The organism is Paenibacillus amylolyticus, assembly GCF_047302515.1.
GTDB classification, from domain to species: domain Bacteria; phylum Bacillota; class Bacilli; order Paenibacillales; family Paenibacillaceae; genus Paenibacillus; species Paenibacillus amylolyticus_G.
Genome location: NZ_CP168019.1, coordinates 1,730,139 through 1,787,809 on the forward strand (window position 1 = coordinate 1,730,139; position 57,671 = coordinate 1,787,809).

44 protein-coding genes and 1 other annotated feature (2 of these 45 cut by a window edge) are annotated in these 57,671 nt (G+C 44.9%); of the genes, 32 read left to right on the forward strand and 12 right to left on the reverse strand.

Annotated features, from left to right (window positions below):
* The 3 genes from ACDJ59_RS07670 to ACDJ59_RS07680 form a co-directional block, all read left to right on the forward strand.
* A protein-coding gene (locus ACDJ59_RS07670; RefSeq protein ID WP_413408205.1) for an amino acid adenylation domain-containing protein crosses the window boundary here: on the forward strand, positions 1 to 356 show its final stretch. It extends 11,578 nt beyond the left edge of the window; 356 of the gene's 11,934 nt are visible here — the last part of the coding sequence; the start codon falls outside the window, past its left edge; the stop codon is at positions 354 to 356.
* A gap of 33 nt (positions 357 to 389) precedes the next feature.
* Positions 390 to 10,211: an amino acid adenylation domain-containing protein gene (locus ACDJ59_RS07675; protein WP_413408206.1), complete on the forward strand. Its 9,822-nt coding sequence runs from the start codon at positions 390 to 392 to the stop codon at positions 10,209 to 10,211.
* Between the two features lie 562 nt (positions 10,212 to 10,773).
* Positions 10,774 to 10,956 carry a YjfB family protein gene (locus ACDJ59_RS07680; protein ID WP_017687885.1) on the forward strand — a complete coding sequence of 61 codons (183 nt, stop codon included), beginning with the start codon at positions 10,774 to 10,776 and terminating at the stop codon, positions 10,954 to 10,956.
* A 143-nt stretch (positions 10,957 to 11,099) separates the two neighbouring features.
* Here the strand turns inward: ACDJ59_RS07680 and ACDJ59_RS07685 are convergent, their stop codons facing one another.
* The 5 genes from ACDJ59_RS07685 to ACDJ59_RS07705 all read right to left on the reverse strand — a co-directional run bounded on the left by ACDJ59_RS07685 (position 11,100) and on the right by ACDJ59_RS07705 (position 16,741).
* Positions 11,100 to 11,837, reverse strand: a complete 738-nt coding sequence (locus tag ACDJ59_RS07685; protein ID WP_413408208.1) for an HAD family hydrolase — start codon at positions 11,835 to 11,837, stop codon at positions 11,100 to 11,102.
* Positions 11,838 to 11,908: 71 nt separating this feature from the next.
* On the reverse strand, positions 11,909 to 12,958 hold the full coding sequence (locus ACDJ59_RS07690; RefSeq protein WP_413408209.1) for a zinc-dependent alcohol dehydrogenase: 1,050 nt from the start codon (positions 12,956 to 12,958) through the stop codon (positions 11,909 to 11,911).
* Between the two features lie 269 nt (positions 12,959 to 13,227).
* The gene (locus ACDJ59_RS07695) at positions 13,228 to 14,466 is read right to left on the reverse strand and encodes an aspartate aminotransferase family protein (RefSeq protein ID WP_413408210.1); all 1,239 of its coding nucleotides are present in this window, start codon (positions 14,464 to 14,466) and stop codon (positions 13,228 to 13,230) included.
* Positions 14,467 to 14,555: 89 nt separating this feature from the next.
* Positions 14,556 to 15,764, reverse strand: coding sequence for an MFS transporter (locus ACDJ59_RS07700; protein WP_413408211.1), 1,209 nt, complete (start codon positions 15,762 to 15,764; stop codon positions 14,556 to 14,558).
* Between the two features lie 344 nt (positions 15,765 to 16,108).
* Positions 16,109 to 16,741 (reverse strand): hypothetical protein, encoded by a 633-nt coding sequence (locus ACDJ59_RS07705; RefSeq protein WP_413408212.1) that lies wholly within the window; start codon positions 16,739 to 16,741, stop codon positions 16,109 to 16,111.
* Positions 16,742 to 16,945: 204 nt separating this feature from the next.
* On the opposite strand from ACDJ59_RS07705, the gene ACDJ59_RS07710 reads away from it, so the two are divergent.
* Positions 16,946 to 17,647, forward strand: coding sequence for a pseudouridine synthase (locus ACDJ59_RS07710; protein ID WP_413408213.1), 702 nt, complete (start codon positions 16,946 to 16,948; stop codon positions 17,645 to 17,647).
* Between the two features lie 70 nt (positions 17,648 to 17,717).
* Here the strand turns inward: ACDJ59_RS07710 and ACDJ59_RS07715 are convergent, their stop codons facing one another.
* The 3 genes from ACDJ59_RS07715 to ACDJ59_RS07725 form a co-directional block, all read right to left on the reverse strand.
* Positions 17,718 to 18,656, reverse strand: a complete 939-nt coding sequence (locus ACDJ59_RS07715) for a DMT family transporter (protein ID WP_413408215.1) — start codon at positions 18,654 to 18,656, stop codon at positions 17,718 to 17,720.
* The gene (locus ACDJ59_RS07720) at positions 18,653 to 19,504 is read right to left on the reverse strand and encodes an AraC family ligand binding domain-containing protein (protein ID WP_413408217.1); all 852 of its coding nucleotides are present in this window, start codon (positions 19,502 to 19,504) and stop codon (positions 18,653 to 18,655) included. Before ACDJ59_RS07720 ends, ACDJ59_RS07715 begins: the two co-directional genes overlap by 4 nt.
* A gap of 225 nt (positions 19,505 to 19,729) precedes the next feature.
* Positions 19,730 to 20,845: an NADH:flavin oxidoreductase gene (locus ACDJ59_RS07725; protein ID WP_413408219.1), complete on the reverse strand. Its 1,116-nt coding sequence runs from the start codon at positions 20,843 to 20,845 to the stop codon at positions 19,730 to 19,732.
* Between the two features lie 223 nt (positions 20,846 to 21,068).
* On the opposite strand from ACDJ59_RS07725, the gene ACDJ59_RS07730 reads away from it, so the two are divergent.
* The 8 genes from ACDJ59_RS07730 to tyrS all read left to right on the forward strand — a co-directional run bounded on the left by ACDJ59_RS07730 (position 21,069) and on the right by tyrS (position 28,955).
* Positions 21,069 to 21,650, forward strand: a complete 582-nt coding sequence (locus ACDJ59_RS07730) for a TetR/AcrR family transcriptional regulator (protein WP_413408221.1) — start codon at positions 21,069 to 21,071, stop codon at positions 21,648 to 21,650.
* A gap of 54 nt (positions 21,651 to 21,704) precedes the next feature.
* Entirely contained in the window at positions 21,705 to 22,004 is a 300-nt protein-coding gene (locus tag ACDJ59_RS07735; RefSeq protein WP_413408223.1) for a Dabb family protein, read from the forward strand.
* Positions 22,005 to 22,049: 45 nt separating this feature from the next.
* Entirely contained in the window at positions 22,050 to 22,829 is a 780-nt protein-coding gene (locus ACDJ59_RS07740; protein ID WP_413408224.1) for an NRDE family protein, read from the forward strand.
* A gap of 313 nt (positions 22,830 to 23,142) precedes the next feature.
* A complete protein-coding gene (locus ACDJ59_RS07745; protein ID WP_413408226.1) occupies positions 23,143 to 24,459 on the forward strand; it encodes a nucleobase:cation symporter-2 family protein in 1,317 nt (438 codons plus the stop codon).
* A gap of 313 nt (positions 24,460 to 24,772) precedes the next feature.
* The gene (locus tag ACDJ59_RS07750; RefSeq protein WP_413408228.1) at positions 24,773 to 26,242 is read left to right on the forward strand and encodes a protein adenylyltransferase SelO; all 1,470 of its coding nucleotides are present in this window, start codon (positions 24,773 to 24,775) and stop codon (positions 26,240 to 26,242) included.
* A gap of 91 nt (positions 26,243 to 26,333) precedes the next feature.
* Positions 26,334 to 26,777, forward strand: a complete 444-nt coding sequence (locus ACDJ59_RS07755) for an Imm63 family immunity protein (protein WP_413408230.1) — start codon at positions 26,334 to 26,336, stop codon at positions 26,775 to 26,777.
* Between the two features lie 20 nt (positions 26,778 to 26,797).
* Positions 26,798 to 27,247: a DUF4375 domain-containing protein gene (locus tag ACDJ59_RS07760; protein WP_413408232.1), complete on the forward strand. Its 450-nt coding sequence runs from the start codon at positions 26,798 to 26,800 to the stop codon at positions 27,245 to 27,247.
* 98 nt (positions 27,248 to 27,345) lie between these two features.
* Positions 27,346 to 27,573 (forward strand) — a binding site (T-box leader).
* Positions 27,574 to 27,692: 119 nt separating this feature from the next.
* Positions 27,693 to 28,955, forward strand: coding sequence for a tyrosine--tRNA ligase (gene tyrS / locus ACDJ59_RS07765; RefSeq protein WP_413409745.1), 1,263 nt, complete (start codon positions 27,693 to 27,695; stop codon positions 28,953 to 28,955).
* Between the two features lie 158 nt (positions 28,956 to 29,113).
* Here the strand turns inward: tyrS and ACDJ59_RS07770 are convergent, their stop codons facing one another.
* The 4 genes from ACDJ59_RS07770 to ACDJ59_RS07785 all read right to left on the reverse strand — a co-directional run bounded on the left by ACDJ59_RS07770 (position 29,114) and on the right by ACDJ59_RS07785 (position 31,309).
* Positions 29,114 to 29,392, reverse strand: a complete 279-nt coding sequence (locus ACDJ59_RS07770) for a YxcD family protein (protein ID WP_017687903.1) — start codon at positions 29,390 to 29,392, stop codon at positions 29,114 to 29,116.
* A 5-nt stretch (positions 29,393 to 29,397) separates the two neighbouring features.
* Complete coding sequence (locus ACDJ59_RS07775; RefSeq protein ID WP_036613538.1) at positions 29,398 to 29,895, reverse strand: hypothetical protein; 498 nt, start codon at positions 29,893 to 29,895, stop codon at positions 29,398 to 29,400.
* Between the two features lie 98 nt (positions 29,896 to 29,993).
* Positions 29,994 to 30,560 carry a PadR family transcriptional regulator gene (locus tag ACDJ59_RS07780; RefSeq protein WP_036613540.1) on the reverse strand — a complete coding sequence of 189 codons (567 nt, stop codon included), beginning with the start codon at positions 30,558 to 30,560 and terminating at the stop codon, positions 29,994 to 29,996.
* Positions 30,561 to 30,733: 173 nt separating this feature from the next.
* On the reverse strand, positions 30,734 to 31,309 hold the full coding sequence (locus ACDJ59_RS07785) for a beta-class carbonic anhydrase (protein ID WP_036613541.1): 576 nt from the start codon (positions 31,307 to 31,309) through the stop codon (positions 30,734 to 30,736).
* Between the two features lie 349 nt (positions 31,310 to 31,658).
* Here ACDJ59_RS07785 and ACDJ59_RS07790 point away from each other — a divergent pair, with 349 nt between their 5' ends.
* The 20 genes from ACDJ59_RS07790 to ACDJ59_RS07885 all read left to right on the forward strand — a co-directional run.
* Positions 31,659 to 33,173, forward strand: a complete 1,515-nt coding sequence (locus ACDJ59_RS07790) for a carboxypeptidase M32 (protein ID WP_413408233.1) — start codon at positions 31,659 to 31,661, stop codon at positions 33,171 to 33,173.
* 160 nt (positions 33,174 to 33,333) lie between these two features.
* A complete protein-coding gene (locus tag ACDJ59_RS07795) occupies positions 33,334 to 34,338 on the forward strand; it encodes an ABC transporter substrate-binding protein (RefSeq protein WP_127547621.1) in 1,005 nt (334 codons plus the stop codon).
* A gap of 29 nt (positions 34,339 to 34,367) precedes the next feature.
* Positions 34,368 to 35,162: an ABC transporter ATP-binding protein gene (locus ACDJ59_RS07800; RefSeq protein WP_047843426.1), complete on the forward strand. Its 795-nt coding sequence runs from the start codon at positions 34,368 to 34,370 to the stop codon at positions 35,160 to 35,162.
* Positions 35,163 to 35,200: 38 nt separating this feature from the next.
* Complete coding sequence (locus tag ACDJ59_RS07805; RefSeq protein WP_370511416.1) at positions 35,201 to 35,992, forward strand: ABC transporter permease; 792 nt, start codon at positions 35,201 to 35,203, stop codon at positions 35,990 to 35,992.
* 348 nt (positions 35,993 to 36,340) lie between these two features.
* Positions 36,341 to 37,318, forward strand: coding sequence for an aromatic acid exporter family protein (locus tag ACDJ59_RS07810; RefSeq protein WP_036613548.1), 978 nt, complete (start codon positions 36,341 to 36,343; stop codon positions 37,316 to 37,318).
* Positions 37,319 to 37,393: 75 nt separating this feature from the next.
* Entirely contained in the window at positions 37,394 to 37,954 is a 561-nt protein-coding gene (locus ACDJ59_RS07815; RefSeq protein WP_062835006.1) for an outer spore coat protein CotE, read from the forward strand.
* A 201-nt stretch (positions 37,955 to 38,155) separates the two neighbouring features.
* On the forward strand, positions 38,156 to 39,409 hold the full coding sequence (locus tag ACDJ59_RS07820) for a putative amidoligase domain-containing protein (protein WP_413408236.1): 1,254 nt from the start codon (positions 38,156 to 38,158) through the stop codon (positions 39,407 to 39,409).
* Between the two features lie 203 nt (positions 39,410 to 39,612).
* Positions 39,613 to 42,414, forward strand: a complete 2,802-nt coding sequence (mutS, locus tag ACDJ59_RS07825) for a DNA mismatch repair protein MutS (RefSeq protein WP_413408238.1) — start codon at positions 39,613 to 39,615, stop codon at positions 42,412 to 42,414.
* A 21-nt stretch (positions 42,415 to 42,435) separates the two neighbouring features.
* Positions 42,436 to 44,652 carry a DNA mismatch repair endonuclease MutL gene (mutL, locus tag ACDJ59_RS07830; RefSeq protein WP_413408240.1) on the forward strand — a complete coding sequence of 739 codons (2,217 nt, stop codon included), beginning with the start codon at positions 42,436 to 42,438 and terminating at the stop codon, positions 44,650 to 44,652.
* 17 nt (positions 44,653 to 44,669) lie between these two features.
* Positions 44,670 to 45,455, forward strand: a complete 786-nt coding sequence (locus ACDJ59_RS07835) for a class I SAM-dependent methyltransferase (protein WP_413408242.1) — start codon at positions 44,670 to 44,672, stop codon at positions 45,453 to 45,455.
* Entirely contained in the window at positions 45,436 to 46,392 is a 957-nt protein-coding gene (miaA, locus tag ACDJ59_RS07840) for a tRNA (adenosine(37)-N6)-dimethylallyltransferase MiaA (protein ID WP_413408244.1), read from the forward strand. The genes ACDJ59_RS07835 and miaA overlap by 20 nt, the downstream gene beginning before the upstream one ends.
* 373 nt (positions 46,393 to 46,765) lie before the next feature.
* Positions 46,766 to 47,008: an RNA chaperone Hfq gene (gene hfq, locus ACDJ59_RS07845; RefSeq protein ID WP_017687918.1), complete on the forward strand. Its 243-nt coding sequence runs from the start codon at positions 46,766 to 46,768 to the stop codon at positions 47,006 to 47,008.
* A gap of 170 nt (positions 47,009 to 47,178) precedes the next feature.
* Positions 47,179 to 49,833: a PBP1A family penicillin-binding protein gene (locus tag ACDJ59_RS07850; protein WP_413408246.1), complete on the forward strand. Its 2,655-nt coding sequence runs from the start codon at positions 47,179 to 47,181 to the stop codon at positions 49,831 to 49,833.
* A gap of 288 nt (positions 49,834 to 50,121) precedes the next feature.
* Positions 50,122 to 50,685 (forward strand): DUF402 domain-containing protein, encoded by a 564-nt coding sequence (locus ACDJ59_RS07855; protein WP_036672757.1) that lies wholly within the window; start codon positions 50,122 to 50,124, stop codon positions 50,683 to 50,685.
* A gap of 110 nt (positions 50,686 to 50,795) precedes the next feature.
* Positions 50,796 to 51,767, forward strand: a complete 972-nt coding sequence (locus tag ACDJ59_RS07860) for an AAA family ATPase (RefSeq protein ID WP_036613563.1) — start codon at positions 50,796 to 50,798, stop codon at positions 51,765 to 51,767.
* Positions 51,768 to 51,891: 124 nt separating this feature from the next.
* A complete protein-coding gene (gene hflX / locus ACDJ59_RS07865; RefSeq protein ID WP_413408249.1) occupies positions 51,892 to 53,178 on the forward strand; it encodes a GTPase HflX in 1,287 nt (428 codons plus the stop codon).
* A gap of 83 nt (positions 53,179 to 53,261) precedes the next feature.
* Positions 53,262 to 54,515 (forward strand): aminotransferase class I/II-fold pyridoxal phosphate-dependent enzyme, encoded by a 1,254-nt coding sequence (locus ACDJ59_RS07870; RefSeq protein WP_413408251.1) that lies wholly within the window; start codon positions 53,262 to 53,264, stop codon positions 54,513 to 54,515.
* 82 nt (positions 54,516 to 54,597) lie between these two features.
* Positions 54,598 to 55,011, forward strand: coding sequence for a MerR family transcriptional regulator (locus tag ACDJ59_RS07875; RefSeq protein ID WP_017687924.1), 414 nt, complete (start codon positions 54,598 to 54,600; stop codon positions 55,009 to 55,011).
* Between the two features lie 129 nt (positions 55,012 to 55,140).
* Complete coding sequence (gene glnA, locus ACDJ59_RS07880; RefSeq protein WP_076210082.1) at positions 55,141 to 56,469, forward strand: type I glutamate--ammonia ligase; 1,329 nt, start codon at positions 55,141 to 55,143, stop codon at positions 56,467 to 56,469.
* A 590-nt stretch (positions 56,470 to 57,059) separates the two neighbouring features.
* Positions 57,060 to 57,671 carry the 5' portion of an aldehyde dehydrogenase gene (locus ACDJ59_RS07885; protein ID WP_413408252.1) on the forward strand. It continues 690 nt past the right edge of the window, so only the first 612 of its 1,302 coding nucleotides appear in the window; it begins with the start codon at positions 57,060 to 57,062; the stop codon falls past the right edge of the window.

The window sequence follows — 57,671 nt, forward strand, 5'->3', positions numbered from 1 at the left end:
TAACCAAAGATGCTCGGAGGAATCCGTTGTTTGACACCATGTTTGTATTGCAGAATACAGATGCTTCAGAGATTCAGATGGATGGAGTAACCTGTAAGCCTTATGCTCCAAATACGAGAGTATCCAAATTCGATTTAACGCTGTATGTTACCGAATTGCAACACAAGTTAGAAGTGGCCTTTGAATACAGTACGGTTTTATTTGAGAAAACAACGATTGAAGCGATGTCACAAAATCTGTTGGTCATATTAACAACTATTGCCAACGACCCTCATATTGAAATCAACAAGATTCAATTGGTTGAAGAATTAATAGATGGGGATACGCTGGCTGATCTAATTGAAGTAGATTTCTAAAATAACCTAAATATAAAGTGATCGGGGTGCCGTATGTCTATTTTTAAGAAACAGGAATCGTATTGGGCAAGCCGATTTGAAGATGATGATCATCTTGTTCATTTGCCTTATTGCAAGACAACCTCCAAACACCCAGACGATACGCAGCACCAAAATGATATATATAAGTCTTTGTCAGCCGATGTTTCACATAAAATCAAGTCCATGTCGCGAAATGCTCCTATGGCGATCTATACGATCTTATTAACGGGAGTTCAGTGTCTGTTATATAAATACACGAATGAAACCAAGATGATTATTGGCATACCAACGATGGAAGAAAAGAACAATGATCTATCGCTCTCGAATAAGGTTCTTGTCTTGAAAAATAATATCAATCATGTGATGTCATTCAAGTCCTTATTTAATCAAGTGAAGACCAGTTTAACCGAAGCCATTCAGCATCAACGAATCCCTTTCAGAAAAATGGTTGAACGTTTAAATGTTCAGTATGATTCGAACCATGTACCTCTGATTCATACCTTGGTTTCGTTGAATGAAATTCATCCTGCCCTTGATGAAAATAACGTAAAAGCGGCGACGATGTTCCACTTTGATCTGGAGAACGACTCTATTCAGTTAAGATTAGTTTATGATGATGATCGTTATGATCGCGATTATATGGTACAAATTGTAGAGCATCTTGACCAATTGTTTTCCGTAGTTCTAAACCAACCTGATCTGGAGTTAAGTCAAGTTGATATGTTATCAGAGTTTTATCGAAACAAGCTGTTATATGACTTTAACGATACAAGGGTTGAGTATCCACAGAACAAAACGATGCATCAATTATTTGAAGAACAGGTGGAACGAACACCGGACCATCCGGCAGTCGTATTTGAGAATAGACAGTTAACGTACAGAGAGTTAAATCAAAAATCCAACCAATTGGCCCGATTACTTCAAGCTAAGGGGGTGCATGCGGGTCAGTTCGTTGGCATTATGGCAGAGCGCTCACTTGAGATGATCATAGGTTTATTCGGTATTCTAAAAGCTGGCGGGGCATATGTCCCAATCGATCCGGAATATCCGGCAGATCGTATTCACTATATCCTTGAGGATTCAAAAGTGGCTTGGTTGCTGCATCAAGGTCATATACAGGAACCTGAACATTTTGCAGGGACATGTGTCATTCTGGATTCTGAAATAAATCACTATGATGATCATTTGAATTTGGTAGATGGAGCGATCTCCAGTGATTTGGCATACATGATCTACACGTCTGGAACAACAGGTCATCCCAAAGGCGTAATGATTGAACATGCCAGCATTGTGAATTCCCTGCAATGGAAATCGGATTTTTATCATTTTACCGGAGATGATCGGGTATTAATGCTGAATCCTTTCGTTTTTGATTCATTTATTACTCATTTCTTTGGTCCGATGATATCTGGCTCGACAGTGTATTTGTTAAACCAGCAACAGTGTAAAGATGCTATAGCCATCAATACGATGGTCAAAAAACAGCAAATCACGCATATCCAAAGTCCACCTAGTTTCTTGATGACACTGTTGGAACAAGTAAGCGCGGAAGATTGGACATCCATGAAAAATGTGGTGGCTGCGGGAGAGAAGATTGTTCCTGCCTTAATACACAAATTGCAGCGCATCAATCCACGCATCGAAGTGTGTAATGAATACGGTCCAACCGAAAATAGTGTTGTATCCACAGTTCTGTCGATCAAGTCGGCAGATCAAAATATCTCAATCGGGAAGCCTATTGCGAACAATAGAGTCTACATTTTAGGAGAACGGAATGAATTGCAGCCTATTGGAGTTCAGGGAGAATTATGTGTAGCCGGAGCAGGGTTATCCAGAGGTTACTTGAACCGTCCAGATCTGACTGCGGAGAAATTCGTGGATGATCCATTTGTTTCGGGAGCAAAAATGTACAAGACAGGTGACTTTGCAAGATGGCTGCCCGATGGGAACATAGAGTATATAGGAAGGGTAGATCATCAAGAGAAAATTCGTGGACACCGGATTGAACTTGGTGAAGTGGAGACGGCTCTTCTAAATAGTACCCAGATAAAAGAGGCCATCGTCATAGCCAGAGAAGATGAAACGGGAACCAAACAATTATGTGCGTACCTGGTAGGAGAGGATGCAATCACGATCGGGGAACTGCGGGAGGCGCTGTCCCAGCAGCTGCCAAACTACATGATTCCGTCCTATTTTGTACAGCTGGATCAGATGCCGCTCACGTCTAACGGGAAAATCGATCGCAAAGCTTTGCCTGCTCCCAAAGAACATATGTTGAAGGGCATGGAGTACGAAGCACCCCGAACGATGGTGGAACAACAACTTGTATCGATCTGGGAAGAGGTACTTGGGGTAGAGAACATTGGGGTTTTGGATAATTTCTTCGAGCTTGGAGGAGATTCGATTAAATCCATTCAAGTCTCTTCAAGATTATATCAAGCAGGTTACCAGGTGCAGATGGATCATTTGTTTAAAAATCCAACCATAGCAAGCTTGATTCCCTATGTTCAACCCATAAGTACCCTGTCAGAACAGGGAATCATCACTGGAAAAGTAATGCTGACTCCAATCCAGCATTGGTTTTTTGAGCAATACAAGGTGGACGCCCATCATTATAATCAGTCCGTGATGCTGTATCGGAAAGAAGGTTTTCATGAAGGCACACTTCGCCGTGTATTCGATAAATTGAGTGAGCATCATGATGCACTTCGTACAGTATATCGCCTTACAGAACAGGGTTATGAAGCGTGGAATGAAGGGTTGGCAAGGGAATCCTTATATACGCTTGAAGTGATGAACTTCAAGTCATTAGCAGATCCGTCTCAAGAAATCGAGAAGAAGGCAAATGAAATGCAAAGCACGTTTACGTTGGAACGTGGACCCTTGATGAAGCTGGGCGTATTTCAATGTGCAGACGGAGATCATTTACTCATCGTTATTCATCACCTCGTCATCGACGGGGTTTCATGGCGAATTTTGATCGAAGACCTATCGAGGGGCTATGAACAATTAAGTGATGGAGAATCGATTCAACTACCGCAAAAAACGGCTTCATTCCAATTATGGGCAGAACAGCTCCAGTTGTATGCGAACGGTGATGCGATAACGAAAGAAATTGCATATTGGAATGAAATTGAAAAAGCAACCTATAAGCCGTTACCTACAGATTTCGAAGCGGATCATGCACTGGAAAAAGACAGTGATGAGATCACCATGGAATGGTCAGCGGCAGAAACGGAGCAATTATTAAAACAAGCGAATCGTGCTTATAAAACGGAGATTAGCGATTTGCTGCTCCATGCATTAGGCATGTCTATTCACCAATGGACGGGCATGGATAAAGTGCTGGTCAATCTGGAGGGACATGGAAGAGAACAAATTTTACCGGATCTCGATATTACACGAACGATCGGATGGTTTACGAGCCAGTATCCGGTTGTACTTGATATGGAAGCAAGTTCTAATATGTCTCTTTTCATCAAAACAAACAAAGAAATGATACGTCAAATCCCTAAAAAAGGGATTGGTTATGGTATTTTACGATATTTAAGTGCACATCAGCAAGAAGCGCCCTTTACCTTGAATCCTGAAATTAGCTTTAACTATTTGGGTCAATTTGATCAGGATCTTCAGAATAGCGGGATGCAGATCTCTCCCTATTCAGGCGGAGCAACAGCAAGCGACAATCACAGAAGAAATGTTCTTATCGATATGAATGCCTTAATTGTGGAAGGCAAATTGACGTTGTCACTTCGTTATAGTCGCACCCAATATCAAAAAGAAACGATGGAGCGAGTGGTAACATATTTTAGAGATCATCTGCAAGAAATCGTGATGCACTGTGTGACAAAAGAGAAGCTGGAATGTACACCAAGTGATCTAACGTTAAAAGGAATTACGATTGAAGAATTAGAAGGATTTGTTCAAGAATCGGAACACATTGGTGAAATCGAAGATATATATGCTTTGTCACCGATGCAAAACGGAATGTTCTTTCATCATTTGCTTCATTCAAAATCGGAAGCGTATTTCCTTCAAACGACACTCGATCTTCATGGTCCGTTAGACGTGGAAGCTTTTACGAAGAGTCTGGATCAGTTGATGCAGCGTAATTCGATTCTCAGAACAAATTTTCATAGCAAATGGAAGAATAGACCCCTGCAAGTGGTATACCGTTATAAACGGAATGGGCTAATATACGAAGATTTGCGTGAGATGAATGAAAAAGATCGTGAAGCATACGTGGCAGAATATACAAGAGCAGATAAAATAAAAGGTTTCGACCTGTCTCAGGATGTGTTAATGCGTATTTCGATCTTGCAAACGCATGACCAAACCTATCGTTTCATTTGGAATTATCATCATATTTTGATGGATGGCTGGTGCCTGTCTCTTGTAATCCAGGAGTTGTTTAATGGATACTTTGCTATTCAGGAACAACGAAAACTGGAGGCAAAGAGTACGATTCCATACAAACACTATATTGAATGGCTGGACAACCAAGATCATGAAGAGTCCCTGAAATACTGGCGTGACTATTTGCAAGGTTACGATGAGCAGACCACTTTGCCAAAAGAACATTCAATTACGAAGAGTGATGAATATCATTCAGAGCATATGATTTGTACACTTAGTCAGGAATTAACCGGACAGCTCGCACAAGTGGCCAGTCAGAATCAGGTGACGCTGAACACGTTCATGCAGACAGCCTGGGGAATGTTGCTACAGATATATAACGGCAGTGAGGATGTTGTATTCGGAAGCGTGGTGTCGGGCAGACCTGCGGCGATTGTTGGAGTTGAGCGAATCATTGGTTTATTTATCAATACCATTCCTGTACGCATTCAGACTCAAGGTAACGAGACATTTGCAGCGGTTATGAAGCGGAATCAGGAACAAGCTGTGGCTTCCCATCCACATGACACGTATCCGTTATACGAGATTCAGGCGGAAACATCGCAAAAGCAAAATTTGATTGATCATATCCTGATATTCGAGAATTATCCTGTACAGGGCATTATGGAACAGTTTGGGGATCAGGAAGAGACAGCTCTTCGGATTACGAATGTAGAAGCAGATGAACAAACAAATTATGACTTTAACCTGATTATCAAACCAGGCCAATCCATGAAATGTATGTTCTATTACAATGCTAATGTCTATGACCGTGCAAGCGTAGAACGCATTCAAGGTCACTTGATTCAGGTGTTGGAGCAAGTGGTCAACAATCCGAATATTCCGATCCATGACATTGACTTGACCACAACACAGGAGAAAACACAAATTTTGGAACATTTTAATGATTCTATGGCTGAATACCCAATGGACAAAACGATTCATGGACTGTTTGAGGAACAAGTGGCAAGAACTCCTGAACACGTTGCGGTTGTATTCGAGGATCAACATGTGACCTATCAAGAGCTGAACGAGAAAGCCAACCAATTGGCAAGAACGTTGAAGGCTAAAGGCATTCAAAATGATCAGTTAATCGGGATCATCGCTGATCGTTCGCTAGACATGGTTGTAGGAATCCTAGCGATTTTGAAAGCGGGTGGCGCATACGTGCCGATTGATCCTGAATATCCGGAGGATCGTATAAACTACATGCTTGAGGATTCGGGCGTACATGTATTATTGCTGCAAAGTCATTTGCAAGAACGCATCTCTTTTGCAGGAGAGGTCGTTTGCCTGGATCTATCTGAGTCCTATCATGAAGATCATTCCAATTTGGGAATTACTGCTGCACCAACAGGCCTGGCATATGTAATTTATACCTCAGGAACGACAGGTAAACCAAAAGGGACATGTATTGAACATAAAAATGTGGTGCGATTGTTGTTCAACAGTAAAAATTTGTTTGATTTTAATGCATCAGATACATGGACATTATTCCATTCCTTTTGTTTTGATTTTTCGGTATGGGAAATGTACGGAGCATTGCTCTATGGCGGAAAACTGGTTATCGTACCTCAAATGACGGCAAAAAGTCCGGAACAATTTCTACAATTGTTAAAAAACGAGCAAGTGACGATATTAAATCAAACGCCAACGTATTTCTATCATCTTCTTCAGGAAGAACTGGCAGGTCATGCAGCAGATCTGAAATTAAGAAAAGTAATTTTTGGAGGAGAAGCCCTCAATCCCGTGTTATTGAAGGAATGGAAGCTGAAATATCCATTTATCCAGTTAATTAATATGTATGGGATAACCGAAACAACGGTTCATGTAACGTATAAGGAAATAACCGACATTGAAATACATGCTGGAAAGAGCAATATTGGAAAACCAATCCCAACGTTGCAGACCTATATTTTGGATAAACATCAACGCATTCAACCGATCGGTGTTCAGGGAGAATTAGTTGTAGCAGGTGAGGGCCTTGCCAGAGGTTATCTGAACCGGCCTGATTTAACCGCAGAGAAATTTGTTGATCATCCCTGGATTACAGAAGGGAAAATGTATCGCACAGGAGATGCCGCAAGATGGCTGCCGGATGGAAATATTGAATATCTGGGACGAATCGATCATCAAGTGAAAATTCGCGGTTACCGAATTGAGCTTGGCGAATTGGAAACTGCGCTTTTGCAAATAGAATCCATTCAGGAAGCGGTCGTTATTGCCCGTGAGCATAAGGATGGTTCGAAGCAGTTGTGTGCGTATTGGAAAGGCGACAGCTCACTGACAGCGAAGAAAATCAGAATGGCATTATCTCATGAAATTCCGGATTATATGATCCCGTCTTATTTTGTTCAATTAGAGCATATACCGTTAACTTCCAATGGGAAGGTTGACCGTAAGGCATTGCCATCTCCACAAGAACATATGCAAAAAGGGACCGAATATATGGCGCCGCAGAACGCTGTAGAACAAGCGATCGTCGCTGCCTGGGAAGCTGTGCTTGGTGTTCAAAAGGTTAGCACATCAGATCATTTCTTTGAACTCGGGGGCGATTCGATTAAATGTATTCAAGTTTCCTCACGACTGCTTCAAGCAGGGTATAAAGTGGAAATGAAGCATTTCTTCACCTATCCGACAGTAGCAGAGTTGAGTGAACACGTTACTTCCGTGAGCACTATTTCTGACCAAGGGGAAGCTACGGGACAAGTGATGCTGACACCTGTTCAGCGCTGGTTCTTTGATCAAAATATGGTGGATACACATCATTACAATCAGGAAATGATGTTCTTTCGTGAAAAAGGATTTGATGTCCGCTTCATTCACAGCATCATGGATAAGATCGTGAAACAGCATGATGCTCTCCGCATCCTTTATCGACAAGCGCCTGAGGGCGGATATGAAGCGTGGAATCGAGGGGCAGACGAAGAAGGATTATACAGCCTTGAAATCGTTGACCTCAAAACTGAAGCAGATCCTGCATCGTTCATTGAAAATAAAGCAAAAGAAATTCAGAGTGGTATGGATCTGTCTCACGGACCTTTGATTAAACTTGGGTTGTTCCAATGTGCTGAAGGGGATCACCTGCTTATTGCCATTCATCATTTGTTGGTAGACGGGGTTTCATGGCGTATTTTATATGAAGATATTCAGACAGGGCAAGACCAGTTCTTAAGAGGTGAAGAAATCCGGCTTCCTCAAAAGACGACCTCGTTTAAACAATGGGCAGAACAATTGTCGACGTTTGCAGACAGCCCGGCGATGAAGCAAGAGAATCCATACTGGAGTCGTGTGGAGCAGGCCCAGCTAAGCCCGCTGCCAAAAGATATGGATTGTGATGAGACGATTGGCAAAGATAGTGAAACGATCACTATTCATTGGACAGCAGTGGAAACCGAGCAATTATTAAAGCAAACACATCATGCGTACCATACGGAAATTAATGATATATTGCTAACGGCATTAGGAATGGCTGTTCATGATTGGACAGGCATGGGAGAAATCCTCGTAAATCTGGAAGGGCATGGTAGAGAAGACATCCTGCCAGAGCTGGACATTACGCGTACAGTGGGATGGTTTACGAGCATGTACCCCGTTATGATTACGATGGAGTCCGAGGCTGACTTATCAAGGAAGATTAAGAACGTCAAGGAAGGACTGCGCCAGATCCCAACCAAAGGCATTGGTTACGGGATTTCGAGGTATTTGTCACATGGAAATGAAGGATTCAAGTTAGAGAAAAATGCCGAAATTAGTTTCAACTATATGGGACAGGTGAATCAGGATTCGGGCCAAGATGGCATTAAATTCTCGCATTATTCCAGCGGGCCATCCGTAAGTGAAAACAACAAGAGACCATTTGTGCTTAATATCAATGGCATTGTTACAGAGGGTCGGTTGTCGCTGTCCATTAACTATAGTTCAAAACAATATCGCCGGGAAACGATGGAGCAATTGGCTTGTCTCTATAAAGAAGGTCTTAATAGAGTCGTTGAACATTGTGTAACGAAGGAACAAACCGAGCTTACGCCAAGTGATATTTCATGCAAGTCATTAACCATTGATCAATTGGATCAAATCGTGGAACAAACTGGGCACATCGGTCGAATCGAAAATGTGTACCCACTTACACCACTACAGAAGGAAATGTTGTACGAAAGTGAACGGAATCCAATTTCGGGCGCTTACTTTGTACAAATCATGTTTGATATGCGTGGAGATTTGGATGTTACCTCTTTTGCGCAAAGTTTGGATCAATTAATGCAAAGGCATGCGATATTAAGAACTAATTTTTACAGTGATTTCGTGGATATCCCTCTTCAAATCGTGTATCAAGAGAAGAAATTTGAATTTAACTATGAAGTTGTAGCTGGCACAAGTGAGCTGCAACGTAAAACGTATGTTGACGAGTATATCGAGCAAGACAAGGCAAGAGGATTTGACTTACAACGAGATTCGCTAATACGTATGTCTGTTTTACGAACAAAGCATGAGGAATACCGCGTCATATGGAGTTTTCACCATATTTTGATGGACGGCTGGTGTATGTCTCTGGTAAGCAAGGAAATATTCGAGAATTACTTTGCGATTCGGGAGAATAGAAAGCCTCAAGTGACTCTATTAACACCTTATAGTCAATTCATTGAATGGCTGGAACAGCAAGATCATCAAGGTGCAATAACCTATTGGAGTCATTACTTGGATGGTTATGAGGGGCAAACGAAGCTGCCTGGAGAAAAAATCAAACCGAAACATGAAAGACAGGATTCCAGAACACTAAACTGTTATTTGGATGATGTACTAATCGAGCAAATGAAACAGATTGCAGAACAGCAGCATGTAACTCTCCATACGGTAGTGCAGACGGTCTGGGGTGTATTGTTGCAGCAATACAATGAAAGCAACGATGTTGTATTCGGAAGTGTTGTATCGGGCAGACCGCCTGTCATTCCTGGGATCGAAAGCATGATTGGATTATTCATTAATGCAATTCCTGTTCGGATCCAGACTCAGGCCGATGAGTCATTTATATCTCTAATGAAAAGGAATCAGGCAAAAGCTGTGGAGTCACATGCATATGATACGTATTCGTTATATGATATTCAAAATCAGACCAAGCAAAAACAATCTCTGATTAATCATGTTGTTGTATATCAGAACTTCCCGGTAGAGAACCGAATGGAGAGTCTGGGTCAGAAAGGTGAAACACCGCTTGAGATTATGAATGTTGGGGGTACAGAACATAATAGTTTTGATTTTACCTTGATTGTCAAACCCCATGAAAATATGAAGATCATATTGATGTATAATGCCAATGTGTATGACCCATCTACCGTTGAACAGATTCAAAAACACTTTATCTCCATGATTCAACAGGTGGTAAGTAACCCGGAAGTTAAAATAAACGAACTTGCGTTGAGTACGTCGAACAGTTATTAATGCACAAGTAATGGGCCGCTCCAAAAGTGAGTTTCCTCCTCACTCAAAGCGCTAATGAATCTGACGCGTCTTAAGAGGTAGATTCGATGTGAACGGCAAACTTTAACGAACCTCAGTAACGTTATTTCATCATATCAGGGTGTCAGAACCTAAAAAACGACCCAATCGACGAAATAACGTCTCTGTGATTCGTTACACCACAGACTTGTGCAAATCAGAGCGAATAGCGTGTGCCAGGTTCATTAGAATAAAATAACCTTAATAAGGGATGTCCTCAGTCATGCTCTCATGACTTATGGCATCCCCTTTTTATGCTCCGTTAATGATAATATCTGGAAAATTATTGCAGATGGGGAAATAAGCTTCTTACGTGGTCGGATCAACATTGTGATGTCACCAACGAGGCAGATCAGCTATTGAAATTGCGGAAGTTCATTCAACAAATCGTGGGAACGAAAGAATCCTCCGTATACATTTTGATCGACCTTTTAACAATTCCTCCCTTCTGACCGATATATAATAAGTACATCTATGTAATCAGAAAGTGAAAGGAGTGCAGAACATGGATATTGCAGCATTATCAATGGCGATGAGCCAAGCTTCAGTAGTGCAGTCGGCAAGCTTGCAAGTGATGTCGATTACGAAAGACATGGCACAGCAGCAAGGCCAGCAGATGGCGGAAATGTTGAAGTCAATGCCTGCTCCTCATCCCAATCTGGGTGGAAGTCTCGATCTTTCGGTTTAGTTGAAATTACAGCATGTGTCCTCATGTAACACCCATTGCAGCAAGCAAAGCCCAAACAGCTCAATTCGAATGAATTGAAGCCGTTTGGGTTGTTTTTTTCTAAATACTCATTCCGAAATTACGATCTTTTTATTACAATCTTCTCAGCGAAACTTTGACAAACTTGGCAATCTGCCTTCAAAGGGCAGTGTATCCTTCAATGTCCATAACTCATCGTAACTGGAAATCTGAAGATCGGCTTTGGACAAGTCCTGATTGCCTGATCCCGGATTGCGATATCCGATGCAGCGCATGCCTGCACTTTTGGCGGCCTGAACACCATTGCGCGAGTCCTCGATCACCAGACAATTCGAAGGAGATGCACCAATCATCTCAGCTGTGGTCAGAAAAATATCTGGTGCCGGCTTGCCGTTTGTAACTTCCTCACCTGTCATTCGCACCTCAAAGTATTGTCCAAGACCGGTCTTGTCCATGATCAAATCAATCAGTGCACGTGGAGAGGAAGAAGCAACGGCTATGGGTACTTGTTGCTCATGCAGCCAGCTTAACCAGCGTTCCACGGAAGGCATTGCCGTCAGATTCGAATGGGCAAGCATGGTTTGCATCACATTATGCTGATGATAAGCATATATTTCTTCCAGCGTAGCTGTCAGCTGATGTTTGTCCAATACTTGCTGCCACATGGATTCCAGCGTAACTCCAACATAGGTATGATGTTCTTCATCAGTCACCCTTGCTCCAAAATGGGTAAAAGAGCTGCGCTCAATCTCGAAATAAATCGGTTCACTGTCAATTAGTACACCATCCATGTCAAAAATGACCGCTTGAATGATGTCATCATTGGGCGCTCCCAGTCCGTTAGATTCTTTGTTTGCTGCCATGTTGTATTCCTCCTCCAGGATTGTGTAAACATATATCTCTAATGTAATCCATTCATGGTTAACCTTCCACTTTAGAAACTGGAACCGCTGGATTGCAGCACAACTTTAATGGCATGTGAAGAGGCTTGAAGTGTGCGTCCCTGAATATCGCAGCCAAGTGTGCGGAATGCCTCTTCGTAATCCTCCAATGGGAAGGAGTGGGTAATGATTTTTTTTGCCGGAATAATCCCTTGTTCAATCATATAATGTGCGGTTGCAAATGTTCCCAGAGAATCGATGGAACCAATAATTTTCAGACTACGGTCCACAACTTCCTTGGGATTGAAGGATGTGTTTCCATCTCTCAGACCAACCAGCATCAGGTAACCGCCGCTGGCGAGCTGGGAAAGTACTTGTGTGCCCACAACACCAGTTGTGTCCACAATCATATCGACCTGCTGGGTTGCGGGTGACAGTGATTCTATTGCATTTTCGAAGGATGAATGAACTTCCCAACGATCAGGTGCAATGGAACCAGCAATGGCTAAGCGTTCTTCGGAGATGTCGACCAGACAGCCGGTAACCCCTTTGGAAGCGAGCGCGTAGCTGTACAAAATACCAATCGGGCCTGCGCCGAGGATGATTGTTCTGAAATTCGGCAGTAGATGAATCTGATTAATCCCGGTCAGCATACAGCTGAGCGGTTCCGTCAAAGTTGCTTCTTCATAGCTCACATGCTCCTTCAATTTGTACAAAAAACGATCCTCGGTCACATAATAATCTGTAAATGTTCCGTCAGCACTCACACCTGTCTCGGTAACAGACTTATGTGTGCAATGATTTTGTCTGCCTGTTCTGCACATGTCACATTGTCCGCAATAGTAGGTAGGGTCAATCACAACACGGTCGCCCGGTTGTAATGTCGTTACCGCAGAGCCGACATCCATGACTTCCCCGGCAGACTCATGACCGAGAATGACAGAAGGAACCGCATGATATTTGCCGCTGACAATACCGAGATCGGTACCACATACTCCGGTTGCTCGAATACGAACCAACACCTGATTATCTCTCGTGATTTCCGGAACAGGCCGGTCCTCAAGTGCCACATCCCAAGCCGATTTGTATACCAATGCAAGCATGATATAACCTCCTTGTAATTATATAAAATATAAAAATAGCGATTCATCTTAAAATAGTTTCAGACAAGATAAGAAGTTATTGAAGGGACGAAATCGATTCTGGAGAAGCGAAGCGTTCGCCTCAAAGTTTTCTGAAAGAAAGCTGCTTCGAAAGTATACGCTAATCACGGATTTTTCCCTCGTGAAAGGGAATTCAAGAAAATCCGTGGATAACAGCGATCGAAAGGTTGTTCTGTTTGCTCAGTGTTCGAGTGTAAATGAATTACTCACTAATGAACGCTGGCGAGCACTGAATCCAGCCGCTCCACAATCTCAACCAGTTCGTCTTCGGTTGTGGTAAGGGAAGGCCGGACCTTAACAACGTTGCCGAAGCCATATCTTGAACTTCTCAAGATTAGATGCTCATCTGTAAAAGCACGGTCAACAATGGCATTGGTTTTGAGCGTATCCGGTTCATTACCGTCACCTACAATCTCCAACCCCCACATTAACCCGACACCACGAGATTCACCGATACTTGGGTACTTCATTGCCAATTCTTGCAGCAATTCACCCAAAATTTCACCTTTGCGTTTCACCGCATCCAGGAATCCGGGTTCGGATACCACTTCCAAGGTAGATTTGGCAGCGGTTACGGAGATCAGATTACTTCCTGAGGTGAAGGAGTGTTCGTGCTTTTCGAGCACATTCAGCCGGGATTGCATTAATACCGCTGCAACAGGTACGCCGATCCCGCCAAGACCTTTTGCAAGGGTAATCATATCAGGCTGGATATCAAACAGTTCGCTGGCGAACATGGTTCCGGTACGACCGATGCCTGTCTGCACTTCGTCAGCAATAAGAATAATATTGTACTCATCACACAGTTTACGCAGTCGTTTGAAATATCCGGCAGGAGGGATGATATTGCCGCCATTTCCGAGAATGGGTTCGATAATCATGCAGGCGACTGAGCCGGAACTTGCATATTCTATTGCATCAGATATAGCTTCAACGCATTGATAGTCGCAGTCTCCATTTGAGGATTTGAATGGGCAGCGATAACAGTATGGGGCAGGTACATGGACAGCGTTAGCCACAGCCGAATTGGGGAAGCGTTTCCGCCGGAAGGCATTCCCCGAAATCCCGGTGGCAAATTGGGTCTGCCCATGATGGGACAGATACAGGCTGATGATGTCTGTTGATTCAGTATACTTCTGTGCAATTTTGGTTGCACATTCGTTGGCAGTTGAACCAGTGATATCCCGCATCCATCCGGCATTAATGTCGTTTGGAGCATATTCGATTAAGTGATCAAGTACTTCATTTACGTACGGTTCGGTGAAGGAGGAAGACATATGCGTCAGATTGCCGACTTGTTCCTGAATTTTGCTGACAACATGTGGGTGATTATAGCCCAGTGACAGATTGAACGTGCCCGACACGCCATCCAGGTATTCAACACCTGAATCGTCAATCAACTTAATCCCTTTTCCGGCTATGAAGCGGTTGTTGGTTAAAGTTTGCATACGATTTCCTCCAATATAATGGTGTACTAGCTCGAACGAAGCTCAACAATCCGGATGATGCGGGCATCACCTCCCTTAAGAAACGGTGTTTACATTTCCTTGCTATGTTGTGCGAGAGCAGTACGTACTGCATTATTTTTTACAGTCCATAGATGAGAGACCATCAATGTGAGCAGCAGGATCAGACAGAATCCGGCCAAAATCCAGATCGTATTCACGACAGGCCCTGTACTCATACTCCATCCAGTCACATACTGCAAGATGGCACCTCCAATACCACCCGATGCGATCAGGATACTGGTTGTCCGCTCTGTCATACCGGGAATCAGAACATTTGCGTAGACCAGTGCGATACAGAACAGCCCCGACATGAACAGACCGGTTCCGAAGATGAGCACATACGTTGCCCACTGTCCAGTTACAAATACCATAGCGACCGTAAACAAAAGCGTGCCAACCGTGCTCCAGATCAGGAATGGCATATAGTTGACGGCTTCCGCTATTTTCCCGGAGAAAAGACGACCGATGATCATCGCAATCCACAGGATGGAGACACTCAGCGATGCGACAGATTCCTGAAGGTGCAATCGTTCTACGAGAATGGAGGGCAGGAAGTTCATCAATCCCAGTTCCAATCCCATGTATATGAAAAAGAAGATGACGAATATTGTCAGAAGACCCAGATGTTTTCTCGAATATTGGGCTTTACCTGCTGCATGTGCCACTGTATTCTCGCCAGCCTGTTCCAGATACAGTGCGGCTGGCCGGGGCATAGTGATCCACAGCAGCATGAGAACCATTGACAACACGGCCACCGTATAAAAAGTAAGATGCCACAGATCCATCCAGATGAATAAAGCAGCAACAGCCGGAATGAGAAGTGCTCCAAGAGCAAAGAAGACATCCAGCTTGGACATGGCGACCGCCTTTTGATTCTCAGTGAATTCGATCGTGAATGCACCTACAGAGGGTTCGATGATACCTGAACCGAAACCTACGATAATTGTGAGAAGAAGAACTACAGACCAGGATGGCAGAAAACCGAGTACTATATAGGCGGCTACAATACAGATCAGGGCAAGGGTCAGCATCGCTTTTCTTCCGATACGGGCTGTCAGGGCAGGAGCTACGATTACACCGACAAGAAATCCAAGAAACTGCAGAAATAACAAAAATCCGCCATCACTGTAACCGCGCTCATAATGTGACAATAAAACAGGGAGAAGTGCACCGAGCACAACGCTGCTTATGCCGATTAACAGATAAAAACCGCAGCTTAGAGCGAATATTCTTTTCAAAAGCCCGCCTCCTAGTTGGATAAAAATTTTATATTATGTAATTAATGTTTATTTCATATATAACTTATACCATAAATGCACAAATGTACATGCTTTTTATTGTAAAATAATGTTAAGTTTTGAATGTTGGAAATATTTATTGTGTTATATTTTTTTCTAAAACGATTTCGTGTCGAAAGGATAGATATGATTCAATCCATATGACCTTTTAACAGTGTTTGGCATCTGTATTGATCGAGGATAGTAACACGTGCATATATAAAAAAACGTTCCCTGTCTGAGTAGACGGGAAACGTTCTGATTAGCCGTTTTATATAATTATACCTGACCTCAACGTATCAGCATTAAGCAGTCTGTACAAAGAAAATTCCATCGAATGGTGCGTGAGCAGACGCGGGACCCCTTCGCAAAAATAAATAACCGTTTGCATCGGGAAGACCCAATATATCCCGATAAGGATCAGGAAAATCTCCGGAATATATTTGACACACCAGTTGATGTTCCTCTAGCAAATGGTCAATTCCTTTCACACCGTTTGGTAAAGTGGGAGAGAAAAATGAAAATGCAGGAAACTCTTGATCGTCCAACTCCATTTCAATCAAACGTACGCCGCTTAATGGAATGGGTGGAACGGGACACACAGAAGTGAGTGGATGTGAAGATACCGACACATAAGTGCATCCGGCGAGAATATTCTCGTTCCATTCCAGTTCATCTCCCGTATAGGTTACCTGATCTAGAAAGTATTCGGAGGCGGAGTAGGTCGAGAAGACCGAGATATATTTATCTTGTGGTAAAGATGGGATATGGACCTGCTGTGAAAGAGAATTGCAATTGATGGAGAACAGATGCAATAAAGGCTGACCCTCAGGGTTGAGTGGCCAGTCGGAAACGTATGCAGTTTCTCCACCAATCCACATGCCAGAGTGTTGGTATGGATTATCGGGGTCAACTGTAAATCGAGTAACTTTGTACATGAGAAACTCCTTCCAGAGTGTATTATGGCTTTCCTATGTAACGTTGTATGTGTTTTTATATAACCATTCATTGCTTCGTTTCAGTATAAATGAGATGATGTGGAATGAAAATCAGTACAAGGTACTAACTCATTGCATGAAGCGAATGAACGTATCAGCACTCTAAGAACCAGTGGCAATACTATAGATGAGAAGTGGTGACACATGTTAATTAACAAATACATAAGTGAAACGGGATTCTGCTCCCGCAGGGAAACGAACCGTTTAATTGCAGCTGGACGCATAACGATCAATGGCAGGGTATGTGAAAAAGGGGCGGAAGTTGAACCTCACGATGTGGTACTCATTGATGGCAATCAGATTCCTCGTAATGACAGCGAACCTGTCTACATTGCTTTGAACAAACCCATCGGTATTGTCTGCACAGCAGCAGAACATGTGAAGGGGAACATCATTCAATATATGAATTATCCTTCTCGCATATTTGCGATAGGCAGGCTGGATAAGGCATCTGAGGGGTTGATTTTGCTTACGAATGACGGAGGCATTGTGAACAAGATGATGCGTTCGGAGCATAATCATGATAAAGAATATGTAGTGACTGTAGACAAACCCATAACCGACGAATTTGTAAAGTCCATGTCTGAAGGTGTTGAAATTCTGGACGTGGTGACCAAGCCATGCGAAGTGTATAGGCAAAGTGACAAAGTATTTCGTATTATTCTGACACAAGGTCTCAACCTGCAGATCCGCAGAATGTGCAAAGCCTTGGGGTACCGAGTCCTCAAGCTAGAGCGTGTACGAATTATGAATATTACGCTGGATCAACTCGAGCGGGGGCAATGGCGTCATCTGGAACAAGAGGAACTGGAGATTCTGCTGTCTCAATTAAATGAGATAAAATGAATGATTTCTGCGCATGTCAACGGTGGTCAACCACAATGTCCAGTTATATCAGTGAAAAATGAAGCAAACACTAACCGCTATGCGGATTAGTGTTTTTGTTGTTATGCTTGTGTCCTTTTTGTTCTGAAATGTAAGAGCCAAATAGGGTTAAGAACGCACCTAGTACAATCACCCAGGTTATCTGCTCTTGAAGAATCAGTACAGATGACACAACAGTAATGACAGGCACGAGATAGATATATACGCTCGTTTTGATAGCTCCGAGAAGATTTACGGCCCGGTTCCAGGTCACGAAACACAACGCAGAGGCACCCAGACCGAGGTAGAGGAAATTGGAGAGATTGGTCATGTTCGTGAAGCGCCCGAGATTCCAATGGAATTCAAACAGGAATAGAGCTGGTAGCATAAAGATCAGGCCATAGAAGAATACTTTGCGAGTCGCGCTAATGGTGTGATAACGAAGCTGGCCAATTTTCCGCATTAACACAGAGTAGATCGCCCATACCGCAGGTGCTATGAAAGCAAGCAGATCACCAATCGGATTCAGTTGCAGAATGAAACTGCCATTTAGTGCGATAAGTAGGATGCCGCTCAAGGCAATCCCGAATCCGATAATGAAGCGGCGAGTTAACTTCTCGCCATCTAAGAAGAAATGTGCGAGCACGGCAGTGAAGAACGGGGCAATGGAGACAATAACACCCACGTTGGAAGCTGTTGTGTACACCAGAGCAATATTTTCAATAAGAAAATATAACGTCACCCCACATAGTCCTGCTCCAATAAATAACCATTCTTCTCTGAATGAGGCGATCCGCAGTGAACGTGGATAGATCAATAACAGTACCAAATACCCGATCAGGAAACGGAAAAATAGAATTTCCACTGGAGTAAAGTCAATCAACAGAACCTTCGTCGAGACAAACGTAGTTCCCCAGATCAGTATAGTAAACAAAGCGAGTAGATGTCCGGTAGAGGCTTTAGAGTTTTGATGACCAAGATGACTTGTCATACAATGTTAGTGGTGGTTCGTTTCAACTCCGAATCATGATTGAAGATACGTCTATATTGCTTGGGTGTCAGGCCAATCAGTTTTTTAAAAAAATTCGTGAAATGGCTCTGGTCACTGAATCCCGTCTGTGCAGCTACTTCAATCGGAAGCAGACCTTGTTCCAGCAGACGTTTGGCTTGATTAATGCGAATCGTTTCCAGGTAGCGGTAAGGTGATATCCCTTTCTGGCGCGTGAATAAACGCAGCAGGTGGTACTTACTCATCTCCGTCAAATCGGTTAACTCGTTCAGCGAGATGCTTTCCATGTAATGAGCTTCTATGTAATCACATATGCGTCTGATCTCCAAGGTAACATCCTGTGTGGAAACAGGTGGTTCAGCATCCGAATAATCTCGCAGCAATTGATCCAGTAGTAAGAGTAACAATTCTTCTTTGCAGAAATCCGATTGCTCCTCCAGAATCATCTGATGCAGCTCGTACAGGGAACCCACAAGTTCACTTTGGTAGAGAACGGGGGATGTAAACCGTGGCAAGTAAGCTTGTCCAGTAATCTCTCTCGCATACTCTCGCATAACCTCAGGCTGAACGTTGATACAGCGATAATCGAGGGTTCTGCCATCGACCTGTTCGCAGGCATGAGGATCATGTGGATTAAAGACAATCATATCTCCGCTATTCAGAATGTATTCTTCGTTGTTACAGAGGAGGTGACGCTTGCCTTGCTCAATGAATCCAATGACGTAATAGTCATGAAAATGATTGGGAAACTTCTGCATAATGCCTTCAAATTGATAAGCTTCTAGCTGTAGATCGGTATCAAAAACGACAGTCCGGACTTCTCGTGTCATGATGCACCTTCTTTCTGGTATGTTAAGGTCATTATAGGTTGCAAAGAAGGAATTTTCTTGAATGATATTGCTATTGCTCGAAGTGTTTGAACGGACAGATATCTCTAAAAACAAAATACCCGCAATCCCGGAGGGAAAGCGAGCCCTTTGCTTAGTATAATTGATTCATGAGTTCAAGCCTATATATATGGGAGAGATAATCTCTGGAACAATAAGTAATTGTTCTTAGTGTAACGTAGCGAGTGCTTCAGGTGTAAAAGCCTGTATCTCAGATATGCGGCCATCACGTATTTTGGCAGCCCATGCCGGATCGCCAAGGAGAGCACGTCCGACAGCTACCAGATCAAATTCCTGTTGCTCGTATCGCTTCATGAGTTCGCCCATACCTGGATGTGTTGTTTTATCTGCTGCTGCTTCAGGCTCATCTGGCATACCCACAGAACCGACTGTGATTGTGGTTTGACGACTCAGTTTTCTTACCCAACCTGCAAATCCAAGCTCAGATCCTTCGAACTCTGGCTCCCAGAAGCGTCGTGTCGAGCAGTGGAAGATATCTACACCTGCGTCAACTAACAAACGAAGGAATTGTTCCAGTTGTTCGGGGGTGTCGAACAGTCTGGCTTGATAATCATTCATCTTCCATTGGGAAATCCGCATCGCAATAGGAAAATCAGGACCTACCGCAGCACGAACTGCCATTACAAGTTCAACCGCGAATTGAGTTCGTTTTTGAAGGTCACCGCCATAGCGGTCCGTTCTCCTATTCGTCGTTTTCCAGAAAAACTGATCGATCAGAAAACCGTGTGCACCGTGAAGCTCGATTCCGTCAAAACCGATGCTTTGCGCATTGGCTGCTGCATCTGCATAAGCTTGAATCACAGTTGCGATCTCTGCCTCCGTCATAGGCGCACCTACTTGAGTACCTTCCATATCAACTCCTGATGGACTAAGAGATTCAGCCTCGGGGTGAGGCTGAGATCCGGAAGGGCGAACGATTCCCATATGTAAAATCTGAGGGAAGATTTTGCCGCCGACTTCATGGACTTGTTCGACCACTTCAGCCCAGCCTTGAAGAGCTGCTTCTCCATACATATGAGGAATTCTAGGCTCACTTGATGCAGATGGATGCTCAATGGTCGCACCTTCGGTAATAATGAGTCCAACACCATGCTCGGCACGCCGACGATAATATGCGGCTACATCGGGGCCCGGGACACCATCCGGGGAGAAGGCACGAGCCATGGGGGACATGACGATGCGTGAGGACAGGGTTAATTTTTTAACAGTGTATGGTTGAAACAGAAGCTCTGTAGAAATAACGTTATGTTGTTGATTACTCAAACTAAGCACCTCCATTATTATGCACCTTCAAGCGGGTACGAGTGCAATCTTAACAAGGTCTATAGGCATGCTCAACCAACAATCGGAGCATTTTGTTGCTTAAGCGAAAGACACTGATTATTGTATGGTGTCTTTGCACTTACTTTCACTTGTTGAACAAATAACACTTATCTATAATGAAGGAGTCTAACCAAATATTTTGTTTACAAAGGAGGATTGGGACATGTCTGGTGTATTGTCTCCAAACTCGAATGATCCGCGTGTAATCCGCACGCGTCAATTAATTCTTGATGCGTTTTTAAACCAATTGAATCTTAAAAATTTCAACAGCATTACAATTCAAAATATTACGGAACAAGCCACAATTAACAGGGCTACATTTTACGCCCATTTTCAGGATAAATATGCACTGCTTGAAGCCTTGTTATCGGATGCATTTATGGAATATGTAACGAAAAGGGTGGACCCAGATGCCCGGTTATCAGCCGAAACCATACAGCAGCTTATATTTTCATTATGTGATTATCACGTCTCAAGTAATGGATGCATCAAAAAATATGAGACAGTTGCACCAATTATTGAAGAAAATATCAAGACACAGCTGGAGCAATTCCTTCTTGAATTAATGAGTAAAGTAGCGGGGGATGTAGATCCCACAACGCTGAAAATTACTGCAACCATGCTAAGCTGGTCGATCTATGGAATGACGTATCGATGGAATATTGAAGGTGGGCAGGAATCCCCGGCTGAATTAGCCAACAGAGTGGTCCCCTATATGATGGGCGGATTGGAATTGTTGAATTGACTTCATTTAACGAAATTGCCTTACTATTCGAATGGACATAGGAGGAATAAAAAGATGTTTGAACATTTGGTTGTTTTTAAATTTAACGATAAAACCACACTAGCCAAACAGAAGGAATGGGTGGATCAATTACTTGCGTTACAGGAACAAATCCCGGGGATTGTCGCGCTGACTGCAGGGATCAATGCAACGGAAGAAACGGACCGTATTCAAGGTTATACGATTGGATTGAGAGTGACGTTTGAAGATCAGGAGGCATTACGCGCCTATGGTCCACATTCTGCTCATCAGGCATTTGTAGCTTCCCTCGATGGTTGGGTGGAAGATGTAATTGTAGCTGATTATGCTATTTAAAGGCGCGAATCAGAGGGTTAACGAATATAGGAGTTGAAGATTCCCATGTGTTTAATTTTATTTGCTTACAACATGCATCCAAAGTATCCGCTTATATTGGGATCAAATAGGGATGAATTCTATCATAGACCTACGGCTCAAGCACACTATTGGGAAGATCATCCTCATATATTGGCTGGCCGGGATTTGTCGAAAATGGGAACCTGGATGGGCGTAACCAAAGGTGGGCGTCTGGCTGCTGTTACGAATTATCGGGATCCAAATGAAGAGATACATGCCAAGGGCTCAAGAGGAGATCTGGTTGCTGATTTTTTAAAGGGGACGTCCACACCTGAGCAATATATGCAACATGCGGAGCAAAGCCGCAATGATTATCCTGGCTACAATTTGTTAGTGGGTGATCCTGACGACCTCTATTATTATTCTAATGTGGGTAATGTTGTGATGAAGTTAAAACCGGGAATATACGGGATTAGTAATCACTTGATTAATACGGATTGGCCCAAGGTGAAACGTGGAAAAGAAGGGCTGGAGAAAATCATCCATGGGGAGGACGAATCTACCCTGACAGAACAAATATTAGGTTTGCTGCAAATGGCAGATCCTTCAGTGGATGAACTTTTGCCTCATACAGGTGTTCCATTGGAATGGGAACGTTTTCTTTCTCCCATCTTCGTTAAAAGTGAGAAATTCGACTATGGAACCAGAGCTTCATCTGTTGTTCTGATGAACAGAGAAGAAGTGTTTTTTACGGAGAGGGTTCACCAGAACGGAGAGGTAATGGAGCAACGTTTTAACATCAAGCCTCTTAACTCGACAAGCTGAGAATATGAAAGAAATGATGTTCTGACATTATGCATTAACATGAATCAATGAAGTTACACCCCACGTTCATGTTTCATTGCTTCTGAGTGTAAAGAATTATTTAAATTTCTCGCGTCAACTAATATAACACAAAATAAACGATTTGAGAGTACCTTTTGTATAACACGCCCAATTTTAGTTGGGCTCTTTATCTCTTATCACAATTCTATGTTATGAATCATGGAACTTCCCTGAATAGTTTATATAATGTGAATCAACATAACATGATTTTGCAGCGGTTCGGTTGATTCTAATTTCAGGGGGGCAACGTGGGATGAAAGAAGCCAAAAAGATGAGAGTTTTTTCACTGGGGATTCAGCACGTACTCGCGATGTATGCGGGAGCAATTCTGGTGCCTTTGCTTGTGGGCAGAGCACTAAATCTGACTGCAGAGCAGTTGGCGTATCTGGTATCCATTGATCTGTTAACGTGTGGGATTGCAACATGGCTTCAGGCTCGGAAAGGGAAGTACTTGGGTATTGGTTTGCCAGCGGTGCTCGGAAGTTCTTTTGTAGCGGTGACACCCATGATTGCGATTGGATCGCAATACGGAATTCCTGCCATATATGGGTCGATCATCGCAGCGGGGTTATTTATCGTCATCTTTGCCGTATTTTTCAGCAAAATCGTCAAATTGTTTCCGCCAGTCGTGATCGGTACAGTGGTAACCATCATCGGTCTTGCACTGATCCCAACCGGCATTAAAAACATGGCGGGTGGAGCAAACAGCGAGAATTTCGGAAGTTTGGATAATTTGGCGCTTTCATTTGGTGTATTACTGTTCATTCTGATCCTGAATCGATATGCTCGCGGGTTTGTTAAATCCCTGGCTGTTCTCCTTGGTATTATCGTGGGGACCCTCATCGCAGCCATTATGGGAAAAGTGAATTTTGCCTCTGTACAGGAAGCCTCCTGGTTCCATTTGCCCCAACCCTTCTACTTTGGATGGCCAACCTTCGAAATCGGCCCCATTATTACAATGATTATTGTAGGTACGGTGGTTATCATCGAATCAACAGGTGTATTTATGGCTTTGAGCAAAATCTGTGATCAACCGATCAACGAAAAAGATCTGGCACGGGGATATCGCGCAGAAGGTCTTGCGTTTGTCCTTGGCGGTATCTTTAATGCTTTTCCATACAATACATTTGCACAGAATGTTGGTTTGGTTCAGCTCTCCAAAGTAAAAACGACCAATGTTGTTGTTGCAGCTGGAGGTATTCTGGTCTTTCTGGGACTCATTCCGAAGGTAGCTGCTTTTGCAACCATTATTCCAAGTGCTGTCCTCGGAGGAGCGACTGTTGTCCTGTTTGGAATGGTCGTCTCATCCGGGATCAAAATGCTGCAAAACGTCGACTTTGGCAAACAATCCAATCTATTGATCGTGGCTTGCTCCGTTTCACTTGGGCTCGGTGTTACTGCTGTACCGGATCTGTTTGCCCAGCTTCCTCAAAGTATTCGGATTATTGTTAGCGATGGTATTATTACGGGAAGCCTGTCAGCCATCCTGCTTAATGTCTTCTTTAATCTTGCTTTGAAAAAAGAGAGCTTGCCAATACAGCCTGTACAGGCTCAAGAAGCACACACGTAATCCTTGTAATAACAGACGTGTCATCTGGTAGTAAGTGGAATGGATCCAAGATGGTTTTCTGGGAAGTGGAATGCAAGACAATGATTCCACTTGGCAAAGAAACCTCTTGGATTTTTTTGTGCTTACGATTCATGAGGAATGCAAAAGGCATGCAAATATGCTAAAGTTTCATCAAGAACATTTTAGATGTTCGTTTAAGTCAACAACCTCTTGAATTGAATTTCCATGCGACTACATAAATGAGCATTGGTTCACAAGGCTACAATATAACCAAGGGATATCCCCTGGGTACAGAAAAGGAGTTGTGATCACCATGCAACAAGAAACGTTGAACAAAGGGTGGAACTTGAAGAATAGTTATGCGCGGTTACCGCAACCCTTTTTTACAAGTCAGGGCGCGGTGCCTGTTGAATCACCAAAGCTGATCATTTTCAATAGATTGCTTGCATCCAGCTTGGGTCTGGATGTGGAGTCTCTTGACAGTGATGAAGGCGCGGAAATTTTTGCAGGAAACCTGATTCCGGAAGGGGCCGAGCCTTTAGCTCAAGCCTACGCAGGACATCAATTCGGCAATTTTAACATGCTTGGAGATGGACGAGCTTTGCTGCTGGGTGAACAGATTACGCCACAGGGCGAGCGAGTGGATATCCAGCTGAAAGGATCAGGAAGAACACCTTACTCTCGTGGAGGAGATGGACGTGCTGCTGTAGGGCCCATGTTGCGAGAGTATATTATTAGTGAAGCGATGTATGCACTGGGGATTCCAACGACACGCAGTCTGGCTGTGGTGTCTACAGGAGAAAACATTATCCGCGAAACAGAGCGGCCGGGTGCCATTTTAACCCGGGTGGCTTCCAGTCATATCCGGGTAGCAACCTTCCAGTATGCAGCCAGATGGGGGTCTATCGACGATCTTCGGGCATTGGCTGATTATACGTTGCATAGACATTTTCCTGATGTTGCTCAAGCTGAGAATCGTTATCTTTTGCTCCTTCAGGAAGTAATTAAACGGCAGGCGGCACTCATTGCCCAATGGCAGCGTGTTGGTTTCATTCATGGCGTGATGAACACGGATAACATGGCAATCAGTGGTGAGACCATCGATTATGGTCCGTGTGCCTTTATGGATGCTTACAATCCTTCAACCGTATTCAGCTCCATTGACAGGCAAGGTCGCTATGCTTATGGCAATCAACCGTATATTGCCGGGTGGAATTTGGCTCGTTTTGCCGAGACGCTTCTGCCGTTGTTGCATGAAGATGAAGAACAGGCCGTGCAGCTCGCTCAAGATGCCATCGCACAATTTTCTGAATTGTACCATCATCATTGGCTCCAGGGAATGCGTGCCAAACTGGGTTTGTTGGATGAAGAGGCCGAAGATGAAGCGCTGATTAAGGATCTTCTTGAACTCATGGAGAAGCATAGTGCAGATTACACGAATACGTTCCTGGCATTGACCTTTGATACATTGGAAGGGACAGCTTTGTTTGGAACGCCGGAATTTGCTGAATGGAATGAGCGGTGGCAAGCAAGATTGGACAGACAGCAAGGGGCGAAAAAAGTCTCTCAGGAGTTGATGAGAACGAACAATCCAGCGGTCATTCCCCGAAATCATCGGGTCGAGGAAGCCCTTGAGCAAGCTGAGAACCACGGAGATCTTAGCGTGATGCAGAAGCTTTTGGCAGTTCTTTCAGACCCGTTCGCGCACTCACCTGAGCAGGCTGAATATGCCGAACTGCCAGCACAGTGCAATACTTCGTATCAGACTTTTTGTGGAACCTGATTGAACAGTATGGAATGAAGAGGCTGCCTTGGGCAGCTTTTTCATTTTTTCATTCTGTCATCGACGTTACTTTATAGAGGCAGGTGCATTCATGTCCAACATGTTAAGCAAACAACAATTGGCAGACATCCTTTTACAGCTTTTAGAGCATACATCTTCTCCTAGGGAACAGATGCAGAACTATGTTAACCGCTTGTTTGATACCTTTAAATGGGATGGGGTGCCCTATGTAGAGAGTAGAAAAGATGCGTATATCGTTCGAATATACGAACGTGGTCTCGTCTCATTGGAGAAACGGGTGAAACAACCGGATGAAGTCATCTATTGGTTGCTGGAGGATATTATTTTCACCGCGACGCATGTAGGGTTGTTGGAACGACATGGCGTGGATAATAAAGAGATGCATTTGAACTATACAAATGAAGTGATGAAGGATCTGAACAGGGGTGTCCTGGAAGCCTTCCAACAGATCGGTAATCCGTATTTACATTGGCATCAGACGGGTAAACGTCAGGAGTTAGAGGGCATGGCATAAAGAAAAGTGAGGTGTGCTACGTGAGCGAGCAAGATATTAATGACGTATGGTATGACTATGCTGTGTTATTTGTCGAAAAAAAGAATGAATCTGAACAGGGCTGGGCATCGTTGACTTCGAACGAGCAGGACATTGCTGCTTTATGGCTGTTAGAGGCGGATGTCTTTAATGGCGGTTTTATACAGTTTTTCTGTAACTGGGGGGAAGAGGTATACCGTTACGCGTTGCGGGCATTACATATCATTGATGCGACTCAAGTCGTGGAGATTATAACGTCAGCATACGGCTGCATTGAGCACTTGAAAGAGGATGAAAGGCTTACCGAACTGTGGGATATTCCTAAATTCCTGACAAAGGAACAAGAGCAGCAGTTAGATGCGCTGGATCAGCAGTTTTGGAACAATGAGGATCAGATCGCGGAGAAAGCCTATGGTTATTATCACGGAAAATTGAACATGATGATCATATAATCTGGTTTCAACTATGCATCCGTTGTTCTGTTCGAAGATTAATACTTGGTCTTGCAATGACTGAAACGTTCGGCTATACTTGCTATAAATTGAATACATGAATCACGTTGATAGAGCGCAGTAGCGGCTTTGTCCCTGTTACAGAAAGTCAGGGGTTGATGGAACCTGATACATACAAGGGCTGCGAATTACACTCTGGAGTACTTGGGTAATGCCAAGCGGATGGGCAAACGATATATTGCCAAAAGTGGTATGGATAACGTGTTAAGGTCACGTGTTGTCCATGCAATTTGGGTGGTACCACGGTTATGATAATCGTCCCTGTGTCTAATGAAGACAAGGAGGCGATTTTTTTGTGTCCAAAAAAGCCGTTCCAGCGTGTAATTTTGTAATTTAACGTTGATCATGACTGAATCTTGAGGATAGAAAAGGGGTTATACACATGATGAATATTATTGATGAACTACAGTGGCGTGACGCCATTAACCAGCAGACAGATACAGAGGGACTGCGTGAGTTGACTGAAACCAAATCAATCTCATTGTACTGCGGCGTTGACCCTACGGGGGACAGCATGCATATCGGACATCTCATTCCATTCATGATGCTGAAACGTTTTCAACTGGCAGGACACCGTCCGGTTATTTTGATAGGTGGAGCTACAGGAACGATTGGTGATCCAAGTGGTCGGCAGGCAGAGCGTTCTTTGCAAACGATGGAGCAAGTGCAGGAGAATGTGGATGCACTGACAACGCAGATGAAAAAGTTGTTTGTAACAGACGGTGATAATCAGGTTCGCATGGTGAACAACTACGATTGGACACACAAAATCAATGTGATTGAATTCTTGCGTGACTACGGCAAAAACTTTAACCTTAACACAATGTTGGCTAAGGATGTGGTTGCGAGCAGACTGGAAGGCGGAATCTCGTTCACCGAGTTTTCCTACCAGATCCTTCAATCACTCGACTACCTGCACCTGTTCCAGAACGAAGATGTACAGCTTCAAATCGGTGGTTCGGATCAATGGGGTAACATCACAAGTGGTCTCGATCTGATTCGTAAAAAAGAAGGATCTGAAGCGAAGGCGTACGGTCTGACCATTCCACTCATGCTCAAATCAGACGGTACGAAATTCGGTAAAACAGCTGGCGGCGCAATCTGGCTTGACCCGAACAAAACAACACCATTTGAGTTCTACCAGTTCTGGGCGAATACAGATGACCGTGATGTCATTAAATACTTGAAATACTTTACTTTCCTCGGCAAAGAACAAATCGAAGCTTTGGCTGAAAAGGTAGAGACAGAGCCGCACAGACGTGAAGCACAGAAAGCACTCGCGGAAGAAATGACAAAATTCGTTCACGGCGAAGAAATGCTCGAACAGGCTAAGCGTATTACAGCGGCGCTGTTCAGTGGTGATATCCGTTCCCTGACAGCAGATGAAATCGAGCAGGGTTTCAAGGAAATGCCAACATTCGAAACGGACGGGGAAGCGAAAAATATCGTCGACTGGCTCGTAGATCTGGGGTTGGAGCCATCCAAACGCCAGGCGCGTGAGGATGTCACTAAAGGCGCTATCTCCATGAACGGTGAGAAAATCACGGAGCTTGAATTCACAGTGTCGGCAGAGCATGCCATTGGCGGTAAATTCATTATTATCCGTAAAGGTAAGAAGAACTACAGCCTGGTTAAACTTCAATCGTAGTTTCCAAGAATTAGAACGTAACACAGAGACGTATAGAGACTACAATAGACGCACAAATAGAGCTACAAATACAGAAACAAAAAGACCGCCTTCCATCTCTGTCAGGCGACAGAGATGGAAGGCGGTCTTTCGTATATCAGGCCAGTGAGTGACCTATCTTATTGATTAACGATCGCTGTGATTTCTTCATCCAGATCAAGTCGCACATTTTCACGGTACGCCCGGATGTTGTATTCACTGTGCAGGTAACGAAGAATCGCTTCAATCATATTGGACTCCACCAGATATTGACTACGGCCTTGAATCCAAACTTCAGCGGAATAACCTGTATCTTCTTCCCAGCTCAGTTCTACGTTCACATCGGTTGGACGTACACCCTTACGTTCTGCCATATGAATACAGATTGCATTCACAATTTCATCCATGCTCAGAACCATAGAGATTAGTACCGTCCGTTTCTGTTACGGTCATCATCACGATCATTGCGACGGTCATAACGACCATCCGCTGCAGGTTTGCGACGATTGGAGATGGCTCTGAAGAGTGCCATAGCCAGCATAACAATCAACATAATTGCTGCAACGTTCACGAGCAATCCAAGGATGTTACCCAGAGCGCCCATGCCACCGAACAATCCGCCAAACATCATACCAGCAAGACCACCAAGCATCATGCCTTTCATGAATCCGCCGCCACCGCCGAAGAATCCGCCACGGTTCGTTGTAGCTGCTCCATTGCTGGAGTTGTTATTCGTATTCGATTTGCTTACATTGCTGTCGGATTTCTTAGGTGTATTGCTATAACTTTTCGTACCGGATTTGAATCCGCCACCACGTCTTGCATCTGCAGAATCCGGATTCGTTACTCCCACTGTTGCGAACAATAATGTAAAGGCCATAAATACCATCATTAGATGTTTAACTCCGAATTTTTTCTTCATTGTAAAGATCGTAACCCCCCGATTAATTTGTTTGAATCGCCCAAAAATGGGCCTTACTCATGTAATACGGTCAACTTGCAGGAACGTTTCAAATTTTATTAAATTTCTGAAACGCTTGGACTTGGGTCTTGAATTGCAGCTTGGCCATCAAGCAATTGGGTAACCCAATGACACCACTCCAGGCCAGTTTGTGCGTGCATTAACCCTTTTTGTACCAGGATGTAGCTTCCAAAATCTCGGTTGCCTACACGAAGATTATCCTGAGGTATACGTGACTTCAGATCCTCGAAATAACGTATGCGTTCCATAAACCAGCTTTTACGCTCGTTAAGAATGCGTCTCATGCTTCCGTCTTCCGCTATGCCAACACACAAAATACGCAAATTAAATTCATCGCGTGTAACCGGTGCGGTAACAGGAGTAATCATCCATTCCAAGAGCTTTTCAATGCCTTTTTCCGTAACTGCGTACATTTTCTTGTCCGGTTTGTCAGACTGTTGTACCCAGCGGGAGGCCAATAACTCATCGTTTTCCATCTTGGACAGGAGTGGATAGATCTGGCTGTGTTTCGCCTGCCAATGTGGCTGGATTTTCAGCATCAGATCATAGCCCGATGACTCCTCGCGGGTAAGCAGCCCGAGTAATCCGTAGGAAAGTATGTTCATGCACATGTCTCCTTAATATTAGGGCTAGGTCAGAGAGAACAATCGTTTTTACTTTCTTTGACCGCTTTCATAAAAAGTGTACACTGAAACTGTATGGTTTGACAACCTGACAGAACAACTGCCTTAATTTAGACAAAAAAAGTGCGAACCATAAGGTCCGCACTCCAAACCATTTAGAGAGATGCCTGTTGTCCATACCCCTCAGCGACAAGATCAAGTTCACCTGTAGCAGAATCGATAACCATGCCGTGGACGGGTACATTGGGAGGAAGTAAAGGATGCTTCTTGATCACTTCCACAGTATGTTTTACCCCTTCTTCGACGCTGTCAAACCCGCGCAACCATTTTTGCAAACGGATGCCAGAGTTCTCCAGGGTTGTCATGACTTCTTCCGATACACCACGCTCAACCATATGTCCAATCATGGTCTCAGCGTGAAGGGAAGCCATACCACATTCCGTATGCCCCACTACTAGGACTTCATCTGCACCCAGTTCATAGATGGCGACAAGTACACTACGCATTACGCTTCCGAAAGGCTGAGAGATAATTGCGCCTGCATTTTTGATGATTTTCACATCGCCGTTTTTCAAGTTCATAGCCTTGGGCAGCAATTCCACCAGACGTGTATCCATACAAGTGATGATAACCATCTTTTTGGTTGGAAACTTGCCAGCCGTATACTTTTCGTATTCTTTAGTCTCGACAAATGATTTGTTGTAAGTCAAAATCTCTTGAATGTTGTTCATGTCCATTGCCTCCTGTTATCCAATACGACGAGCACGGCCACTTGCATATGATGCAGCTTGTCCTACACGCCTTTGCTTTAATAGTATTTCGCGGTCAGCAGATGGCATTACTCCAACCCTTTAGAGGTTGTTCAAAAAGTCCACTTTTGATTACAAATCATGCCTGAGGGCATCATCAGCATCGAAGTTGAACGCCATTTCTATCTTCTCGGTAATGAAAACCAGACTTTTTGAACACGTATCTTTAGGAGAACAATGCAATTTTCATCTGTTAAAAGTTGATTATACGCAATGCAAAAAGTATCATCAATAGGGTATAACATTTTTTTTGAAGAGGTGAACGATAACAATGGATAAACAAACACAGGAACATTTGGAATCCTTCCGTAATCTGGCTCGTAAAATTAAGAGCTATCATGAAGCCATTGGTTTGCTTCACTGGGATCTGCGCACAGGTGCGCCGAAAAAAGGCGTTCCGACTCGTTCGGAGACGCTAGGTATGTTGTCCACCGAAGCATTCAAGCTGCAAACCTCGGCTGACATGAAGACTTACCTGGATGCATTAACGACTCCAGTAGTATTGGAACAGCTCGAAGATATAGATCGTCGTCTGGTTGAAGATTGCAAGAAAGAATATGATCGCAGTCAGTCTGTACCACCTGAGAAAGTACAAGCTTATACCGTGCTAACAGCCAAGTCTGAAACCGCATGGGAAGATGCCAAGCATAACAGTGATTTTGCAGGGTTCTCACCTTATCTGACAGATATCGTTAAGCTCAAACAGGAGTTTATTGATTATTGGGGTGTGAAGGATACACGTTATGATACGCTGCTTGATATGTATGAACCAGATCTGACGGTTGAGAAAGTGGACGCTGTGTTCGCCCGCCTCAAAGCACGTTTGGTGCCTTTGCAAGAGAAGATTAATGCTTCAGAAAACAAGCCAAATACAGAGTTCCTGAATCAGTTGTTTGACACCAAACAGCAGGAAAAATTCAGTCTGTTCATCCTGGAACAAATGGGCTATGACTTTGAAGCTGGACGATTGGACGAGAGTGTTCATCCTTTTGCAACGGGTCTTAACCCGGGTGATGTGCGAATCACAACACATTATCTGCAAGATGATGTAGCAAGCGCAGTCTTCAGTTCACTGCATGAGGGCGGACATGCCCTGTACGAGCAGAATATTGATGACAGTCTGGCGGGTACTCTTCTTGCCGAAGGAACGTCCATGGGGATTCATGAGTCCCAGTCCCGTCTTTGGGAAAACATGATTGGGCGCAGCCTGCCATTCTGGACACGTTATTACAAAGATTTGCAGCAGCATTTCCCGCAACTGAGCGAGGTTGAACTGGAAGATTTCTATCGTGCAATCAACCGGGTGGAGAGTTCACTCATTCGGATTGAAGCGGATGAACTGACCTATAACCTGCATATTATTATCCGATATGAGATCGAGAAAATGTTATTCAACGATGGTTTGGAAGTGAAAGACCTGCCAGAGACATGGAATGCAAAATACAAGGAATACCTAGGTATTATGCCAACGAATGATGGAGACGGTGTTCTTCAGGATGTTCACTGGTCTGGTGGTGACTTTGGTTACTTTGCTTCGTATTCTCTGGGTAATATGTATGCAGCTCAAATTCTACATACATTGCGCAAGGAAATGCCGGAGTTTGATACCCTCATTGCCGAAGGTAATCTGATTCCAATTAAGGAATGGCTTACAGACAAGATCTACCGGTATGGTAGAAGTCGCACACCTTCCGAATTAATTGTTGCCATAACGGGTGAAGAATTGAACCCGGATTATCTGGCTGATTATCTGGAAGCCAAATATGCCGAGATTTACAAGCTGTAGGTATCCCCGTAAATAACATACTGAATAACATTTCGAAGAGCTGAAGAGTCGGGCAACATTGCCCGGCTCTTTTTTGCATTTAAGTTCTTAACCTTTTGTTGGGCATCGGCATATCCATAATAGAGAGAAACTGCTGAAACCAGTGAAGGAGGGAAACAACATGAAATACACGCCATGGTTCGTCCGGGGCATCGTTATTCTGCTGATTATCATTGTGGCGCTCACCAGCTGTAATAAGGAAGAGAATGAAGCCAAGATTACGATTGGCGAAGTGACTCGTTCGGTATTTTACGCACCGGAGTATGTGGCTGTGGCTCAAGGTTTTTTTGAAGAGCAGGGACTTGAGGTGGATATTCAAACGACTGCTGGTGGTGACAAAACGATGGCGGCATTACTCGCAGGTTCGGTGGATATCGCACTGGTAGGGGCGGAGACGTCCATATATGTCTATCAGCAAGGAGCGGAAGATCCGGTCATTAACTTTGCCCAGCTCACCCAGACGGATGGTACATTTCTGTTCGCTCGTAACACAGAAGGTAGCTTCGATTGGGAGCAACTGAGGGATTCCACATTTCTCGGTCAACGCAAAGGCGGCATGCCGCAAATGGCAGGGGAGTTCGCACTGAACAAACATGGCATTGATCCTCAAAGTGATCTGGAGCTGATTCAAAATGTGGACTTTGCCAACATTGCGTCTGCTTTCGCCTCAGGCACGGGAGATTATGTTCAACTGTTTGAACCCCAGGCATCCATCTTTGAACAAGAAGGTCGGGGTAAGGTTGTTGCATCGTTTGGCACAGAAGGTGGTCTTCTGCCTTACACCGTCTTCATGACGAAACAGAGTTATCTTAACGACAATAAGGATATCGTACAGAAGTTTACGAATGGTCTACACAAAGCGCAGGCATGGGTGGATTCCCATACGGCTGAAGAGATTGCTGAAGTCATTTCTCCTTTTTTCAAAGACATCGATCCAGCCATTTTGGTAAGTAGTGTGAACCGTTATAAGGAACAGGGCAGCTATGCAACGGATCCGATCATTGATGAGGAAGAGTGGAACAATCTGCTTGATGTCATGAGTGCCGCCGGAGAGTTGAAAGAACGTGTGGATTTGAATGCCATTGTGGATAATGCCCATGCGGAAGAAGCTACGAAATCAAAGTAATGGGGTATTCAGGAAAGGAAGTGAGCAGAATGCCTGAATCCGAAAGTGTGATCCGACTGGAGGGGATCTCTCAAGTATACGTCAGCGAGCGGGAAGCTTCCTTGGTGCTTGAGGACTTGAGTCTGGAGATCCAAAAAGGAGAGTTCGTCAGTCTGGTTGGACCGAGTGGATGCGGTAAAACGACATTGTTGTCGATCATCGCCGGGCTGCTCACACCCACCCGAGGAGAGGTTAAGGTTAAAGGCAAACTCGTTGGCGGCCCCTCAGCACAGATTGGTTATATGCTTCAACAGGACTATCTGTTTCCGTGGCGGACCATTCTGGATAATGCATTAATCGGTCTTGAACTGACAGGCAGACTGGATGAACGGAGCCGTGAGCGTGTACGAGAACTGCTGGTAAGTATGGGGTTGGCCGGAACGGAGAATCAGTACCCGTCAGAACTTTCAGGGGGTATGAGACAGCGAGTGGCTCTGGTGCGCACGTTGGCAACCGATCCGGGAATTTTATTGTTGGATGAACCATTCTCAGCACTTGATTATCAAACCAAGCTGCAATTGGAGGATCTGGTCTCGGACACGTTAAAACAGTTTGGCAAAACATCCGTTCTCGTCACCCATGATTTGTCTGAAGCCATTGCGGTTAGTGACCGCGTCATTGTACTGGATCGCAATCCGGGCCGCATCCGTCGTGAATTTATCATTCCCGATGGAATTCGTAAATCTCAGCCGTTTCATGCCAGGGAGCAAGAAGGATTTAATGCGTTGTTTCAGGCGTTGTGGAGTGAACTGGATCAGTCCGGGGGAGGTGAGGAAGACGCGTGAATCCAATGAATCCGAAGCAGGAAAAGCGTGACGAATGGATGGGGCAGCTGCATCGGAATCATATTCAGCAGGTGGCCAGATGGCGACACCAAGTGCTTGCCGTACAGTTATCTATGCTAGTATGTATGTTTTTGCTATGGGAAGTGGCAGGCAGACTCCGTTGGATTGATGTACTGTTATTCAGTTATCCGAGTAAGGTTTTTGCCCAGATTGGCAAGGACATCGCTAGTGGCGAGTTGTGGGCACATGTTGGGGTAACCGTAGGGGAAACGGCAGTTGGTTTTTTACTGGGAACACTGGTGGGAACCTTGCTTGCGGTTTTAATTTGGTGGTCTCCTTTTTTGTCCAAAGTGTTGGACCCCTATATGGTTGTATTCAACAGTATGCCAAAGGTAGCACTTGGCCCGATCTTTATTGTGATGTTCGGCGCGGGTTTTACAGCGATTGTTATGACCACATTGTCCATCACGGTCATTATCACGACACTGGTCGTGTATAACAGCTTCAATGAAGTCGATCCCAATTATATTAAAGTCATTCGTACGTTTGGTGGAGACCGTTCCGAGATTTTTACAAAAGTTGTATTACCTGCTTCTTTTCCGGCGATTGTATCCACCTTGAAAGTGAACGTTGGCATGGCTTGGGTGGGTGTAATTGTGGGTGAGTTTCTGGTCGCCAAACAAGGGCTCGGTTATCTGATTATCTACGGATTCCAAGTATTCAACTTCACACTTGTATTATCAAGTCTGTTAATTATTGCTGCCGTTGCAACAGCCATGTACCAACTTGTTGTCTATGCAGAACGCAAAATGCTGGCTGGCCGCAGGTGATTCGGAAGTGTTTTACTCGTAATGTGACCGGGTATGATATGTATACAATTTCACAAGGGGTGTCACGTTGCCCGATACCGTAAAATCAAGTACCATATTTAGTATGATTATTCCGCGCAGATCCGGAATGAATGCGATGATTGGAGAAGAGGGCCTTGAGGTTCTGTCGCAACGATCTAACTTGCCAGCGTCCCTCATTCGGGGCGTGTTGCTGTGACCGGCATGCATGCGCATGTCGGTTGATGTCGTCTAGTTTACATTTGGATGAGACATACTAGTCATGATAAATGAATGAGGCGACGAGCTGGCTAAGAATTTTTTTGCAGCTTAGAGGAGATGGAATGTTAAATGGGTTTTAGGGTAATTAAAACTGCAATCGCCGCATTAATGGCTGTATTGATTGCAGACTGGTGTCGCTTGCCGGGACCAACATCAGCGGGATTGCTTGCCATTCTTGGCGTGGATGTAACGAGAAAACGAAGTATTCGCACCATATCGGCGCGGTTCTTTGCTTCCGTAGTTGGACTTTTATTTGCAAGTGTACTTTTTCACTTTCTAGGCTTCCATTATTGGGTGCTGGCGGTATACATATTGATCGCATTCCCGGCTATTGTCCGGGTAGGCTTCAAAGAAGGTATTGTTACAGGTTCTGTTGTGGTGTTTCGGGTGTTCGGCGGCGGGGAGATGGACGTGCATGTCGTCCTCGTACAAATTGCTTTGTTGTTAATTGGTCTTGGTTCCGCAATGGCGGTTAACCTGGCCTATATGCCGGCAGCAGATCCACAAATGCTACGCATTCGCAAACGAATCGATGAACTCTTCTCGAAGATTTTCAAGGAATTTGCGGCCACGCTGCGTAATCCCAATGAAGCATGGGCGGGGAGAGAGCTGATTGAAGCAGATAAAGCGATCCTTGGCGGTATTGATGCTGCCAAGCGGTCTCTGGAGAATCAGGTGATTCATCCGAATGAGGAATGGAGTGTCTACTTCTATATGCGCAAAACGCAGTTGGACTCCATCCAGCACATGATGCATCTCGTGTCCCAGATCTATCAGAAGATGCCACATGCGGAAATGGTCTCGGAGCTGTTCGATCAGCTTAGTCAGGATGTACTTACTGAATCCTACACCGGACGAACTGAAAAACTTCTTGCAGATGTGCAAGAAGAATTCAAACGTATGGAGCTCCCGGATACAAGGGAAGAATTCGAGATTCGTTCCGCAATTCTCCAGCTGTGCCGTGAACTCGCGCTGTATCTGAAAGTCGCGAAGAAGGACAAAGCGCCGTCCCCAATCTCGGACCGGTCCCAATCTACAAACGAATAATAGAAAATAGTTGTCACCCTAGACGAATGCCCTGCATACACTTGTAGTGAATGATTGTATGGAGGAGGTTTAAAGATGTCATTGAGTCATAAACATCAATGTAGAGAGATTATCACGAAGGCGATCTGCGGCAAAGGTCGTAAGTTCTCTACCGTAACACATACCGTGACTCCGCCAAATGGTCCGACAAGTATTTTGGGGGCTTGGATTATCAACCACCAATATGAAGCCGTATCAGCGGGTGACGGAATTGAAGTTATTGGTACTTACGATATCAACATTTGGTATTCCTATGACAAGAATTCGCAGACGGATGTAGCCAAAGAAACGGTCTCGTATGTAGAACATGTGCCTTTGTCCTATCTGGACCCGAAACACCGGACTTCCACAGTGGAGGTATCTGCGGATGCAACGCAGGAACCTAGCTGTGTGGAAGCCACAGTATCAGCAGGTGGAAGCAGTGTAATTATCCGAGTAGAACGGGAATTCGCTGTAGAACTCGTTGCCGAGACTAAAGTTTGTGTGAAGGTTTGCACAGATGGTTGCGGTGATTACGAAGACAAGGACTATGACTTTGGCAGTGGCGATGGAGATTATGACGATCTCGATCCCGATCTGCTCGACGATGAGCTGTGAGTTTGACGCCTGTATTTGATAACCTAAGGTATCATATGCGCCAGAAGGCGCGGTGAAGAGGGCGTAAGCCCTCTTTCTTCTTAAATATTGAAAAATGGGTGGTAACGAGCCTCGCAATGTGCCTGGAATACCTTTCACGGGAAGGCTCCGCATTGCGGGGTTATTTTTATTTTAGTTGAATGATCTGGGAGGGGGGACGTAATGAATGTGATGGAACAAGCGGAGGAAGCGCTACGCCGATATGAAAGTATGACCTCTGCTGAACGTACAGAACGGTTAAAACAGGCCGGTATTGAAGTGTTGTCACTGCGGGATCGGCGCAAGCGTGAACCAGGTTTGCGTGTACGCTACGATGTAGAGATAAGCTGTCTGCAGGCGATCCGGATCAAACGCAAGGATACTAGCGGCATGGGAGGGGGGACACAGGAAAGTCTGTTGGAGCGTGAAGCGAGTTCAACCTTGTTCAAGCGTGTTGAACGCCTTGCAATCAAAACACTGTATACGCTAGGACTGGATCATGGAGCTGTTCGAATGGAATCCTCCGGGAACGGCGGCTGTGCGGTGATATCGATCGATCCGGGCCCCTGGAAAGGGGTGACTAACCTTGCTGCTACTTACAGGGAAAACTGGAAGCAGCAGCAGGAACTGCTGAATGAGGAGCAGAGTCACAGACCCATTCCGATACTCGGCATGGACCCGGAGTTTCTTCTGGTGCAGATGCCGGAATCCAAAATCGTACCCGCCTCCAAATTTCTTGAACGTACAGGAATGGCAGGCTGTGATTCCGTGACGATTGGTGGACGGCGCATATATCCGGTTGCCGAACTGAGACCGGCTCCCAGCTCCGAACCACGAGAACTGCTGGCCCATCTGATGAGGGCATTCGCAGCTGCTTCCCGCAGCATCAGTGATCACTCGCTCATCTGGCAGGCAGGAGGGATGCCACAGCGGGGGTTACCTCTGGGCGGTCATATTCATTTTAGCGGCGTGAATCTTACCGGGGAACTGCTCCGTGCACTGGACAATTATCTGGCATTGCCACTGGCATTTCTGCAAGACCCCCGTGGCTCGGGAAGACGACCCCGTTATGGAGCACTTGGTGATTTTCGCCTGAAATCCTATGGTGGGTTTGAGTATCGTACGTTACCCAGCTTTCTTGTGTCACCCCTTGTTGCAAAAGGTGTTGTGGCCTTGGCAGGTCTGATCGCGAGCGGGTATACTCAATTACGGCAGCGTCCGTTGGCAAAAGCTGAGGTTCATGCCGCTTTTTATGAGGGAAAGCGCGAAGTGATTAAGGAACACATTCCAACTCTGGTAGATGATCTGAAGAGGTTGGATGGATATGCACGTTATGAACGGTATGCGTCTCCGTTAATCCTTCAATTAAAACTGGGAAGAACTTGGGATGAGAGCCGCGATATTCGCAAACTCTGGAATATTCGGGCAGGTTCATGAAGTACGGACGTTTTTTTGATATAATAAGAAACAAGTCTTTTATAAGTGAGAGCTACGGAAGATATGGAGCAGCAACCCTTGAAGGAAGTGGCGATTAGCCAACACATAAGGCGGAGGCGCAAACACAGTGCCTGACCGTCTTATTGTCCTTCCAGGACGCGTTTCTTCCTGACATTATAGGAACGGGATGGAGGATATTCATCATGGCTCAGTATACGCCAATGATTCAACAATATTTGCAAGTGAAGGCCGAGGCACAGGATGCTTTTCTATTTTTTAGATTGGGTGACTTCTATGAACTGTTCTTCGAGGATGCGATTAATGCTTCCCGTGAACTTGAGATCACGCTGACCGCACGCAATGGGGGCACGGATGACAAAATTCCGATGTGCGGTGTACCTTATCATTCGGCTGACAATTACATACAGCGTCTGATTGAAAAAGGATATAAAGTGGCCATCTGCGAACAGATGGAAGATGCAAGTGTAACCAAAGGCATGGTACGACGTGAAATTGTACGTGTGGTGACACCCGGAACGGTGATGGAAGGCAAGACCCTGGGGGACAAGTCCAATAACTACATGGTGTGCCTGACCGGTAATCAGAATACACTGGCGCTCGCGGCCTGTGATCTGTCAACGGGTGAGTTGTATGTGACATCGGTGCCCTTTTCCAAGGAATGGCTTAAGGATGAGATTGGTATCTATGAACCATCGGAACTGCTGGGGGATGCAGCACTGCTTGAAATGGTAGAAGCCGAGGCATCTCCAATCGGTCGACCTGTGGTCTACACAACTTGGACGAAGAATAAGGAAGATCTGGTTCGTCAGCAGTTTGGGGAGGCTGTGTGGGCAAGATTAGAGCCTGAACGTCAAGCATGCATTGCACGTCTTTTCTCCTATCTGAGTGAGACACAGAAACGTTCTCTGGGACAATTAACACAAATCTCAACGTATGAGCCCGATCATTATATGATCTTGGACCCGTTTACCCGCCGGAACCTGGAATTGGTGGAAACTGTGCGTGAACGCTCCAAAAAAGGTTCATTACTCTGGTTGCTTGATCGGACCGAGACGTCCATGGGTGCAAGAATGCTGCGTCGCTGGGTCGATAAGCCATTATTGCAAAAAGGAAAGATTAATGAGCGTCTTGAAGCAGTGGATACGTTGTACAACCAGTTTATATTGCGTGAGGACCTGCGGGCAGAACTCAAAGACATCTATGATCTGGAGCGTTTGGTAGGCCGGATTGCGTTTGGTAATGCCAATGGTCGTGACCTGAATGCGCTCAAGTCATCGCTGGAGAAAATTCCAGGACTTCGTCAACATTGCACAGGATCATCTTCCGCAACATTGCAGCATATTGCCGAAACGATGGATGATTGCAATGATCTGCGTGAAGCCATCGGGCAAGCCATTGTGGACGAGCCGCCGGTATCGGTAAGGGATGGAGGTCTGATTCGTGAAGGGTACCATGAACGTCTGGATGAATTGCGTGAGGCTTCGGTTAACGGGAAACAGTGGATTGCGGAGCTTGAAGCGCGAGAGCGTGAGGCGACAGGCATTCGATCGCTGAAGATTGGATATAACAAAGTGTTTGGTTATTATATCGAGATCACCAAGTCCAATCTGTCCGCACTGCCGGAGGGACGTTATGAACGTAAACAGACACTTGCCAATGCAGAACGTTACATTACGCCGGAGTTGAAGGAAAAAGAGACGCTGATTCTCGAAGCGCAGGACAAAATGGTTGATATTGAGTATGGATTGTTCGCAGAGCTGCGCGAGCGGCTGAACAAAGAGATTGCAAGATTGCAGAAGCTGGCTGAACAGGTAGCGGAAATTGATGTATATCAATCTTTTGCGGTGATTAGCGCTGAGCGTAACTTTGTACGGCCTACGCTGACCGACGGTTATGATCTGGTTGTGGAAGAAGGACGCCATCCGGTCGTTGAGGCGGTCATGCGAGACGGCGCATTTATTGCCAATCACACGGCAATGACCAAGGAAGAGGCACGTATTCTGCTGATTACCGGTCCAAATATGGCTGGTAAGAGTACGTATATGCGACAGGTCGCTTTAATCTCCATTTTGGCGCAAGTGGGTTGTTTTGTACCTGCGGGTCAGGCCGAAGTGCCGATCATGGATCGCATTTTCACACGGATCGGTGCCGCGGATGATCTCATTGGCGGACAAAGCACATTCATGGTGGAGATGGCCGACATTCAGGTCATGACGGACAAAGCCACACCACGTAGTCTGATTATTATAGATGAATTGGGACGGGGAACGTCGACCAGTGAAGGTATGGCGATTGCTCAGTCTGTTATTGAATATGTACATGATATTATTGGCTGTAAAGCTCTTGTATCAACTCATTTCCATGAACTTGCTCATCTGGAGGAGAGTCTGGATAAGCTGGCCAACTACTCGATGGCGGTACAAGAGAGTGGTGACAAAGTTAATTTCCTGCGCAAATTGATTGCCGGAGCAGCCAGCAGCAGTTATGGTATCTATTGTGCACGCCTTGCAGGTCTGCCTGATAGCATTATTGAGCGGGCGAATGGACTATTGCATGGGTTCGAACATGCGGCCGCGCAAGTAGCTGTGGGCAGTGAATATATCGGAAACGAGAAGCAGGAAGAAGGCTTGAAATTAAAAGGTGGAGAATTCCGGCACACGGATTCAGCACCATTGATCCGGGAACACGAGATTGAGGAGAGTGCAGAGTACACACCTTCTATTGAAGATTCGGTTGGGAAGCAACATGCCAAGAAATCAAACAGCAAAGGACAGTCCAGCGCAAACCATTCGGATGTGGTTCAACTGTCCATCTTTGGAGATGATGAGCCGAATGTGGCAACGAAACCGGATGTAGTTGCGGTGGATAAACCAGCGCGAGAATTCATCCGTACGATGAAAGATATCGATGTCATGAATATGACGCCTCTTCAGGCGATGCAGATATTGAATGATCTCAAATTGAAGGCACAGCAATTATCCTGAGTATAAGGGAGGGGAAAACCTGTGGCGAAAATACATGTGCTTGATGAACATATTGCCAACCAGATCGCGGCGGGTGAAGTGGTCGAACGGCCTGCTTCAGTTGTCAAGGAGTTGCTCGAAAACTCGGTGGACGCAGGCGCCACCAAGATTGAAGTGACGGTTGAAGAGGGCGGACTCCTCAGTATTCGTGTCAAAGACAATGGTACAGGTATTGAGCCAGAGGACATGGAAACAGCCTTTTATCGTCATGCGACCAGCAAAATAGCCCATGGTCGAGATCTGTTCCAGATCACAAGTCTTGGATTTCGTGGCGAAGCCTTGGCGAGTATTGCCGCCGTGTCCAAGGTAGAGGTATTATCGGCAAGTGACAATGACGGGCGAGGACGCCGCATCGTGATTGAAGGCGGGAACCTTGTCTCTCATGAAGATGCAACCTCACCCCAAGGTACAGATTTTGCAGTGAGAGAACTATTTTACAATACACCTGCCAGACTCAAATATATGAAAACGATCCAGACGGAACTGGGACATATATCAGATGTCCTTTACCGGATGGCGATGTCTCATCCAAACATTTCGTTCCGACTGCGCCATAATGAGAATGTGTTGCTTCAGACGTTGGGCAACGGCGATCTGCTGCAAGTGGTTGCAGCGATCTATGGTACAAGTGCTGCCAAAGCGATGCTTCCCATCCAGGGAGAAAGTCTGGATTACCGGGTGAGTGGGCTGATCAGCCTGCCAGAATGGACACGAGCGAATCGTAATGGTATGTCAACGATTGTTAATGGGAGATTTGTTCGCAATTACGGTCTCAATCAGGCGATTCTCAAAGCCTACCATACCTTGCTGCCCATCAATCGCTTCCCACTTGTCGTGGTGCAGTTGGAGATGCACCCCTCTCTTGTGGATGTGAATGTGCATCCGGCCAAGTTGGAGGTTCGCTTTAGCAAGGAACCAGAACTGTATGAATTCATAGAGACGACGTTGCGGGGTATACTCCGGCAGGAGGTACTGATTCCACAGGTCAAAAAACAGCAGATTCGACGTGGGGACGATAGTTCCTTTATCCAGGAACAATTCCTCTTTCCACGTGGTCCGCTGAAAGATGCATCTGATGCAGAAGGATATGGGCAACAAGGGCCACTTGGGAAACCTACTGCTGCACCTCTGAAGTTAACTGCAGAAGATGATGATCTGGATTTGGATGCTCCGGCGGATTTGTCTACAGCACAGTTGGTATCTGAACAGGGTCACTCAGTGCCGTTGCCCGAAGCTCCACCTGAGGTTACACAGCCCCCGGAGCAGTTAGAAAGTTGGAACGGGGATATTTTGCAGAAGATTGCTAGTCATGGCGAGGGGCAGACATCCGCTAACGTGCAGGAAGGTACTAAGGATGTAAGTACAAGTTCTTCCGAAGCTTTTCCCAAAACTGACCTGTCTTCTCAAGATGGTGGAGGTCGTGGAGCAACAGAAAAACCGTTGGCTGAAGGTAAACCAGCTACGTATCGCTCCGAATCCGTAAATTCACCGGTTAGGGAAGCTCGGTCAACCTACAACCCGTCTTCGATTGCAAGAGGTGAACGGACGTGGAAAACCTCAGGTCTACCTGATGCCACTAAACTTGCTGCTGCCATTAAATCGGATGCATCCATGCCCGCATTTCCGGAGCTGAGTCTGATCGGACAGCATCATGGTACGTATTTGATCGCGCAAAATGACCAAGGTTTATATTTGATTGATCAGCATGCCGCTCATGAACGCGTGAATTATGAGTACTATTACGAGAAATTTGGTAACCCTGCCCAGGCCTCACAAGAGTTACTGCTGCCGATTACGCTGGAATTTACACCTTCGGAGACGGAAAAGCTGAAAACAAGGCTGGCCTGGTTCGAACAGTCGGGGGTATATTTGGAGCATTTCGGTGGACAGACGTTCCGTGTGCGCTCCCACCCGTTCTGGTTCCCCAAAGGGGACGAGAAAGACATTATCGAAGAAATGTCCGAATGGGTTCTTAGCGAACGCAGCATAGATGTGGCCAAGATGCGGGAAGCTGCATCAATCATGTGCTCCTGCAAGGCGTCCATCAAAGCGAACCAAAAGCTGACGGATCAGGAAGCAGAAGTGCTAATTCAGCGTCTGGGTTCATGTCGTCAGCCCTACACTTGTCCACATGGGCGGCCGATTGTGATTTCATTTTCAACATATGATCTGGAAAAATTGTTCAAACGTGTTATGTAGCTATTTAGGAGGAATCTATGTATATTACAACCGGTGAAAAGGAAGCGGCTTTACTTGTGGAGCGGGCCCGAAACCTTGCTGAAACAACAGGGGGTACTTACGTGCGCCGTAATAAAATGTCTCTGCCCATGATGATTGAACACTATGAGGCGGAGGAGGTTCTGGTTGTACTCCAGGGTAAAGTGCGTCTATTTCGGAAGGATTCACCGTTGCTGGAGTTCCACCCCAGCATGGGATTTGTTCGTGCCAAACGTATATTGCGAGGAGAACCTGATCCACTGCTGGAGGCGGGGGCGGTGAATGAAGGGGATACCATCATCGATTGTACAGCCGGACTGGGCACGGATGCACTGGTGTTCTCGGTTGCAGTGGGCAAAAGTGGACGGGTGATTGCATGTGAGAGCTCTCTTCCGCTATATACACTATTAGTGGAGGGGATGTCTCAATATGAGACGATCAAGCCAGCGGTAAATGAAGCTTTCCGGCGTATTGAGCTGCATCATGCGAATCATCTTGAGTTGCTGCGTTCCATGCCGGATCGAAGCTGTGATACCGTATATTTTGACCCCATGTTCCGTGAACCGATGATGGATTCAAGTGCTATTCAGCCCTTGCGAGATTATGCAAATGCTCACGCGTTGGACGAACAGAGCATTATGGAAGCAAGACGGGTTGCCCGTAAACGTGTCGTTATGAAAGAAAAGCGCGGCAGCGCGGAGTTTGACAGGCTCGGATTTGAAATACTTGATCGGGCGAATGCAAAAACCCTGTACGGAGTGATTAATGTTGAAAGTGGAAGTTAAACCAAAACCTAAACTGCTTGTGTTGGTTGGACCAACAGCAGTAGGCAAAACAAGAATGAGCATCGAGCTTGCCCAAGCTTTCAATTGTGAGATTATCTCAGGAGATTCGATGCAGGTATATCGTGAAATGGATATCGGAACTGCCAAGATTACCTCTGAAGAAATGAAGGGTGTACCCCATCATCTCATTGATATCCATGAACCGGAGTATCCGTATTCTGTGGCCGAGTTTCAGGAGAGTTGCACACGATTGATTAGTGAAATCCATGAACGCGGTAAAATGCCTTTTATTGTAGGTGGCACCGGTCTATATGTGGAATCAGTATGTTACGGCTTCCAATTCTCGGATAGCGGTTCAGATGAAGCGTTCAGAGAGGAACAATTCAGCTATGCTGAGCTAAATGGAGCTCAGGCCCTTCATGATCGATTGAGGGAAGTTGATCCCGTTAGTGCGGATCGTCTGCATCCCAATGACCAGCGGCGAATTGTACGTGCGCTTGAGATCCATCATCTCACAGGAGAGAAGTGGTCTGATCAGCTGGCAGTACAGAAGAAAGAGTCGCCTTATGACCTTCTTATTGTTGGTTTGAGAATGGATCGGCAGAAGTTGTACGCCCGGGTAGAAGAGCGGATTGATCTGATGATCGAACAAGGTCTGGTGGATGAAGTGAAGTTCCTGTTGGAACGTGGAGTGGCCAGAGGTCATATTTCCATGCAAGGGCTGGGGTATAAGGAGATTGCAGCGTTCCTGCAAGGGGAAGTGAGTTGGGAAGCTGCGGTTGAGTGGTTGAAGAGGGATACGCGTCGGTTTGCCAAACGGCAGCTTTCCTGGTTCCGCCATATGAAGGATATTGAATGGGTGGACATGACCGATACCCAGGATTTTGAAGGGAAATACAAGCAGATAAGTGAATTGATTACACGGAAATTTGATTGATTTGAGCGATGATTAGTATTCTTCTGACAGGCATCGATTAGATCAAGATATGTAAACCTCTACCTTTTAGTCATCAAAAGGATAGAGGTTTTTATTTATCACTAGAACAGATGGTAGAGATTAAGTATTCGGCAAACAACGAATAAATGTGCTTTAAAATGAAGAATTTGTCCCTCTTTTGCAAAACAGACAAGCGGTGTATAATGGATAAGTCTTCTATTTGTTCACCTCGCTAAGAATGGGGGTAAAATAGCAGACAAGGGGTTTTTGTGGATTATATGAAACTGTTCATGATATAATAGCACGAAAGCTACTCAGCGATATTGAATATTACTTGAACACGAATTCAAATGAACCAATGGGGGTACGGCTAATGAACAAGTCCATCAACATCCAAGATACGTTCTTGAACCAACTGCGGAAAGAAAATATTCCTGCTACGGTCTATCTGACCAACGGCTTCCAAATCCGCGGGACGATCAAGGCATTTGACAATTTTACGATCGTCATTGACAGCGACGGACGCCAGCAAATGGTCTACAAGCATGCCATCTCCACGTTCACGCCGCAACGCAGCGTATCGCTGATGCAGCAAGATAACAGCGGCGAAGCTTAAAAAAATTACGAAACCTTTTCACCAACCATTTCGTCTACAAGTATAGGTATTGAAACAGAGCAACCTGAATAAAGGGTTGTTCTTTTCATTCCGGGCAAAATATGTTTAATATATGCCTGAGCCTACAGACGATTAGAAATTATGCAACCGAAAGGGAGTCAGGAGGTAACATGCCAAACGATCCGTTGTCGAGGTCTAACAATCGCAACAACAATAACAAGTCACCCAAAAAAGCGAAGCCAAAGACCTCTAAAAAGAAAAAAATTACGGGTAAACGCGTTGGATGGACACTGTTTTTCACAATGGCAATCGCCATATTCTGTGCACTTGGCGGATATTTATTTATTATGGTGAGTGGTGAAAATCTGCTCAAAGCCAATAAGGACAAAACCACAATTAATGAAACTTCAAAAGTATATGATCGCAATGGCCAATTAATGGGGGAGCTATCCATTCAGAAGCTGGACCCCGTCAAAGAAGACGATATTCCTGAGCTTGTGAAGCAAGCCTTTGTTGCAACGGAGGATAAACGCTTCTATGATCACCAAGGCGTGGATATTTGGTCCATTGGGCGTGCAGCGGTTAAGGATGTCATGGCTCGTTCCATGGTGGAAGGTGGTAGTACACTAACCCAACAGCTTGCCAAGAACATGTTCTTGTCCCGTGACAAGACGTTCTTCCGTAAAGCAACGGAAGTATCGATTGCCATGGCATTAGAGCGCAAGTACACAAAAGACGAAATCCTGACGATGTATCTGAACCGGATTTTCTTCGGTCATCAGCGTTACGGGATTAAAGCGGCATCTGAATTTTACTTTGGAGTTACTGATCTCAAGAGGTTGAAGTTGTGGCAAATTGCTACATTAGCAGCTATGCCGAAAGGGCCTTCTGCCTATAATCCGGTGAGCAATCCAAACGACTCAAAAGCACGCCGAGGTGTGGTATTGCAGCTGATGTATGAACAAGGCTACATTACCAAGGCGGAGATGGACGAAGCAAAAGAGATTAACTATAACTACAAGCGACCAGAGAAAGACAGGAAGTATCAAGGTTTTATCGATTATGTGCTCCGTGAAGCTGAACGAGTAACAGGTAAAACGGAAGATGATCTGAATATCGGCGGATACAAAATCTATACAACTATGGATGCTCAGGCTCAAACAGCCATGGAAACTGCCTTCACAGATGATAGTCTGTTCGAGGCAAGTAAAGACGATCAACAGGTCCAAGGCTCCATGGTTATCATGAACCACGAGAATGGCAGTCTCGTTGCCCTCCTAGGTGGACGGGATTATCAGACTAAAGGTTATAGCCGTGTAACGCAGAGTCGAAGACAACCAGGTTCAGCTTTTAAACCGATTGTGTCTTATGCACCTGCGCTTGAATCAGGAAATTACAGTGCCAACTCGTCGCTGAGTAATGCGAAGCAATGTTTTGGTAACTACTGTCCTGGTAACTTGCATGGATATTCTTCAACGATTAGTATGACGGAAGCCATTACGAAGTCGGAAAATATTCCTGCGGTTTGGCTGCTTGATAAAATAGGCGTTAACACAGGCATTAATTTTGCCAAGAGTGTAGGTATACAGTTGACAGATGAAGACAAAAACCTGGCGATTGCCCTCGGTGGTCTAAGCAAAGGTACAAATACACTGGAAATGGCGCAAGCCTATAGTGCATTTGCCAACCTCGGAGAATACCGACAAGCCTATTCGATTAAGGAAATTAAGGATAGCGCAGGCAAAACCACGTACAAACACGATAACTCGGACACAACGCGTGTCATGAGCGAGCAAAATGCATATCAGCTTACACAGATGCTGCAGAACGTTGTTAATGACGGTACGGGACGTTCAGCACGTCTGGATCGTCCGGTAGCGGGTAAAACAGGAACTGTTCAAAGTGGTATCTCTGGCAACAGTGCCAACCGTGATGTATGGTTTGTTGGATACACACCGGAATGGACTGCCGCAGTCTGGATGGGCTATGACAATCCAGATGCCAATCATATGCTTAAGAACAGCAGTAAGCTGTCAGCAGCTTTCTTTGCCAAAGTCATGGGAGATGCTTTAAAAGGCGTTCCAGTGAAGCAATTCAAAGCACCAGCTGGAGGGCAGGCACCTCCGCCAGTAGAAGAACCAGAAAAGCCGGTTCTGTCCGTTAGTGGGCTGAGTGGATCATACGATCCAAATGCACAAACCGTCTCACTGAGTTGGACTGGAACGGGTGACGCGAGTACGCAATATCGGATTTATCGGAAAGAAACATCTGAAGCCCAGTTCACTCATCTCATTGATGCGATAGGAGCGACCAATGCACAAGATTTAAGTGCGTTGCCTGGTCTAACCTATGAGTACTATGTGACAGCTTACGACTTGGCATCAGGACTTGAGACGGATCCTTCCAACACCATCTCCTTGATGATTGAAGCGCAGGAAGTGCCGCCGGAGGAACCTGATCCTGGTATAGATCCTGGAACAGAGATAGATCCTGAGCAGCCAGGTACGGAGAATCCGGACAATGGTACACCGGATAATGGCAACTCGAACGGTAATAACGGTAATGGTAATGGTAATAACGGAAATGGTAATGGTAATAACGGAAACAATGGCAACGGTGGTAATAACGGCGGAAACGGTCAACCTGGGGAAGGCAATACGACCCCACCTGGTCAGGGCACAACAGATCCTGGCGGAAATGGTGAAGGTCCCGATGATGGGGCTGTAACAACGCCAGGCGAGGTTGTAACTCCGGACAGCGGAACAAGTGGGGATACTGGAGGGACAGATGCACCTGCAGATTCTCAAGCTGGCACCGGCGGCTAAGCCAATGAATCACTAAATAGCTATATTGAAAAAACTGCTTCCCGGAAACCGGTGAAGCAGTTTTTTGTGTTATACATAACCAACTGTAATGGAAGCTGATTTGATGAATAGGTGGGACAAAGCTTGATTTTGAGTGTAAACCTTAAATATGGTAAGCTGTAACTATTCGTAATACGTTGTGCAAGGGCGGGCCCAGAGCGCTGGAATCCATCAGGCGGACGTTATTACATTGTTCACCAATAACATCAGAGCAGGTCACGGACCTGTAGTCGGCAAAGAGGGGTTCGTATGAAACGGAAATTCGGGGATCGCGCGAACTGGCGCCGGATTACGAACCGACAATTCACATGCCGGTTCGTTCAATCCAAAATTTTCACAGGTTATATTACGTTGTACACTATACAGGATTTGAAAGAACCTCTGTGGAAAACTTATGGAGGAAGTACCTTCTGTATCGCAGATAAAGGTTATTCCTGGCTGCAATACTATCCGAAGGGAGAGCACTTTGTAGTTACAGCGATGTTTGACGATCAGGAACGGATTGTAGAGTGGTACATTGATACCTGTCGTAGTCAGGGGATAACCGATCAGGGTGTTCCTTGGTTTGATGACCTGTATCTGGATGTCGTTGTACTGAAAGATGGAGAAGTATTTTTGCTGGATGAAGATGAGCTTGAAGATGCACTGTCACGAAAACATATTACAACGGGTGATTATGACTTGGCTAACAAGACGGCAAAGGAACTGCTGCATGCCATTGATGCACATGTATTCCCATACTTTCAGTTATCACTGAAGCATAGGCCGAGTTTGTTTGAGAACGGAGAGTTTCGAAAAAACATTCAGATTTGAGACATCTACTTATCCGTAGAATTCTTCATGATCCTTCTAATATTGGAGCACCTGATAGAATACATTAATAATCAGGAGAGTTCAGCCCGATAAAATAGAGGTGATGGCGAATGAACGGACGGGTCATGGCTGCAGGAGAGCAACCAGGAGGCAGACCATCCAGACAAATTAATATTGTGTTGCGTAACCAGGAACCCCAGATGTTGGTCAAAGATGAAGCAGCGGCAGTACAGGCAGCCAAGAGTATAACCAAACATGCACACTTCCAGGAGATACAGGGTGAATTGGAGCAACTGGTTGGACTTGAAAATATCAAAGACTTGGTATTTGAGATTTATGCTTTCTTACAGATTGCTCAGATGCGTACCGAAGCAGGCTTACTTAGTGGTGCGCACGTGTATCATATGATCTTCAAAGGCAATCCGGGGACCGGTAAGACCACCGTGGCGAGGATCGTTGCCAAACTCTTTCAGAAGATGGGTGTGTTAAGTAAAGGGCATCTTATTGAAGTAGAGCGTGCGGATCTGGTTGGAGAATATATCGGTCACACGGCGCAGAAAACAAGAGATCTAGTCAAGAAGGCACTCGGTGGGATATTGTTCATTGACGAAGCTTACAGTTTGGCCCGCGGTGGAGAGAAAGATTTTGGAAAGGAAGCTATTGATACGCTTGTAAAATCAATGGAAGACAATAAAAACCAATTTATCCTTATATTAGCTGGTTATTCAGATGAGATTGATTTTTTTCTTCAGACGAATCCTGGATTACCTTCCCGCTTTCCCATTCAAGTGGAGTTTCCAGACTATAGCATTGATCAGTTGATTCAAATCTCTGAGATTATGGCCAAAGAGCGTGATTATATTCTAATGCCTCAGACAATACTCAAGCTAAAGCAGCATTTGCTTCAGGAAAAAAATGATTCGCTGCATGCGTTCAGTAACGCCAGATACGTTCGTAATGCCATCGAGCGTTCGATCAGGCATCAGGCGGTTCGTTTGTTGGAACAATACTCGGAAGGCAGTCCAGGAAAACTGGAGCTGATGACAATCCGTACAGAGGATTTGAACTTTGAGCGAAAGTAAGCGATAATATAGTTTTTACACCAGCCGGCCGGGCCAACCGGTTCGGCTTAAGGCATGCCATGGCATATTCGTGGCAATGTATATCAATGGATTAATTTAGTAATTAGAGGGAGTGAACATATACATGACAAATGGCACACATGATACAGATATGGTCAAAAAAGATCGCGCCGTCTTGGTGAGTCTTGTTACGGATGATGTAAAACGTACAGGTATCAACCCTGAGTACTCTTTAGAGGAACTGGTGAAACTTGCCGAGACAGCTGGAGTGGAAGTGCTAAGTGTACTTTCTCAGAACAGGGAAAAACGTGATACCAAATGGTTCATTGGTAAAGGTAAGGTGGAAGAACTCCGTGCAATCGCGGAGGAGCTCGGAGCAACTACGGCTATTTTTGATCAGGAATTGTCAGGTGCACAGGTTCGTAATCTGGAAGAAACTCTCGATCTCAAAATTATTGACCGTACCCAACTGATTTTGGACATCTTTGCACAACGTGCCAACACTAGAGAAGGTATCATTCAAGTGGAATTGGCTCAACATAGCTACTTGCTGCCACGTTTGTCGGGTCATGGCAAGAACCTGTCCAGACTCGGGGGCGGAATCGGAACAAGAGGCCCGGGTGAAAGCAAGTTGGAGACAGACCGCCGTCACATTCGTGGTCGCATCGATGATCTGAAACGTCATCTGGAAGAACTGACACGTCATCGTAAATTGCATCGTGAACGCCGTAAAAAAACAGGTATTGTTCAGGTGGCCCTTGTTGGTTATACCAATGCTGGCAAATCAACCTTGCTCAAGCAGTTGACGGCTGCAGATGTGTATATTCAAGATCAGCTATTCGCTACATTGGATCCTACATCACGTACGATGGAACTTCCAAGTGGAAAAGAAATCGTACTTACCGACACAGTTGGATTTATTCAAAATCTACCGCATGATCTGATTGCAGCATTCCGGGCAACGCTGGAGGAAGTGAATGAAGCAGACCTGATCCTGCATGTTGTGGACGCCTCATCAGCTATGCGTGAAGATCAGATGCGGACGGTTAATACGATTCTGCAAGAACTTGGTTCAGGGGACAAGCCGCAGTTAGTCCTGTATAACAAAAAAGATGCGTGCACACCAGAGCAGCTTGAGATGCTTCCATTGGATAAAGACCATATTAAAGTAAGCGCATTAGACTCGGAGGATCTGCTTAAAATCCGTGAATTCATTCAGACAGAGCTGACAGGTGATACGAAGCGCTTCCGTATTCCGGCAGAACGTGGTGATCTTACATCGGTACTCTATAAAATTGGTGATGTAGTGGAGACCAGCTTTGAAGAGAATGATGTAATTTATGAAGTTGAATTGCAAAAAGGTGAATATGAGAAATTTGGTTATATGCTTGAAGAATTCATTGAATTGTAATATTCATGACATATTGATGTGATAAGTTACACGATAATGGATATTCGACGTCAGATTCGTGCTATGAAGGGGAATGAAGTAAGATGGTAAGCTTTGATTCAGAAATATCTGAACTTCAACGTCAAGTGGATCGTCAGATTGAAGGACAACTGCAACAGATTGATCGGATCACAGATCACAATCAATGGAAGGTGATTAATGCTTTCCAACAGCGAAAAGTAAGTGATTTTCACTTTGCAGGTTCAACAGGTTATGCCTATAACGATCGTGGCCGTGAAGTGCTTGATGAAGTATATGCTGATGTTTTCGGCGCGGAAGCCGCGTTGGTGCGTCCTCATTTTGCTTCAGGTACTCATACGATTAGTACAGCTCTATTTGGAGTTTTGCGTCCAGGTGACGAATTATTGTACATCACGGGTAAGCCTTACGACACATTGCATAAAGTTATTGGCAAACCCGGTGATGGTACAGGTTCATTACGCGATTTTGGCATCGGTTACCGTGAGACGGCCTTAACTGATGAAGGTGGAGTGGACTGGGCGGCAGTTGAAAAAAGCATTACACCGGCTACAAAAGTCATTGGGATTCAACGTTCACGTGGTTATGACTGGCGCTCCTCCTTCTGTGTTGCTGAGATTGCTGACATGGTTACGCGTGTTAAAGCGCTTAAGGAAGATGTCATCGTATTTGTAGATAATTGTTACGGTGAATTCACGGAGGAACGTGAACCGACAGAAGTCGGTGTTGATCTGATGGCCGGATCACTGATCAAGAATCCTGGTGGAGGCATTGCGGAAACCGGTGGGTACATATGTGGGAAGGAACAATACGTACAGCTGGCAGCTTATCGTCTAACAGCCCCTGGAATTGGGGGAGAGGTTGGAGCAATGCTGGGGACAACACGTAGCATCTACCAAGGACTTTACATGGCACCGACAATTGTAGGACAAGCTATCAAAGGAAGTACGTTTGCTGCTGCGATGTTTGCTGAATCCGGATTTGTAACCAAACCCGCCTGGAATGAAGCTCGCACAGATCTAATCCAGGCTGTTAAGTTTAGCTCTGCCGAGCATCTGATCGCCTTCGTGCAGGGGATTCAGCGTGCAGCAGCTGTGGATAGCCATGTGGTTCCTGAACCGTGGGATATGCCTGGTTATGAGCACCCTGTCATTATGGCGGCAGGTACGTTCATTCAGGGTGGAAGTCTGGAATTATCAGCCGACGCGCCTATTCGGGAGCCGTATATCGGGTATATGCAAGGCGGATTAACGTACTCTCATGTCAAATATGGCGTTTTGATGGCGTTACAGACTATGAAAGATCGTAAATTATTGTGAGTTTATCTAACACGTCATTGACACTTGGTAATAACTAAATGTACAATAGGGTGAAGAATAGATGACTGGAAGGTTGATGAACATGGGTGATGAAATCCGCAGAAATATGGCCTTATTCCCAATTGGTATTGTAATGAAACTTACGGATCTGTCTGCACGTCAGATTCGTTACTATGAGCAGCACAGCTTGATCGTTCCCGCGAGAACGTCAGGTAATCAACGGTTATTCTCTTTTAATGACGTAGAGAGATTGCTAGAGATCAAGGCTTTGATTGAAAAAGGAGTTAACATCGCGGGGATCAAACAAGTGATGAATCCTGTTTCGAAAGAATCCGAAGAAGCTACAGTTATCACGCCAGATACTGAAGTTAAACGCAGAGAGCTGTCCGATACGCAGTTGCACCGCTTGCTGAAGCAGCAGCTTGTATCAGGTAAGAGACCAGGACAAGTATCTCTCATTCAGGGAGAGCTTTCCCGATTCTTTAATAAAAACTAAATTCGCATAACTTGGCGAGTGAGGGGAAAACATGCACTTTTGGTGTGAGACTCCTTGACCCGTGGAACTTTCTAATGTACAAATATAACAGGCAAGCCAAATACGCAGATAAGAAAGGGAGAGGTTATAGTGAGTTATACAAAAGAAGACATTCTCCGCATTTCGAAAGAAGAAAACGTACGATTCATTCGATTGCAATTTACTGATTTGCTTGGAGCTATTAAAAACGTTGAGATTCCTGTGAGTCAGTTGACTAAGGCTCTGGATAACAAAATGATGTTCGATGGATCTTCCATTGAAGGTTATGTACGTATTGAAGAGTCCGACATGTACCTCTATCCAGATCTAGATTCTTGGCTTATTTTCCCATGGGTTGCAGAGAACCGTGTTGCACGCCTGATTTGCGACGTATATCTTCCGGATGGTAATCCGTTCCCAGGAGATCCACGTGGTATCTTGAAACGTAACCTGAAGGAAGCCCAAGATATGGGATTCACTTCCTTTAACGTTGGCCCTGAACCCGAGTTCTTCTTGTTCAAAACAGACGAAAAAGGAAACCCGACTAACGAACTGAATGACCAAGGTGGTTATTTCGACCTTGCGCCTACGGATCTTGGTGAAAACTGTCGTCGTGACATCGTTATCACACTTGAAGAAATGGGCTTTGAGATCGAAGCTTCCCACCATGAGGTAGCTCCAGGTCAGCATGAGATCGACTTTAAATATGCTGATGCTCTGAAAGCTGCTGACCAGATCCAAACGTTCAAACTCGTTGTTAAAACGATTGCACGTCAGCATGGTTTACATGCTACATTCATGCCGAAACCGCTGTTTGGTATGAACGGATCCGGTATGCACTGTAACCAATCCTTGTTCAAAGGCAATGAGAACGCATTTGTTGATGAGTCGGACGAGTTGGGTCTGAGCAAAACTGCTCGTCACTTCATGGCTGGAACTCTGAAGCACGCACGTGCGTTTGCAGCAATTACTAACCCAACTGTGAACTCATACAAACGTCTTGTCCCAGGTTATGAAGCGCCTTGTTACGTAGCATGGTCTGCTAGTAACCGTAGCCCAATGATTCGTATTCCAGCTTCCCGTGGTCTGAGTACACGTGTTGAGGTTCGTAACCCGGATCCGGCTGCTAACCCTTACCTGGCTTTGTCTGTTCTGTTGAAAGCAGGTCTGGACGGAATCAAACGTGAGCTTTCCTTACCAGCTCCAATTGACCGTAACATCTACATCATGTCAGAAGAAGAGCGTGTGGAAGAAGGCATTCCAAGCTTGCCAGCTGACCTGAAAGAAGCATTGAATGAATTGATCCGCAGCGAAGTCATCTGTGACGCTCTTGGCGACCACGCCTTGGCTCACTTCTATGAGCTGAAAGAAATTGAGTGGGATATGTACCGTACACAAGTCCACCAATGGGAACGCGATCAATATATCACGTTGTACTAATAGCTCAATCCCTTGGCGCTCTAGCGCTGAGGGGTTTTTCTTTTTGTGGGCAAGTTTCTATATATTCAAAGAAAAACCAAAGTGCCCACAGAATCCCCCAAATGTCCCCTGAATTATTCTTCATCATCCCACATAAAAATTCTGTGTTTGTCTGTAACCAAGCTAAATATTACTAACAAAATACATTTGTTTACCGATAGATAATCGTAAAACTCTCTTCTCATCATTGAAAGAGGAATTTTTTGTATGGTAACTAAACTCTCTATCAACTTTAACACTTCATGTTAGTAATAACGCAAAATCATTTTCATCATTTGTCTAGTAACCTATGAAAAAGAAACTGAAATTAGAATTTTTTCTACAGTGCATCAAGCTGTCGGAAGCAAAAGATCTAAATCAAGCTTCCTTAGAAATTCTAACAGCTACAACATAGTAGCAAGTACTATCATTCATTCTTTCAAAATTCCAACCATCGTCCAATACATACAAATGGATGTTTCATATGTATGTTGAAAGTTTCATATATAAGAGGTACACTTTAATTAAATTTTGAACAATTTAATTTTAAATAATTAATTGGAGATGTTAATATGGATCAGGCAAAACAACTGGTGACAGAACAACGTACATTTTTTTATACAGGTCAAACTAAAAATATTGATTATCGGATTAATGCGCTTCAACAGCTTAGAAAAGGAATTGAAAAGTATCAGCAACGGATTCAAGACGCACTTCGGGCGGATCTGAACAAATCTGAGGCGGAAGCTTACGGTTCCGAGATTCGCATTGTTTTGGGTGAACTGGATTTTGCATTAGAACACCTGCAGGAATGGGCTGCGCCAAAACAAGTCCCAACCAATTCGGCTATGCCGGATGGGGTGAGTACCATTTACCCTGAACCATACGGAGTGGCTCTTATTATTGCACCTTGGAACTATCCTTTCCAACTGGCCTTTGGTCCACTGATTGGAGCAATTGCAGCCGGTAACTGTGCAGTTATCAAGCCTTCTGAATTAACACCAGCGGTATCTCGTCTGACATATGATCTGATTCAGGAGATCTTCCCTCAAGAGTATATCGTCGTTATGGAAGGAGAAGTCGAAGCTAGCACAGCATTGTTGAAAGAGAAGTTTGATTATATTTTCTTCACAGGTAGCACGGGTGTTGGTCGCATTGTTATGAAGGCAGCTGCGGAGCACTTG

Bases quoted from the DNA above. Each gene is read 5' to 3' on its own strand.
- ACDJ59_RS07800 (WP_047843426.1), top strand. From the start codon at position 34,368: ATGCCTGAATCCGAAAGTGTGATCCGACTGGAGGGGATCTCTCAAGTA.
- ACDJ59_RS07695 (WP_413408210.1), bottom strand. From the start codon at position 14,466: ATGCAAACTTTAACCAACAACCGCTTCATAGCCGGAAAAGGGATTAAG.
- ACDJ59_RS07750 (WP_413408228.1), top strand. From the start codon at position 24,773: ATGCAACAAGAAACGTTGAACAAAGGGTGGAACTTGAAGAATAGTTAT.
- ACDJ59_RS07740 (WP_413408224.1), top strand. From the start codon at position 22,050: ATGTGTTTAATTTTATTTGCTTACAACATGCATCCAAAGTATCCGCTT.
- ACDJ59_RS07710 (WP_413408213.1), top strand. From the start codon at position 16,946: ATGTTAATTAACAAATACATAAGTGAAACGGGATTCTGCTCCCGCAGG.
- ACDJ59_RS07805 (WP_370511416.1), top strand. From the start codon at position 35,201: ATGGGGCAGCTGCATCGGAATCATATTCAGCAGGTGGCCAGATGGCGA.
- ACDJ59_RS07685 (WP_413408208.1), bottom strand. From the start codon at position 11,837: ATGGCAGCAAACAAAGAATCTAACGGACTGGGAGCGCCCAATGATGAC.
- tyrS (WP_413409745.1), top strand. From the start codon at position 27,693: ATGAATATTATTGATGAACTACAGTGGCGTGACGCCATTAACCAGCAG.
- ACDJ59_RS07810 (WP_036613548.1), top strand. From the start codon at position 36,341: ATGGGTTTTAGGGTAATTAAAACTGCAATCGCCGCATTAATGGCTGTA.
- ACDJ59_RS07675 (WP_413408206.1), top strand. From the start codon at position 390: ATGTCTATTTTTAAGAAACAGGAATCGTATTGGGCAAGCCGATTTGAA.
- ACDJ59_RS07735 (WP_413408223.1), top strand. From the start codon at position 21,705: ATGTTTGAACATTTGGTTGTTTTTAAATTTAACGATAAAACCACACTA.
- ACDJ59_RS07875 (WP_017687924.1), top strand. From the start codon at position 54,598: ATGGGTGATGAAATCCGCAGAAATATGGCCTTATTCCCAATTGGTATT.
- ACDJ59_RS07715 (WP_413408215.1), bottom strand. From the start codon at position 18,656: ATGACAAGTCATCTTGGTCATCAAAACTCTAAAGCCTCTACCGGACAT.
- ACDJ59_RS07855 (WP_036672757.1), top strand. From the start codon at position 50,122: ATGAAACGGAAATTCGGGGATCGCGCGAACTGGCGCCGGATTACGAAC.
- ACDJ59_RS07730 (WP_413408221.1), top strand. From the start codon at position 21,069: ATGTCTGGTGTATTGTCTCCAAACTCGAATGATCCGCGTGTAATCCGC.
- ACDJ59_RS07755 (WP_413408230.1), top strand. From the start codon at position 26,334: ATGTCCAACATGTTAAGCAAACAACAATTGGCAGACATCCTTTTACAG.
- ACDJ59_RS07795 (WP_127547621.1), top strand. From the start codon at position 33,334: ATGAAATACACGCCATGGTTCGTCCGGGGCATCGTTATTCTGCTGATT.
- mutS (WP_413408238.1), top strand. From the start codon at position 39,613: ATGGCTCAGTATACGCCAATGATTCAACAATATTTGCAAGTGAAGGCC.
- ACDJ59_RS07790 (WP_413408233.1), top strand. From the start codon at position 31,659: ATGGATAAACAAACACAGGAACATTTGGAATCCTTCCGTAATCTGGCT.
- ACDJ59_RS07680 (WP_017687885.1), top strand. From the start codon at position 10,774: ATGGATATTGCAGCATTATCAATGGCGATGAGCCAAGCTTCAGTAGTG.
- hfq (WP_017687918.1), top strand. From the start codon at position 46,766: ATGAACAAGTCCATCAACATCCAAGATACGTTCTTGAACCAACTGCGG.
- ACDJ59_RS07720 (WP_413408217.1), bottom strand. From the start codon at position 19,504: ATGACACGAGAAGTCCGGACTGTCGTTTTTGATACCGATCTACAGCTA.
- ACDJ59_RS07780 (WP_036613540.1), bottom strand. From the start codon at position 30,560: ATGAACATACTTTCCTACGGATTACTCGGGCTGCTTACCCGCGAGGAG.
- ACDJ59_RS07815 (WP_062835006.1), top strand. From the start codon at position 37,394: ATGTCATTGAGTCATAAACATCAATGTAGAGAGATTATCACGAAGGCG.
- ACDJ59_RS07690 (WP_413408209.1), bottom strand. From the start codon at position 12,958: ATGCTTGCATTGGTATACAAATCGGCTTGGGATGTGGCACTTGAGGAC.
- ACDJ59_RS07860 (WP_036613563.1), top strand. From the start codon at position 50,796: ATGAACGGACGGGTCATGGCTGCAGGAGAGCAACCAGGAGGCAGACCA.
- ACDJ59_RS07850 (WP_413408246.1), top strand. From the start codon at position 47,179: ATGCCAAACGATCCGTTGTCGAGGTCTAACAATCGCAACAACAATAAC.
- miaA (WP_413408244.1), top strand. From the start codon at position 45,436: ATGTTGAAAGTGGAAGTTAAACCAAAACCTAAACTGCTTGTGTTGGTT.
- ACDJ59_RS07820 (WP_413408236.1), top strand. From the start codon at position 38,156: ATGAATGTGATGGAACAAGCGGAGGAAGCGCTACGCCGATATGAAAGT.
- ACDJ59_RS07770 (WP_017687903.1), bottom strand. From the start codon at position 29,392: ATGGTTCTGAGCATGGATGAAATTGTGAATGCAATCTGTATTCATATG.
- ACDJ59_RS07775 (WP_036613538.1), bottom strand. From the start codon at position 29,895: ATGAAGAAAAAATTCGGAGTTAAACATCTAATGATGGTATTTATGGCC.
- ACDJ59_RS07835 (WP_413408242.1), top strand. From the start codon at position 44,670: ATGTATATTACAACCGGTGAAAAGGAAGCGGCTTTACTTGTGGAGCGG.
- ACDJ59_RS07785 (WP_036613541.1), bottom strand. From the start codon at position 31,309: ATGAACAACATTCAAGAGATTTTGACTTACAACAAATCATTTGTCGAG.
- ACDJ59_RS07870 (WP_413408251.1), top strand. From the start codon at position 53,262: ATGGTAAGCTTTGATTCAGAAATATCTGAACTTCAACGTCAAGTGGAT.
- ACDJ59_RS07705 (WP_413408212.1), bottom strand. From the start codon at position 16,741: ATGTACAAAGTTACTCGATTTACAGTTGACCCCGATAATCCATACCAA.
- hflX (WP_413408249.1), top strand. From the start codon at position 51,892: ATGACAAATGGCACACATGATACAGATATGGTCAAAAAAGATCGCGCC.
- ACDJ59_RS07745 (WP_413408226.1), top strand. From the start codon at position 23,143: ATGAAAGAAGCCAAAAAGATGAGAGTTTTTTCACTGGGGATTCAGCAC.